Origin of the sequence: Halorubrum ezzemoulense (genome assembly GCF_004126515.1) — an archaeon.
GTDB lineage: Archaea > Halobacteriota > Halobacteria > Halobacteriales > Haloferacaceae > Halorubrum > Halorubrum ezzemoulense.
The window spans coordinates 2,282,990-2,337,650 of record NZ_CP034940.1 but is presented as its reverse complement, the minus strand read 5'-3'; the positions used below and the strand labels follow the sequence as shown (position 1 = coordinate 2,337,650).

59 protein-coding genes, 2 tRNA genes and 2 pseudogenes (2 of these 63 cut by a window edge) are annotated in these 54,661 nt (G+C 68.1%); 28 read left to right on the top strand and 35 right to left on the bottom strand.

Translation table 11 applies throughout. From position 1 onward, the window contains the following. On the bottom strand, positions 1-694 hold the 5' end (the start) of the coding sequence (mutS, locus tag EO776_RS11810) for a DNA mismatch repair protein MutS (RefSeq protein ID WP_129452429.1). 2,174 nt of this gene lie to the left of the window's left edge; only the first 694 of its 2,868 coding nucleotides appear in the window; the start codon lies at positions 692-694; its stop codon lies beyond the left edge, outside the window. A 180-nt stretch (positions 695-874) separates the two neighbouring features. On the opposite strand from mutS, the gene EO776_RS11805 reads away from it, so the two are divergent. Continuing rightward, entirely contained in the window at positions 875-1,420 is a 546-nt protein-coding gene (locus EO776_RS11805; RefSeq protein WP_049930639.1) for a DnaJ domain-containing protein, read from the top strand. Positions 1,421-1,436: 16 nt separating this feature from the next. Here EO776_RS11805 and mobA read toward each other — a convergent pair whose 3' ends face one another. Continuing rightward, complete coding sequence (gene mobA / locus EO776_RS11800) at positions 1,437-2,117, bottom strand: molybdenum cofactor guanylyltransferase (RefSeq protein WP_089308192.1); 681 nt, start codon at positions 2,115-2,117, stop codon at positions 1,437-1,439. Positions 2,118-2,282: 165 nt separating this feature from the next. Between mobA and pdxS the strand changes: the two genes are divergently transcribed. The 3 genes from pdxS to EO776_RS11785 all read left to right on the top strand — a co-directional run bounded on the left by pdxS (position 2,283) and on the right by EO776_RS11785 (position 5,966). Continuing rightward, the gene (gene pdxS / locus EO776_RS11795) at positions 2,283-3,191 is read left to right on the top strand and encodes a pyridoxal 5'-phosphate synthase lyase subunit PdxS (protein ID WP_049930642.1); all 909 of its coding nucleotides are present in this window, start codon (positions 2,283-2,285) and stop codon (positions 3,189-3,191) included. Positions 3,192-3,462: 271 nt separating this feature from the next. After that, complete coding sequence (locus EO776_RS11790) at positions 3,463-4,788, top strand: 5'-deoxyadenosine deaminase (RefSeq protein ID WP_129452428.1); 1,326 nt, start codon at positions 3,463-3,465, stop codon at positions 4,786-4,788. Between the two features lie 128 nt (positions 4,789-4,916). Further along, positions 4,917-5,966 carry a DUF4382 domain-containing protein gene (locus tag EO776_RS11785; RefSeq protein WP_129452427.1) on the top strand — a complete coding sequence of 350 codons (1,050 nt, stop codon included), beginning with the start codon at positions 4,917-4,919 and terminating at the stop codon, positions 5,964-5,966. Here EO776_RS11785 and EO776_RS11780 read toward each other — a convergent pair whose 3' ends face one another. The 4 genes from EO776_RS11780 to hemC all read right to left on the bottom strand — a co-directional run bounded on the left by EO776_RS11780 (position 5,967) and on the right by hemC (position 9,403). Further along, positions 5,967-6,368 carry a hypothetical protein gene (locus EO776_RS11780; RefSeq protein ID WP_049930647.1) on the bottom strand — a complete coding sequence of 134 codons (402 nt, stop codon included), beginning with the start codon at positions 6,366-6,368 and terminating at the stop codon, positions 5,967-5,969. 227 nt (positions 6,369-6,595) lie between these two features. After that, entirely contained in the window at positions 6,596-7,372 is a 777-nt protein-coding gene (locus EO776_RS11775; RefSeq protein ID WP_094582919.1) for a uroporphyrinogen-III synthase, read from the bottom strand. After that, positions 7,369-8,256 carry a uroporphyrinogen-III C-methyltransferase gene (gene cobA, locus EO776_RS11770; protein WP_129452426.1) on the bottom strand — a complete coding sequence of 296 codons (888 nt, stop codon included), beginning with the start codon at positions 8,254-8,256 and terminating at the stop codon, positions 7,369-7,371. The genes EO776_RS11775 and cobA overlap by 4 nt, the downstream gene beginning before the upstream one ends. After that, entirely contained in the window at positions 8,249-9,403 is a 1,155-nt protein-coding gene (hemC, locus tag EO776_RS11765) for a hydroxymethylbilane synthase (protein ID WP_129452425.1), read from the bottom strand. Before hemC ends, cobA begins: the two co-directional genes overlap by 8 nt. Positions 9,404-9,566: 163 nt before the next feature. On the opposite strand from hemC, the gene EO776_RS11760 reads away from it, so the two are divergent. The 8 genes from EO776_RS11760 to EO776_RS11725 all read left to right on the top strand — a co-directional run bounded on the left by EO776_RS11760 (position 9,567) and on the right by EO776_RS11725 (position 17,330). Continuing rightward, positions 9,567-10,598 (top strand): beta-ribofuranosylaminobenzene 5'-phosphate synthase family protein, encoded by a 1,032-nt coding sequence (locus tag EO776_RS11760; protein ID WP_129452424.1) that lies wholly within the window; start codon positions 9,567-9,569, stop codon positions 10,596-10,598. Between the two features lie 54 nt (positions 10,599-10,652). After that, positions 10,653-11,489, top strand: a complete 837-nt coding sequence (locus tag EO776_RS11755) for an RAD55 family ATPase (protein ID WP_049930655.1) — start codon at positions 10,653-10,655, stop codon at positions 11,487-11,489. Positions 11,490-11,622: 133 nt separating this feature from the next. After that, positions 11,623-12,636 (top strand): hypothetical protein, encoded by a 1,014-nt coding sequence (locus EO776_RS11750; RefSeq protein ID WP_089308188.1) that lies wholly within the window; start codon positions 11,623-11,625, stop codon positions 12,634-12,636. Next, the gene (locus tag EO776_RS11745) at positions 12,633-13,361 is read left to right on the top strand and encodes a hypothetical protein (RefSeq protein ID WP_129452423.1); all 729 of its coding nucleotides are present in this window, start codon (positions 12,633-12,635) and stop codon (positions 13,359-13,361) included. Before EO776_RS11750 ends, EO776_RS11745 begins: the two co-directional genes overlap by 4 nt. A gap of 87 nt (positions 13,362-13,448) precedes the next feature. Continuing rightward, complete coding sequence (locus EO776_RS11740; RefSeq protein ID WP_394346113.1) at positions 13,449-14,546, top strand: putative sulfate/molybdate transporter; 1,098 nt, start codon at positions 13,449-13,451, stop codon at positions 14,544-14,546. Between the two features lie 465 nt (positions 14,547-15,011). After that, on the top strand, positions 15,012-15,341 hold the full coding sequence (locus EO776_RS11735; protein WP_049930661.1) for a transcription factor S: 330 nt from the start codon (positions 15,012-15,014) through the stop codon (positions 15,339-15,341). Between the two features lie 5 nt (positions 15,342-15,346). Beyond that, positions 15,347-15,898 (top strand): cupin domain-containing protein, encoded by a 552-nt coding sequence (locus EO776_RS11730; RefSeq protein WP_086215639.1) that lies wholly within the window; start codon positions 15,347-15,349, stop codon positions 15,896-15,898. Positions 15,899-16,085: 187 nt separating this feature from the next. Beyond that, entirely contained in the window at positions 16,086-17,330 is a 1,245-nt protein-coding gene (locus tag EO776_RS11725; protein ID WP_129452422.1) for a glycosyltransferase family 2 protein, read from the top strand. A gap of 15 nt (positions 17,331-17,345) precedes the next feature. Here EO776_RS11725 and EO776_RS11720 read toward each other — a convergent pair whose 3' ends face one another. The 4 genes and pseudogenes from EO776_RS11720 to EO776_RS11705 all read right to left on the bottom strand — a co-directional run bounded on the left by EO776_RS11720 (position 17,346) and on the right by EO776_RS11705 (position 20,485). Continuing rightward, positions 17,346-17,984: a CocE/NonD family hydrolase gene (locus EO776_RS11720; RefSeq protein ID WP_049930665.1), complete on the bottom strand. Its 639-nt coding sequence runs from the start codon at positions 17,982-17,984 to the stop codon at positions 17,346-17,348. Positions 17,985-18,012: 28 nt separating this feature from the next. Then, positions 18,013-18,411, bottom strand: coding sequence for a DUF5778 family protein (locus EO776_RS11715; protein ID WP_129452421.1), 399 nt, complete (start codon positions 18,409-18,411; stop codon positions 18,013-18,015). A gap of 73 nt (positions 18,412-18,484) precedes the next feature. Beyond that, positions 18,485-18,931: pseudogene (locus EO776_RS11710) on the bottom strand (A/G-specific adenine glycosylase); the annotation flags it as partial. An 87-nt stretch (positions 18,932-19,018) separates the two neighbouring features. Beyond that, complete coding sequence (locus tag EO776_RS11705) at positions 19,019-20,485, bottom strand: amidohydrolase family protein (RefSeq protein ID WP_129452420.1); 1,467 nt, start codon at positions 20,483-20,485, stop codon at positions 19,019-19,021. A gap of 357 nt (positions 20,486-20,842) precedes the next feature. Here EO776_RS11705 and EO776_RS11700 point away from each other — a divergent pair, with 357 nt between their 5' ends. After that, the gene (locus EO776_RS11700; RefSeq protein WP_049930670.1) at positions 20,843-21,073 is read left to right on the top strand and encodes a hypothetical protein; all 231 of its coding nucleotides are present in this window, start codon (positions 20,843-20,845) and stop codon (positions 21,071-21,073) included. A gap of 406 nt (positions 21,074-21,479) precedes the next feature. Here the strand turns inward: EO776_RS11700 and EO776_RS11695 are convergent. Further along, positions 21,480-22,400 (bottom strand): annotated as a pseudogene (locus EO776_RS11695) (IS110 family RNA-guided transposase); the annotation flags it as partial. 35 nt (positions 22,401-22,435) lie between these two features. Here EO776_RS11695 and EO776_RS11690 point away from each other — a divergent pair. Next, positions 22,436-23,530, top strand: a complete 1,095-nt coding sequence (locus EO776_RS11690; protein WP_129452377.1) for an IS630 family transposase — start codon at positions 22,436-22,438, stop codon at positions 23,528-23,530. A gap of 693 nt (positions 23,531-24,223) precedes the next feature. Here EO776_RS11690 and EO776_RS11685 read toward each other — a convergent pair. From EO776_RS11685 to EO776_RS11675, 3 genes are all read right to left on the bottom strand, one after another. Next, positions 24,224-25,504 (bottom strand): RNA-guided endonuclease InsQ/TnpB family protein, encoded by a 1,281-nt coding sequence (locus EO776_RS11685; protein WP_094495496.1) that lies wholly within the window; start codon positions 25,502-25,504, stop codon positions 24,224-24,226. Between the two features lie 452 nt (positions 25,505-25,956). Beyond that, positions 25,957-26,955, bottom strand: a complete 999-nt coding sequence (locus EO776_RS11680) for an HhH-GPD family protein (protein WP_094519653.1) — start codon at positions 26,953-26,955, stop codon at positions 25,957-25,959. Positions 26,956-26,979: 24 nt separating this feature from the next. Then, a complete protein-coding gene (locus EO776_RS11675) occupies positions 26,980-27,651 on the bottom strand; it encodes a DUF7384 family protein (protein ID WP_094495498.1) in 672 nt (223 codons plus the stop codon). A gap of 87 nt (positions 27,652-27,738) precedes the next feature. Here EO776_RS11675 and EO776_RS11670 point away from each other — a divergent pair, with 87 nt between their 5' ends. Together EO776_RS11670 and dpsA are read left to right on the top strand one after the other, a co-directional pair. Next, entirely contained in the window at positions 27,739-28,548 is an 810-nt protein-coding gene (locus EO776_RS11670; RefSeq protein WP_089308183.1) for a carbon-nitrogen hydrolase family protein, read from the top strand. A gap of 79 nt (positions 28,549-28,627) precedes the next feature. After that, entirely contained in the window at positions 28,628-29,176 is a 549-nt protein-coding gene (dpsA, locus tag EO776_RS11665; RefSeq protein ID WP_086215623.1) for a DNA starvation/stationary phase protection protein DpsA, read from the top strand. Between the two features lie 118 nt (positions 29,177-29,294). Here dpsA and EO776_RS11660 read toward each other — a convergent pair whose 3' ends face one another. The 4 genes from EO776_RS11660 to EO776_RS11645 form a co-directional block, all read right to left on the bottom strand. After that, on the bottom strand, positions 29,295-29,840 hold the full coding sequence (locus tag EO776_RS11660; protein WP_086215622.1) for a DUF1684 domain-containing protein: 546 nt from the start codon (positions 29,838-29,840) through the stop codon (positions 29,295-29,297). A gap of 81 nt (positions 29,841-29,921) precedes the next feature. Then, positions 29,922-30,623 (bottom strand): helix-turn-helix domain-containing protein, encoded by a 702-nt coding sequence (locus tag EO776_RS11655; RefSeq protein WP_049931690.1) that lies wholly within the window; start codon positions 30,621-30,623, stop codon positions 29,922-29,924. A 94-nt stretch (positions 30,624-30,717) separates the two neighbouring features. After that, entirely contained in the window at positions 30,718-30,996 is a 279-nt protein-coding gene (locus tag EO776_RS11650; RefSeq protein WP_049931688.1) for a DUF7521 family protein, read from the bottom strand. After that, the gene (locus EO776_RS11645) at positions 30,993-31,391 is read right to left on the bottom strand and encodes an ArsR/SmtB family transcription factor (RefSeq protein WP_049931686.1); all 399 of its coding nucleotides are present in this window, start codon (positions 31,389-31,391) and stop codon (positions 30,993-30,995) included. The genes EO776_RS11650 and EO776_RS11645 overlap by 4 nt, the downstream gene beginning before the upstream one ends. Before the next feature lie 110 nt (positions 31,392-31,501). Between EO776_RS11645 and EO776_RS11640 the strand changes: the two genes are divergently transcribed. The 3 genes from EO776_RS11640 (at position 31,502) to rnhB (ending at position 34,413) form a co-directional block, all read left to right on the top strand. Then, positions 31,502-33,136 carry a potassium channel family protein gene (locus EO776_RS11640; protein WP_049931685.1) on the top strand — a complete coding sequence of 545 codons (1,635 nt, stop codon included), beginning with the start codon at positions 31,502-31,504 and terminating at the stop codon, positions 33,134-33,136. Between the two features lie 149 nt (positions 33,137-33,285). After that, the gene (locus EO776_RS11635; protein ID WP_049931684.1) at positions 33,286-33,657 is read left to right on the top strand and encodes a 30S ribosomal protein S8e; all 372 of its coding nucleotides are present in this window, start codon (positions 33,286-33,288) and stop codon (positions 33,655-33,657) included. Positions 33,658-33,705: 48 nt separating this feature from the next. Next, on the top strand, positions 33,706-34,413 hold the full coding sequence (gene rnhB, locus EO776_RS11630; protein WP_129452418.1) for a ribonuclease HII: 708 nt from the start codon (positions 33,706-33,708) through the stop codon (positions 34,411-34,413). A gap of 31 nt (positions 34,414-34,444) precedes the next feature. On the opposite strand, the gene EO776_RS11625 is transcribed toward rnhB, so the two are convergent. The 6 genes from EO776_RS11625 to EO776_RS11600 all read right to left on the bottom strand — a co-directional run bounded on the left by EO776_RS11625 (position 34,445) and on the right by EO776_RS11600 (position 39,682). Further along, positions 34,445-35,146, bottom strand: coding sequence for a TMEM165/GDT1 family protein (locus EO776_RS11625; protein ID WP_049931682.1), 702 nt, complete (start codon positions 35,144-35,146; stop codon positions 34,445-34,447). Further along, positions 35,143-35,847, bottom strand: coding sequence for a metal-dependent transcriptional regulator (locus tag EO776_RS11620; RefSeq protein WP_094495500.1), 705 nt, complete (start codon positions 35,845-35,847; stop codon positions 35,143-35,145). The genes EO776_RS11625 and EO776_RS11620 overlap by 4 nt, the downstream gene beginning before the upstream one ends. A 180-nt stretch (positions 35,848-36,027) precedes the next feature. After that, positions 36,028-37,620 carry a preprotein translocase subunit SecD gene (locus tag EO776_RS11615; protein ID WP_129452417.1) on the bottom strand — a complete coding sequence of 531 codons (1,593 nt, stop codon included), beginning with the start codon at positions 37,618-37,620 and terminating at the stop codon, positions 36,028-36,030. Further along, positions 37,620-38,504 (bottom strand): protein translocase subunit SecF, encoded by an 885-nt coding sequence (gene secF, locus EO776_RS11610; protein ID WP_129452416.1) that lies wholly within the window; start codon positions 38,502-38,504, stop codon positions 37,620-37,622. Before secF ends, EO776_RS11615 begins: the two co-directional genes overlap by 1 nt. A gap of 82 nt (positions 38,505-38,586) precedes the next feature. Further along, a complete protein-coding gene (locus EO776_RS11605) occupies positions 38,587-39,057 on the bottom strand; it encodes a DUF5812 family protein (protein WP_049931678.1) in 471 nt (156 codons plus the stop codon). 61 nt (positions 39,058-39,118) lie between these two features. Beyond that, the gene (locus tag EO776_RS11600) at positions 39,119-39,682 is read right to left on the bottom strand and encodes a hypothetical protein (protein WP_129452415.1); all 564 of its coding nucleotides are present in this window, start codon (positions 39,680-39,682) and stop codon (positions 39,119-39,121) included. Positions 39,683-39,761: 79 nt separating this feature from the next. Between EO776_RS11600 and EO776_RS11595 the strand changes: the two genes are divergently transcribed. Further along, positions 39,762-40,415 carry an undecaprenyl diphosphate synthase family protein gene (locus EO776_RS11595; RefSeq protein WP_049931676.1) on the top strand — a complete coding sequence of 218 codons (654 nt, stop codon included), beginning with the start codon at positions 39,762-39,764 and terminating at the stop codon, positions 40,413-40,415. Positions 40,416-40,444: 29 nt separating this feature from the next. Here the strand turns inward: EO776_RS11595 and EO776_RS11590 are convergent, their stop codons facing one another. From EO776_RS11590 to EO776_RS11560, 7 genes are all read right to left on the bottom strand, one after another. Continuing rightward, positions 40,445-41,611 carry an inorganic phosphate transporter gene (locus tag EO776_RS11590; protein WP_049931675.1) on the bottom strand — a complete coding sequence of 389 codons (1,167 nt, stop codon included), beginning with the start codon at positions 41,609-41,611 and terminating at the stop codon, positions 40,445-40,447. A gap of 116 nt (positions 41,612-41,727) precedes the next feature. Then, entirely contained in the window at positions 41,728-42,549 is an 822-nt protein-coding gene (locus EO776_RS11585) for an ABC transporter ATP-binding protein (protein WP_176455110.1), read from the bottom strand. Next, positions 42,546-43,499, bottom strand: coding sequence for an ABC transporter ATP-binding protein (locus EO776_RS11580; RefSeq protein WP_086219363.1), 954 nt, complete (start codon positions 43,497-43,499; stop codon positions 42,546-42,548). Before EO776_RS11580 ends, EO776_RS11585 begins: the two co-directional genes overlap by 4 nt. Next, complete coding sequence (locus EO776_RS11575) at positions 43,492-44,841, bottom strand: branched-chain amino acid ABC transporter permease (RefSeq protein WP_049931673.1); 1,350 nt, start codon at positions 44,839-44,841, stop codon at positions 43,492-43,494. The genes EO776_RS11580 and EO776_RS11575 overlap by 8 nt, the downstream gene beginning before the upstream one ends. Continuing rightward, entirely contained in the window at positions 44,838-45,959 is a 1,122-nt protein-coding gene (locus EO776_RS11570; protein WP_049931671.1) for a branched-chain amino acid ABC transporter permease, read from the bottom strand. Before EO776_RS11570 ends, EO776_RS11575 begins: the two co-directional genes overlap by 4 nt. Positions 45,960-46,080: 121 nt before the next feature. Continuing rightward, positions 46,081-47,019, bottom strand: coding sequence for a lipoyl synthase (gene lipA / locus EO776_RS11565; RefSeq protein ID WP_094593340.1), 939 nt, complete (start codon positions 47,017-47,019; stop codon positions 46,081-46,083). A gap of 96 nt (positions 47,020-47,115) precedes the next feature. Then, complete coding sequence (locus tag EO776_RS11560; protein WP_246041426.1) at positions 47,116-47,682, bottom strand: hypothetical protein; 567 nt, start codon at positions 47,680-47,682, stop codon at positions 47,116-47,118. A gap of 77 nt (positions 47,683-47,759) precedes the next feature. Between EO776_RS11560 and EO776_RS11555 the strand changes: the two genes are divergently transcribed. From EO776_RS11555 to EO776_RS11540, 5 genes are all read left to right on the top strand, one after another. Continuing rightward, the gene (locus EO776_RS11555; RefSeq protein ID WP_129452414.1) at positions 47,760-48,404 is read left to right on the top strand and encodes a hypothetical protein; all 645 of its coding nucleotides are present in this window, start codon (positions 47,760-47,762) and stop codon (positions 48,402-48,404) included. Continuing rightward, positions 48,401-49,480: a tyrosine-type recombinase/integrase gene (locus EO776_RS11550; RefSeq protein ID WP_129452413.1), complete on the top strand. Its 1,080-nt coding sequence runs from the start codon at positions 48,401-48,403 to the stop codon at positions 49,478-49,480. Before EO776_RS11555 ends, EO776_RS11550 begins: the two co-directional genes overlap by 4 nt. A 63-nt stretch (positions 49,481-49,543) precedes the next feature. Then, positions 49,544-49,669, top strand: a complete 126-nt coding sequence (locus tag EO776_RS19635; RefSeq protein WP_276424070.1) for a hypothetical protein — start codon at positions 49,544-49,546, stop codon at positions 49,667-49,669. 532 nt (positions 49,670-50,201) lie between these two features. Further along, positions 50,202-50,885, top strand: a complete 684-nt coding sequence (locus EO776_RS11545; protein ID WP_129452412.1) for a hypothetical protein — start codon at positions 50,202-50,204, stop codon at positions 50,883-50,885. 235 nt (positions 50,886-51,120) lie between these two features. Next, positions 51,121-51,300: a hypothetical protein gene (locus EO776_RS11540; RefSeq protein WP_129452411.1), complete on the top strand. Its 180-nt coding sequence runs from the start codon at positions 51,121-51,123 to the stop codon at positions 51,298-51,300. A 54-nt stretch (positions 51,301-51,354) separates the two neighbouring features. Here EO776_RS11540 and EO776_RS11535 read toward each other — a convergent pair whose 3' ends face one another. After that, positions 51,355-51,792 (bottom strand): hypothetical protein, encoded by a 438-nt coding sequence (locus tag EO776_RS11535; RefSeq protein WP_246041424.1) that lies wholly within the window; start codon positions 51,790-51,792, stop codon positions 51,355-51,357. A gap of 148 nt (positions 51,793-51,940) precedes the next feature. Between EO776_RS11535 and EO776_RS11530 the strand changes: the two genes are divergently transcribed. Continuing rightward, positions 51,941-52,357, top strand: coding sequence for a dual specificity protein phosphatase family protein (locus tag EO776_RS11530; protein WP_129452410.1), 417 nt, complete (start codon positions 51,941-51,943; stop codon positions 52,355-52,357). Between the two features lie 19 nt (positions 52,358-52,376). Here EO776_RS11530 and EO776_RS11525 read toward each other — a convergent pair. Beyond that, a tRNA-Thr gene (locus tag EO776_RS11525) sits at positions 52,377-52,448 on the bottom strand. A gap of 98 nt (positions 52,449-52,546) precedes the next feature. Further along, positions 52,547-53,209, bottom strand: a complete 663-nt coding sequence (locus tag EO776_RS11520; protein ID WP_049931667.1) for a DUF7114 family protein — start codon at positions 53,207-53,209, stop codon at positions 52,547-52,549. A 59-nt stretch (positions 53,210-53,268) separates the two neighbouring features. Here EO776_RS11520 and EO776_RS11515 point away from each other — a divergent pair, with 59 nt between their 5' ends. Further along, complete coding sequence (locus EO776_RS11515; RefSeq protein ID WP_089308175.1) at positions 53,269-53,976, top strand: enoyl-CoA hydratase/isomerase family protein; 708 nt, start codon at positions 53,269-53,271, stop codon at positions 53,974-53,976. A 98-nt stretch (positions 53,977-54,074) separates the two neighbouring features. Next, positions 54,075-54,145 (top strand) — tRNA-Gly (locus tag EO776_RS11510). Between the two features lie 190 nt (positions 54,146-54,335). On the opposite strand, the gene EO776_RS11505 is transcribed toward EO776_RS11510, so the two are convergent. After that, positions 54,336-54,661, bottom strand: partial view of an ABC transporter substrate-binding protein gene (locus tag EO776_RS11505; protein WP_129452409.1) — the final stretch only. Its footprint extends 1,063 nt past the window's final position; the window shows 326 of its 1,389 coding nt (coding positions 1,064-1,389); the start codon falls outside the window, past its right edge; the stop codon is at positions 54,336-54,338.

Below are 54,661 nucleotides of genomic sequence, written 5' to 3'. Positions count from 1 at the left end.
CCAGCCGCTCGGTCGCAGTCCGGCGGTCGAAGGCGCCGGCGTCGTAGTCGTGCGTCGTCCACCCGCGTTCCGCGTCGCTCGGCTCGAAGGCCGGCGCGTCCGGCCCCGCGATGAGTTCGGCCGGGGCGATCCGGTCGAGTTCGCCCGCGACCGCGTCCGGACCGCCGGACGTGACGAGGCACTCGCCGGTCGAGACGTCGACCGCGGCGAGCCCGACGGTCGTCTCGGCGGAGTCGTCGTCTTCGGCCGCCACCGCCGCGACGTAGTTCGTCGTCCCCGACTCGAGGAGGTCGTCCTCGACGACGGTCCCGGGCGTGATCACCTCGGTGACGGCGCGGTCGACGAGCCCCGACGCCTGCGCAGCGTCCTCGACCTGGTCGCCGAGCGCGACGCGGTAGCCCGCGTCGAGTAGCGACTCGAGGTAGGGGGCCGCGTTGTCGATCGGGATCCCGGCCATCGGGTAGTCGCCGGTAGAGTCGGACCGCTCGGTCAGCGTCACCTCGCAGACGCGGGCCACGGTCTCGGCCGCCTCGCAGAACGCCTCGTAGAAGTCGCCGACCTGAAACAGGACGAGGGCGTCCCCGTGGGCGGCACAAAGGTCGGCGTACTGCGAGAGCATCGGCGTGAGATCCTCGCGGGCGGCGGCGATCCCGGGCGGTAGCCCCGTCACCGTCTCCCTGTCCGCCGGTTCCATACGCCGTACCCGGGCGGCCGCGGTGATAAACGGTGCGGAGGCGAGGAGCGGCAAGCGAGTGGGGCCGCGAGGGAGCGAGCGGAGGCGGCGGGCGACGCGAACGCCGCCCCCGACGTGACCCCCGCCTCGCCGGACGGCCGCCGTCGGGACTCTTACGGTCCTCCGTCCCCCAGTACGTCCGTGACGAACCGAACGATCGTCGTGGTGCTCGCCGGGGCGTTCGTCGGCATGACGGCGCTGCTCGTGATCGCGGGGATCGTCCTCCACCCGATCGCGTTAGCGCTCGCGCTGCCGTTCGGCGCCGTCTCGTACTTCCTCTGGTACCACGCCAGCGGACGCCTCGACGACCAGGCCCGGCGGTCCGCCGAGCGGGCGGGACCGACTGAGCGCGAGCGCGCGAGACAGCGCGCCCGCGCCGAGGCCAACCGAGAGCGCGCGTACCGCGCCGCCGGGACCGACGGCGGTCGGAGCGCGCGCGGCCGACGGGCCGGCGCTCGCGGTCCCGGCGGAGCCGGGGGTGGGGACCCCAGTGACCGCGCGCCCGCGGCCGACCGGATGAGCGAACGGGAGGCGTACGAGACCCTCGGCCTCGACCGCACGGCCGACGGCGAGACGGTTCGCCGGCGGTACCGAGAGCGCGCGAAGCGGCTCCACCCGGACGGCGAGGACGGCGACGAGGAGGACTTCAAGCAGCTCAACGAGGCATACGAAGTGCTGAAGGAGTGACCGCCGGCCGAGCGCCTCACGCCGCGTCGAGCGCGGCGGCGACCGCCCGCTCCGCGTCGTCGCGGTCGGACCGCGTGTTGACGTTGGTGAACGTGCGGTCGGTCGTCAGCGAGCGGATCGCCGCGTCGTCGACGACGACCTCGTCCAGCCGGTCCACCAGCGCCAGCACCTTCCGGTCGCCGCGACCGAGCGCGCGGTCGCAGGCGACCGCGGCCGGCTCCGTCGCGTAGACCGCCTGCGTCGTCTGGTACCACCGCCCGTCGAGCCGTGGGACCGCGGCCTCCGCGCCCGCGGCCGCCTCGCGGAGGTGGGCGAGGAAGCCCGGGTCGACGAACGGCATGTCGCAGGCGACGACGACGGCGTAGGGGTCGGTTGCCGCCCGGCAGGCGTTCCGGATCCCCGCCAGCGGGCCGGGGTCCGGCGCCTCGTCGAGCGCCCAGCGGACGGACAGCGGGACCGCGGCCAGCGCGTCGGCGATCGCCTCGCGCTGGCCCGGGCGGCAGTTGACGACGAGTTCGTCGACGACTGGGTCGCCGCCGCTCGCGCGGTCGGCGCCGGGCGGGACCGGGTCGTCGGTCCCCGCGAGCCGGTCCGCGACCCGACGGATCATGGGGGTCCCGGCGATCGGCGCCACCGCCTTGTCCGCGTCGCCGAAGCGCGTTGAGCGGCCGCCGGCGAGGATGGCTCCGGTCGTCACGCTCGCGGCGTAGACGGCGGGGAGACTTCGCGGTTGCGGTGGCGACGCGCGAGCGCGGAGCGCGGCCGCGACGGACCGCGCTTCCGATCGCGACTGAACGGCGCGCTCGCCCGTCCATCCGCCCGAAAGCGACCCGTTAAGTGGCCGGCGACCCAAGCTATATTCATGCCAGAGGCCACGGATCTGGAGGAGCTGAAGCGGGGGACCGAGCTGGTCAAGCGCGGCTTCGCGCAGATGCAGAAGGGCGGCGTGATCATGGACGTCGTCAACCGCGAGCAGGCCCGCATCGCGGAGGACGCCGGCGCGGTCGCCGTGATGGTCCTCGAACACGTCCCGGCCGACATCCGGAAGCGCGGCGGCGTCGCCCGGATGCCCGACCCCGAGCGCGTCCCCGAGATCATCGACGAGGTGTCGATCCCGGTGATGGGGAAATCGCGGATCGGCCACCGCAAGGAGGCGGAGATCCTAGAGGCGCTCGGGATCGACATGATCGACGAGTCCGAGGTGCTCACGCCCGCCGACGACGAGTACCACACCGACAAGCGCGACTTCACGTCCCCGTTCGTCTGCGGGGCCCGGAACCTGCCGGAGGCGCTCCGCCGCATCAACGAGGGCGCGGCGATGATCCGGACGAAGGGCGAGGCCGGCACGGGCGACGTGAACCAGGCCGTCAAACACCAGCGCACGATCAAAAACCAGATCCGGACGCTCACCGGCCTCAACCACGAGGAGCGCGAGAAGTGGGCCCGCGAACACGGCGCACCGCGCGATCTGGTCCACGAGACCGCCGAGGCCGAGCGGCTCCCGGTCGTCAACTTCGCCGCCGGCGGCATCGCGACGCCGGCCGACGCCGCGCTGATGATGTACCACGGCTGCGACGGCATCTTCGTCGGCTCCGGCGTCTTCGGCGCGGAGGACCCCGAGGCGATGGGCACCTCCATCGTCGAGGCCGTCAACAACTGGGACGACCCCGAGGAGCTCGCCCGGATCGCGAGCGGCAGCGGCAAGGGGATGAAGGGTCAGTCCAACGAGGACATGGCCGAAGAAGAGCAGCTCCAGGGCCGCGGCGTTTAAATACGCGGTCTCGGGCCGCGCGACGATCTGTGATAACTGAGCCCGTGTGGCGGGCGTAGCGACGAGCGACCGTCAGACCGCGAACCCCGCCTGCGACCGTTCCGACGTTGATAGCGACACGCGGCGACCGCTCGACTGCGCCGAACGTCTCGTCGCTCTCGCCGCCGGACTCGCCGCCTCGGCGATCGCACGCTCGTCGGTCTCGAACTGATCGGGCCGGGGGTCGCGAACGGACAGCCTCTTCCCGGTCGACCGTCAGGAACGGACGGACATGCTGATCGCCGGAACCGTCGTGGCCGACTCCGAGACCGTCATCCCCGAGGGCGCCGTCGTCGTCGAGGGGAACACGATCGCCGCGGTCGGCGACGAGAGCATCCTGCGGGACCGATATCCCGACCACGAGCGGCGCGCGTTCGACGTCGTCGCGCCCGGCCTCGTCGGCGGCCACGTCCACTCCGTCCAGTCGCTGGGGCGGGGGATCGCGGACGACGCCGCCCTCCTCGACTGGCTGTTCGACGCGGTGTTGCCGATGGAGGCCGCGATGGACGCCGAGGCCACCCGCGCGGCCGCCGAACTCGGCTACTTGGAGTGTCTCGAGTCGGGCACGACGACCGTCGTCGACCACCTCTCGGTGAACCACGCGAACGAGGCGTTCGAGGCCGCGATCGAGACCGGGATCCGCGCGCGGCTCGGAAAGGTCCTGATGGACCGCGACTCGCCGGACGGCCTCTTGGAGGAGACCGACGCCGCGCTCGCGGAGAGCGAGGCGCTCATCCGGGAGTACCACGGGGCCGCAGGCGGGCGCGTCCGGTACGCGGTCACCCCGCGGTTCGCCGTCACCTGTACGGAGGCCTGCCTGCGCGGCTGCCGCGAGTTGGCCGACCGGTACGACGGCGTGACGATCCACACCCACGCCAGCGAGAACGAGGACGAGATCGAGACGGTCGAGGCCGACACCGGAAAGCGGAACATCCTCTGGCTCGACGAGGTCGGGCTGACTGGGCCGGACGTGACGCTCGCCCACTGCGTCCACACCGACGAGCGCGAGCGCGAGGTGCTCGCCGAGACCGACACGGTCGTCACCCACTGCCCCTCCTCGAACATGAAGCTCGCCTCGGGGATCGCCCCGGTTCAGGACTACCTCGACCGCGGGATGACGGTCGCGCTCGGCAACGACGGCCCGCCGTGTAACAACACGCTCGACCCCTTCACCGAGATGCGACAGGCGAGCCTCCTCGGCAAGGTCAACGCCCGCGACCCCACGAGGCTCCCCGCGTCGACCGTGCTGGAGATGGCGACCGAACACGGCGCCCGCGCCGCCGGCTTCGACCGCCTCGGCGCGCTGCGCGAGGGACACCGCGCCGACGTGATCGGGATCACGACCGATCTGACGCGCGCGACGCCGCTCCACGACCCCCTCTCGCACCTCGTGTACGCGGCCCACGGCGACGACGTGACCTTCACCATGGTCGACGGGGAGGTCCGGTACGCGAACGGCGAGCACGTCGGGGTCGACGCGGCGACGGTCCGCCAGCGCGCGACGCGACACGCGGAGCGTGTGGTCGAGCAGGCCGGCATCGACACGGCCAAACCGTAGGTCCGCCGGCGAGAGCGGGCCGCTCACCGAAAACCACCGCGATACCCGCTAAAATCGGCTTTATCGGCGCAAATCCGACCGGAGTATCTCTCGTTTATACCCGTCCGCGGCCCATCCGTCGAATCACCATGACGGACCGATCGCGGACGGCAGACGACGACGGATCGCAGCCGACAGACGACGACCGACCGGCCGACGCGGCCACCGGCGGCCTCGGCCGACGCGAGTTCGTCGCCGTCGGCGCCGGCGCGAGCGCGACGCTCCTCGCCGGCTGTACCGGCGGCGAATCGCCCCCGTCGTCTGGCGGCTCGGACGGCTCGGACGGCTCGGAACCGCTAACCGGCACTTTCCGGCTCCTCATCAGCGACGCCCCGGCCGACATCGACGACTTCGACCGGCTGGACGTGACCCTCGACCGAGCCCGCGTGTTCGAGGCTGGTGACGGCGAGGACGAGGACGACGAAGCCGGAGATGAAAACGAGGACGACGCCGGCGAGAACGTCACCGACACCGACGGTGACGACGGGTCCCCCAACGGAACGGCGGATGACGAGGACGAGGGGGACGACGTGGCAGGAGACGAGAGCGGAGACGACGAGGAAGACACCGAAGGAGACGACGACGAGGAAGACGACGCGGACGAGGGCGAGGACCGCGGCTTCAGGGTCGTCGACCTCGACGGCGCGACGGTCGACCTCACGCAGGTGATCGACGAGGACGCGATCGCCGTCTTCGACGGCGAGTTCCCGGCCGGGGACTACGAGAAGATCGAACTGGCGGTCTCCGCTATCGAGGGGATCGTCGACGGCGGCGAGGTCGACGTGAAGCTCCCGAGCGAGAAGCTCCAGATCACGAACGAGTTCGAGGTCACCGCCGACGAGCCGGTCAGCTTCGTCTTCGATATCAACGTCGTCAAGCGCGGCAAGAACAACGGCTACATCCTCAAACCCGTGATCTCGGGCAGCGGGGTCGCGGGCCGTGACGTCGAGGTCAACGAGATCGACGAAGACGAGGACGGCGACGGCGACATCGAAGAGTCAGAGGCGGACGAAGACGGTGAGGAGGGCGGCGGCGAGGAGAGCGACGACGGGGAGACGACCGACGACTCCGGTGACGGCGACGCCACCAGTGGTAACGAGACGGACGACGCGGAGAACGGGACCGAGACCGGAAGCTAACTACGAGGAGGTCCCGACCGACGATGCGGTCGCGGACGGGCTCCTCGCCCACTGCATCGCGGCGTCGTCGTCGTTGAACGCCTCGGTGTCGACGCCCTCGACGTCGATGGTCCGCTTGAGGTACCGCCGCTTCGAGCGCTGCCCGACGACGGCGAAGCGGTCGACGCCGCGGGCGACCGCTATCTGCGCCGACTCGCGGAGCGCGCGCCGGCCGGCGTCCGAACACGGCCTGCTCGTCCGCACGACGATCACGATCGCGTCGACATCGTCGGGGTCGGTCGCGCTCCGCCAGCGGTCGAGCAGCGCCTCGCCGTCTGCGGGGCTCAGCCCAGTCCCGTGTGGGAACTCGACGACGAGGATATCCTCCTCGACCCGCAGCAGCCAGCGCTCGCTCGGTTCCATGGCACCCGATATCACGTTCCCGATAATAAATCCGCGCTCCCGAATATCACGAGTGGTATTTTCGCGGCCGAATCGGGACGCGACCGCGTTGTTACCCGCGAGCGAGCCGAAGCGACGAGAAACCCCGACGCCGCCTCGCGTTTTCGCTCCGGATATTCGGCGGCCGCGACGGCCGCCTCGACGCGGCCGCGCCGCTGTCGTTCCGCTTCAGTCACGCGACCGCGGGGTCAGCGCGGACCGTCGCCGGACGCGGCGGTCGACGCTTTGCCGGCCGCGTCGACGACCGCGGCCGCGAGCGACTCGAACGACGCCGCGTCGGGAACGACGTCGATGTCGACGCCGCGGTCGGCCGCAGTCTCGGCCGTCGGCGGGCCGATGGCGCCGACGACCGCGTCCCCCAGTCCGGCGCGCGCCGCCTCCTCGACCCCGCGGTCGGCGGCCGCCGCGAGGAAGTGGTCGACCGTGAGCGAGGAGGTGAACGCCGCCGCGTCGAGGTCGCCCGCGGCGGCCAGCTCCGCGGAGTCGCCCGCGGCGGCCGGCCGGGCGAGCCGATACAGGACGGTCTCGGTCACCTCGGCGCCGGCCTCGCGGAGCCCGTCGAGGAGGACGTCGCTGCCGTGATCGGAGCGGGCGACCGTCACGCGCTCGCCCGCGACCCGCGGTTCGAGCGCCGCGACGAGGCCCGCGGAGGTGTACTCTTCCGGGACGACGGCGACCGTCCACCCGGCGTCGCGGGCGGCCGCGGCGGTCGTCGGGCCGATGGCAGCGAGGTCGGCGTCCCCCGGCTCCCAGCCCGCCTCGGCGGCCAGTTCGACGCCGGTCTTGCTCGTGAACACGACGAGCGGCGCGGCGGCGGGGACGGCGCCCGTCGGCTCGACTTCGAGCATCGGGTCGGCGACCGGCTCCGCGCCGAGCGACCGGAGCAGCTCGACGGCCGCCTCGATCCGCTCGTCGTCCGGCCGGAAGACGGCCACGCGCGGGCGGCCACCCTCGTCTTCGCTCACGTCTCGTCACCTCCGACCGACCCGTCGTCGTCTCCCTCCGTCGCCGACCGGACCGGTGCGGAGCCGGCGTTCTCGAGGAAGGTCACGACGCGGTCGCGGGTCGCGGCAACGTCGCCGATCACGGTGATCGCTGGCGGCTCGATCCCCGCCTCGTCGCGGGCGTCGACGATCGTGTCGAGCGTGCCGGTCGCGACGCGCATGTCGGGCCACGTCGCGCGCTCGACGAGCGCGACGGGCGTGTCGCCGCCGAGGCCGGCGTCGCGGAGCTCGGCCGTGTACGCCGGCAGCTTCCCGACGCCCATCAGCACGACGATGGTGCCGCCGGTCGCCGCCAGCGCCTCCCAGTCGATGGCGGACTCGTCTTTCGTCGGGTCCTCGTGGCCCGTGACGAAGGAGACGGAGGAGGCGTGGTCGCGGTGGGTCACGGGGATCCCGGCCACGGAGGGCCCCGCGATGGCCGAGGTGACGCCGGGGACGACCTCGAAGGGGATCCCGACCTCGGCGAGGTGTTCGGCCTCCTCGCCGCCGCGGCCGAAGACGAACGGGTCGCCGCCCTTCAGCCGGACGACGCGGTTCCCCTCGCGGGCCAGCTCGACCATACGCCGGTTGGTGTACTCCTGCGGCGTCCACTCGCCGCCGGCGCGTTTCCCCACGTCCTCGCGCTTCGCCTCGGGGATCTCGCCGAGGATCTCCGGGCCCGGGAGCTTGTCGTGAAGGACCACGTCGGCCGACTCGATCAGTCGCTTCGCTTTCACCGTGAGCAGGTCCGGGTCGCCCGGGCCGGACCCGACGAGGAAGACGGTGCCGACGCCGTCGTCGCGCCGACGCGTCGGGGGTTCGTCCGCGTTCGCTCCGGAGCCCGCGCCGGCGCCGTCGTCACTCATCGGCGTCGGCCTCCTCGCGGGCCTCGGCTATCAGCTCGTCCGCCCCGCGGTCCGCGAGGTCGGCGGCAAACTCGGCGGCGGCCGTCGCGTGTGACCGGATCGGGAGGTCGCGGGTGTCGGCCACCTCCTCGGTGCCGTCGGTCGACAGCACCCGCGCTCTGACGTGGACGTGCTCGCCCTGAACCATCGCGGAGACGCCGATCGGCGCGACGCAGCCCCCGTTGAGCTCGCCGAGGATCGTCCGCTCGACGGTGACCGCGACGCGGGTCCGCGGGTGGTCGACCGCCTTACGGACCGCCTCGATCACGTCGGGGTCGCTCGCGGTGACGGCGATGGCCCCCTGCCCCGCCGCAGGGACGTACTCCTCTCGCGGGAGCCGTGTCGTCTCCACCTCGTAGAAGAGGTTCGAGCGGCGTAGGCCGGCCTCCGCGAGGACGACGGCGTCGTACTCGGTCTCGATCTTCCGCTCCATCGCGTCGCGTTCGAGGTCGGACAGCGAGTCGAACCACTCCTCGACGGTCTCGTCGAACTCCTCGTCGACCTCGTCGCCGTCGGTATCCTCGTCGTCCGTGTCGTCAGCGTTCTCGTCGCCGCCCTCGTCGGCCTCCGCCGTCAGGGCATTCTCCTCGCCCGACGCGATCAGGCGCCGCTCGTGTTCGGCCTGGAGGCCGGGCGCGAGCAGCTTCTCCAGCCGCGTGTCGACGTTGCCCCGGATCGGCTCGACGGTGAGGTCGGGGCGGGCCGCCCGGATCTGCGCCCCGCGGCGGAGCGAGCCGGTGCCGACGACGGCGCCCGCGGGGAGGTCCTCGATCCCGAGTCCCTCCGGCTGGACGACCACGTCGCCGGAGGGCGCCCGCTCGGGGACGCCGGCGACGACGAGCTCCGCCATCTCCTCGGTGGGGAGGTCCTTCAGCGAGTGGACCGCGAGGTCGGCGTCGCCGGCGAGCACCTCTTCGTCCAGGGCGCGCACGAACGCGCCTGTCTTCCCGAGGCGGTGGATCAGTTCGTCGGGGATCTGGTCGCCGCGCGTCTCCACCTGCCGGAGTTCGACGTCGCGGCGCCGGCTCGACAGCGCTTCGCGGACGGTCTCGGCCTGCCGGAGGGCCAGGTCCGACCCGCGGGTCGCGAGCCTGAGCGTTTCGGTCATACCCGGACCGAGGTCCCCCGCGTTCAAAAGCGCACCAGTTCGGCCGCCTCGGCGACCGAGACGGCTCGGTCCCCATTTGCGCGGCGCGGCTCAGGCGGACACCGAGGCAACTCCCGCCACCGTCACGGGCCCTTTATCCGTCGCGCCCCAAGCCGGAGGCGAGATGGCACGCGCGAGCGCCGGGGCGCGGCTCCACTTCGGCTTCTGTAACCTCAGCCTCTCGCACGAGCGCCTGTACGGCGCGCTCGGCGTCGGGCTCGACAGCCCCCGCGTCGTCGTCGACGCGGAACCGGCCCCGGCGGTGCGCGTGGCGGTCGAGCAAGCGGCGGGGAAGCCGTCGGAGTCGGGCGATTTGTCGCCGAGCGTGCGCGACGACGTCCGCGGCTACGCGACCGCGGCGGTCGATCTGCTCGGGGTCGACGGCGCCCGCGTTACGGTCCGCGAGTCGCTCCCCCGTCACGCCGGACTCGGCAGCGGGACGCAACTGGCGGCGGCGACGCTTGCGGCGGTCGCGGCCGCGTACGACCTGCCCGCCAGAGTGCGCGAGCGCGCCCCGGCGCTCGGCCGCGGCGGGCGCTCCGGCGTCGGCGTCGCGACGTTCGAGGACGGGGGGTTCGTCCTCGACGCCGGCCACCCCACCGCGCGCTTCACCACCGACCGCCCCGCGAACGGCGAGTGGACCGTGCCGCCGGTGGCCGCGCGCCACGCCGTCCCGGACGACTGGCGCTTCCTGCTCGTCGCGCCCGACGCGGCCGCCGGTCGGAACGGCGCGGCGGAGGACGACGCGATGCGGACCGCGGTCGAGCGCGCGGAGCCGGGGCTCGCCGACCGCATCGCCGGCATCGTCACCCGACGCGCCCTCCCCGCGGTCGCGTCGGGGAACGCGGAGGCGTTCGGCGCCGCTGTCGCCGAGATCGGCCGGCTCAACGGGGCGTGGTACGCCGACGAGCAGGGCGGGGTGTACCGGCCGCCCGTGGGGGAGGTCGTCGACTCCCTGTCGGGGGCCGCGTCGGTGTTCGGCGCCGGGCAGTCCTCGTGGGGGCCGACCGTCTACGGCGTCACCGACGCGGCCCGCGCGGACGCGGCGCGCGACGCCGGCCGGCGCGCCCTCGACGCGGCCGGCGTCGGCGGCGAGGTGTCGGTCGTCCGGGCGACCGACGAGGGGGCACGAGTCGACGAGAGCGCGGGCGAGTGAGTGGGACGGGCTGGGAGGGGTAACACTAAGCCCCGCGGCGACGGGGCGTAAGCCATGTCCAGTGTTCCGTTCGGGATCGCGCGCCTCGACTCGATTTTCGGGGGCGGCGCACCCGCCGGGAGCGTCGTGCTGCTCGCGGGCGAGGCGGGCGCCGGCGCCAGAGAGTTCGCGTACACGAGCGCCGCGATGAACGCCTTGGCGCGCACCGACGAGGAGCTGTTCGACCTGTACTACGGCGACATCGACGCCGACGCCGCGCTCCCCGACTCGGTCCACTACATCTCCTTCACCGCCGACACCGACGCGATCACCCGGGAGATGGCGTACACGATGGCCGACGAGATCGTCGACACGGCCGTCGACGAGATCGCCTTCCGCGACCTCTCGCCGGAGTACTTCCAGCTGTCGCCGGTGCCGCGCGACTGGTACGAGACGGAGACGGCGTCGATCACGGAGCTCGGCGACCGCGGCGAGTACGAGGACGTCCTCACCGCGTTCGGCGACTACCTCTCGGAACACGGCCGGGGGAGCCTCGTCTGTATCGACTCCGTCACCGACCTCGTCTCGATGGTCTCCGACGACACCGACTGGAGCGACGTGGCGATGGTGATGAAGGGGCTGAAGAAGGCCGCCTACGAGTGGGACGCCCTGGTCCTCGTGTTGGTGAACACCGACGCGCTCCGCGACCGCGAGTTCGGCACCCTGATGGACGCCGCGGGCGGGACACTCCAGTTCTCGTGGGAGAGCGGCGGCTCGCAGCGCGCCCGAACCATGTTCGTCCGCGAGTTCCGCGGCGTCCTCTCGCGGCTGGAGGCCGAGAACATCGTCCGCTTCGAGACGGAGATCCACGAGGGCGGGTTCGACATCAGCGACGTTCGCAAGATCCGGTAGCGGGCGCAGTTCGACCCGACCCTCCGCCCGTCTCCCGATCGAGTGGCGCCCGCCGAGTATCGATCTGGAGAACGCCGCGACAGGTTACTTAAGCCTCGCCGCTCAATGTCACGTAGATGACGGAGGACCCGCGATGAGCGACCTCGACCCGGCGACGGCCGCCCTCGACGCCGCCGCCGAGGACGCCGGCGTGAGCCGCGAGGAGCTCCTCAAGCGCGCGCTCGTCGCGCTCGCGGAGTCCGAGGGGATCGATGTCCCCGACTCCGACGAGGTGGCGGCGATCGAAGCGCGCCTCGACGACCTCGACGAGGAGCTCGACGAGAAGGTTGCGGACCTCCGGGAGCGGTTCGTCGACCTCTACCGCGAGGTGGAGGCGCTCGACTCGGGCGAAGCCGCCGAGGACGCGCAATCGTCGGCCCCCGGGCTCGCCGACGCGGACGAGGCCGAATCGCGGGTCGACGACCTCGCCGACGAACTGGAGGAGGTCGCCGCCCGGCTCGACCGCCTCGACGCGGCCGCCGCCGACGCGCCGTCCTCGGATCGGGTCGACGACCTCGACGACCGGCTGGACGCCGTCGACGACCGACTGGACGCCGTCGACGCCCGGCTCGATGACCTGAATGCCGTCGGCGACCGCCTCGACGCCTTCGACGAGCGGCTCGGTGGGGCGGAAGACCGCTTCGACGCGGTCGAAGAGCGGGTCGACAGCGTCGACGACCGCCTCGACGGCGTCGAGTCGGACCTCGCGGGGATCTCCGCGGACGACCTGACCGAGATCGACGAGAAGCTCTCGCGGGTCGCGAACGCGGTCGTGAAGCTCAAGCGCCGGCTCGACGCGGCCGAGCGCGACCGCGCCGACCGAGAGCGCGTGGACGCCCTGACGCGGACGGCGAACCGCCACGGCGTGCGGACCGCGGACTGCGGCCACTGCGGCGGCGGCGTGGAACTGGGACTGTTGTCGGCGCCCGAGTGCCCCCACTGCGGCCGCCGGTTCGAGGACTTGGAGCCGAACGCCGGCTTCCTCGGGACCTCGAAGCTCCTCGTCGCGGATAAGCCTGCCATCGACGGCGACGTCGCGGACGGCGACGGGACGGACCGAACGGGAACCGCCGCGAGCGACGGCGGACCCGACGGAGAGTACCGATGAGCGACGACGACCGATCGGACGGCGACCGGTCTGACGGCGCCGACGACCGATCGGACGGCGACGGCGCACCGGAAGGCGACCCCTTCGGCGGCGGACTCTTCGACGACGAGCCGACCGACGAGGTCGACGAAGCGTTCGACGCGCCCGACAGAGACGAGGCCGACGAGGCCTTCGGCGCGCCTGACGGAGACGAGACCGACGATCCCTTCGCGGCGCTCGGCGGCGGGACCGAGGGAAGTGCGGGCCCCGTGACCGGGTCGGACGGCGACGCGACCGGCGGCGCGCCACGCGAGGACCCGGAGCCGCGCGCGCCGGCGGACGACCCGTTCGCCGATCTGGACACCGACGGCACGGCGGCCGACGAGGACCCGTTCGAGTCGATGGGGACCGGCGAAGTCGGCGAGGAGGACGTCTGGGAGGCGCTCGACGAGGAGGCGTCGGTCGGGACCGACGCGACGGCGTTCGACGACCTCGGCGCCGACGGGGAGGTGGGCGGCGCGGCGACGCGTTCGCCGGGCCCGACATCGGACGCCGGGAGGGCCGGCGACGAGCACGTCGTCGACAAGCGGAGCTACTGCCAGCGGTGCCCGCACTTCACGGCGCCGCCCGAGACGGCGTGTGCGCACGAGGGGACCGAGATCGTCGAGTCGGTCGACTTCTCTCAGTTCCGGGTCCGCAACTGCCCGATGATCGACGCGGACGACCCCGCCTTCGACGGCGAGTAACCGGAACCAGTTCCTTCGGGTCGCCTGCGTACTCCCGACCGATTTCTGAACACGTTCAAGCGCGTTCGCCCGGAAGTGGCGCGTCACGTGATAGGATCCCTCTCGAAGTCGGACCACCCCGTCGATTTCGGGTCCGGGGAGGTCACCGGCGCGATAGGGGATTCGATTACGGTGATCCCGCTCGTCGTGGCGCTGGCGCTGTTGACGGACGTCTCGCTGCCGCACGCGCTCGCCGCGTTCGGCGCGTTCCAGATCGTCTGGGGCGTCCGGTACGGGCTACCGATCTCGGTCGAGCCGATGAAGGCGCTGGCCGCGCTCGCGATCGCGGGCGCGCTCACCTACGCCGAACTCGCGCTCGCGGGGGTTATCCTCGGCGCCGTCCTCCTCGCGATCGGCCTCTCGGGGACGCTCGGGTACGTCGAGCGGTGGATCGGCGAGCCGGTCATCCGCGGCGTCCAGTTCGCGGTCGGCCTCGTCCTCTTGGAGACGGGGCTCCGACTCGCGGCCGACGACCCGCTCGTGGCGCTCGTCGGCGTCGCGATCGCCGCCGTGTTCGCGCTCACGGGGCACGGGAAAGCGAGTGCGCTGGCCGTCGCCCTCGTCGGCGTCGCGGCCGCGCTCGTCGTCGCCGGCGTCCCCTCGCCGCGGCTGCCGGGCGCACCGCCGACGCCGGCGTTCGTCGCGGCGCTCACGCGCGCCACCGTTGACGGCGTGGTCGCGCAGCTGGCGATGACGATCGGCAACGCCGCGCTGGCGACCGCGCTCCTCTTCTCCGACCTGCTCGACGCCGACGTCACCCCCGACGAGCTGTCGACGAGCATGGGGGTGACGAACCTGATCGCGGTGCCGCTCGGCGGGGTTCCGATGTGTCACGGCTGCGACGGGGTCGCCGGCAAGCACGCGTTCGGCGCGCGCACCGGCGGCGCGAACCTCGTCCTCGGGGGCGGCTACCTCGTCGCCGCGCTCTTCGCCACGCCCGCGCTGATCGCGGCGTTCCCGCTGGCGATGCTCGGCGCGCTGCTGGCCGTCGTCGCCGTCTCCCTCGCGCGCAACGTCACCGACTCGGGGAACCGTGCGCTCTCCGTCGGTATCGGCCTCCTCGCGCTGGCGACGAACCTCGGCGTCGCCTTCCTCGCCGGGATCGCGGTCCACCTCGCCTGGGAGCGAGTCCGAGTGAGCGACTAGGCCGCTGAGCGGACGCGCCAGTTATATATGAAACTGCTGCGGCGCGCGCCTGCGAGCGGTCGCCACCGGCGGCCGCGAGCCAGCGCGTGCGAGGGAGTCGGTCGCCGAGCGAAGCGAGGGCGACCGACGAGGGTGGGGAGGCGTGAGGTGCGGCGCGGTGCTGTGTGGGGTGGGACTCAAAGGGGCACGCGAGGGCGCCGCAGGTGACGCAAGGCCCGCAGGGAGTGAGCGAAGCGAACGACTGAGGACCGAAGCGAACGTGCGGCGCCCTCGCGGCTGGAGCTTTGGAGGTACTCACCGCCGACACGACGGTGTTTATTTATAATCGAGCAGCTGGGGTTTTGGGGGTGTACGCCGTCGATCACTCGACGACACCGAGACCCCGGGACACGTGCCTCACCCCACGCGGCGTATTCGACCGTACCCCCCGAACCTAAACCGCTCGCCCCCATGCGATACTCGTATATGCAGTTCTGTGACGACTGCGGCTCGATGATGGTCTCTCGCGACGGGGAGATGGTGTGTCAGAACGACGGCTGCGGCGCGACGACCGAACGCGACGAGGCGCTCGCCGCCGAGTTCGAGTCGACCACCGAACAGACCGGCGACGAGGTGATCGAGACGGAGGAGGGCGCGAACTTCGAGGGGAAGCCCACCGCGACCGACGTTGTCTGTGACGAGTGCGGCCACGGCGAGGCGTGGTACACGATCAAACAGACCGGCGCCGCCGACGAGCCGCCGACGCGCTTTTTCAAGTGTAAGGAGTGTGGCCGCCGCTGGCGGGGATACAACTGACCGCGATGCCGCCGGGAGGTCGACGGACTCGGCTCGTCCGCGCGCTCGCCGCCCTTTCGCTCGCCGCGCCCGCGGTCTTCCTCGTCGGCCGCGCCGTCGGCTTCTGGCGCGTCAGGCTCGCGGTCGGGAAGCTGCTCGCGCTGCTGCCCGACGACGGCGCCCCCGATCACGTCCGAGTGCTGCCGCCGCCGGCCGACGAGTACGCCGGAACGCTCCAGACGACCCCCGCTGAGACCCGCGAGCAGCTCCCCGAGCAGGGCTTCTCCGAGCTCATCCGGGCCTACTTCCACGCGTACGACCGCGACGGGGAGGCCGTCCACGAGGTCGGTAGCTTCGTCCACCGGCCCGAGGGCCTCACCGGCGACTGGCAGGTCCACGTCCGGCTGTTCCCCGCGCCCGACGGCGCCACCGAGGTGTGGGCGCACTGGGAGCGGAACCCGTACGTGGCCCCGCTGGCGCACCTGCGGATGGAGGGGTACGACCCGGCCCGCGGCCAGCGGATGGCGGCCGAACTGATCGATGACCTGCGGTGCGCGCGCGACGACGGGGCGGCGTGAGCCGGCGCGCACCGGCAGTTCGTGCGTTTCAATAACGCGTCACCAACTAACACACGCCATAGCACTGCGTTCTGGCGATTTATTCGAGTTGGACGGAATTGAGCGCATAAATTCGGCCGAAACGCGGCCGAATCCCGCTGTAGCGTTTGGACGGTTCATAGGGCACGGGGCGGGAGGTGGGGCCACGATGAACACCGAACGCATCGCACTGATCGCGGTGACGCTGGCGCTCGTCGTCGGCGGCCTCGCGACGCTGTTCGCACCGACCGTCGTCGCCGGCCCGGGCGGCGCTCCCGGGCAGGCGGCGGTCACCACCGCCGTCGCCGACGGCGGACTCGGGTCGCTGTTCGGGCTCGCGCTCTGGGGCGTGACGCTCCTCTTCGGCGCGACCGCGCTCGTCTGGTTCGTGTTCGCGGCGGTCGTGGGTGCGGGCCACGAGACGCCGCCGAACGAGTACGGCCTCGACGAGATTCAAGTCCGCATCATGACCGTCGACGCCGCCGAGGTCGTTCAGGAGACCGTCGACTCCCTGCCGGAGGGGCTCGACGACGTTCACGTGATCGCGGAGTCGCCCGTCGACGTGACCGGCGCGACGGTCCACGCCGTCCCGGAGGCGTTCACCTGCGACGCGGTCCGGAAGGGCCGCGCGCAGGAGTGGGCACGGCAGTCGCTCGACTGCGGGAAGGCGTTCGTCCTCTACCTCGACGAGGACAGCGTTGTCGAGTCGCTCGACGGGCTCCCGGACGCTGACATCGTTCAGCTCCGCGAGAAGCCCCGGCTCACGGGGTCGAACCTCAGCTACTTGGCGGACATGTACCGGATGGGCGTCCGGATCGAACAGCGCGCGTTCGCGCGCCTCTCGATTCCCCTGTTCGCGTGGGGCGGCGGCATCGCGGTCCGCAGCGAGGTGGAGGACGAAACCACGTGGGACCGTGAGACGCTCGTCGAGGACACCGCGTTCGTCTGGGCGGCCTTCCGCGAGCTCGACGTGACGTTCGCGCTCTCGGACGCGGTCTGCCGCAACGAGGCGCCGCCCTCGCTGTACGAGATCCTCCAGCAGCGCCGCCGCTGGGCGGCCGGGAACGTCCGGGCGTCGACGATGCTCCCCCTGCGCTACGAGCTGTTGACTAGGGTCCGCAACTACGCGTGGGCGCTCTCGCCGATCGTCACCCTGCTCGTCGTCCCGTTGTCGCTTCTGGGCGTGACCATCGCGCACAGCGGGCTCTTCTTCGCCGCGTCGATGGGGCTGGCGCTCTGTACGCTGGGCTGGTTCCTGCTCGGCGTCCGGTACTACGGCGACGACCACCGCCGCTGGGCGCTCGCGGTGCCGCTGGCGCCGCTCATCACCGTCGTCCACTCGATGGGGACGGTCGCCGGGATCGTCAACCCGCCGGAGACGTTCCGGGTGACGACGAAGGTCGGCAGCGAGTAACCGCTCCGAGCGCGGCTACGACCCGTCGCGAAGCCGCGGCCCGAGGAACGCCGCGACCGCCTCGCCGACCTTTCCGCTCCGCCCGACGAAGAAGTGATCGGACTCGAACGCGACCGTCTCGACGCCCAGTTCCGTCGCACGTTCGACCACCGGCTCCCAGTCCGCCGTCGAGTCCCGCGTCGCGTACAGGACGCGGACCGGGACGCCCCGGTCGACTATCTCTCCGAGCGCGTCGACCGCGTCGGTGTCGGGGTTCAGGCGGGCGGTCGGCGCGAGCGCGCAGACGCCCGTCAGCTCGGGCCGCGACGCGGCCGCGACGAGCGCGACCGTGCCGCCGAACGAGAAGCCGAACAGCCCGACGCGGTCGTAGCGCTCGCGCGCCCAGCCGACCGCCCGGTCCGCGTCGGTGGTCTCGCCGTACCCCTCGTCCCAGTCGCCGTAGTCGAAGCGGAGGCAGTCGACGCCGCGGTCGGTCACGGCGTCGGAGACGGCCACCAGCCGCTCGTCGCCTCGGTGGCCGCGCTGCTGGGGATGCGGCGGGCAAGCGACGACGACCGCATCCGCGGACGGCGCGTCGGCCGAGGCGTCGCTCGCGGCCGTATCAAGAGTCGCGCGCACGTCGCGACCGCCGGGGATCAGGACGGTGTCGCTCATCGGGATCGGGCGGTCGGGTCGACGCCCGTCAGGGCACCTGCGTCACGCGATCGACGCCGTCGAGGTCGACGAGGTCGCCCGCGAGCGCCTCCTGATCGACGGTCGCCTCGTAGTAGAACACGATGTCGAACGTGCCGTCGCGGAGGAGCTGCTGGCACTCCCAGACGAACGCCTCGTCGTCGAGCGTCAGTCCCTGGAACTGGTTCGACGAGAAGTCCGTGTCGTCGTTGCCGGCCTCGATGTACGTCTCGCCTTTGCCCGCGTGCTCGGCGATGACCTCGTTGGCGGCGACCGTCAGCTCGTGCATCTCTAGGTCCTCCTCACCCTCGAGATTCGTGTGGACGATACAGCCCACCAGCTCGATGTCGCCGGGCTCTAAGAGGGCCTTCGCGCGGGTGTACAGGTCCGAATCGACGGTCTCGCTCATGTCTCTCCCTTCCGGCTCCCGTAATAAACGGGTGACGGTTCGCGGGGCGGGTCGGGGCCGGCCGCGACGCGTCTCAGCGACGGAGCGACACGACGACGGCGCCCCCGTCGGCTTGGACCAGCGCGTCGTCCGCGAGGTCGTCGACGAGCCCGCGGAACCACTCACAGCCGTGTTCGCCGCCCGGCGCGTAGTCCACCCGAATCCGGTTGCCGAGCGCGTCCGGCGCCATCTCGTCGTGCTCGCCGAGCAGGCGCACGATCCGACCGCGGAACTGCCGGCGGCTCCCCTCGAAGCCGGGCTGTTCGGGCGCGTCGGGCGCGGTGAAGTTCCAGGTCCGGGAGGCGTGACAGCACTCGCGACACGAGCAGCCGGCCTCGTCGCAGCGGGGCTTCTTGCCCTAGGCGACGCCGCCGAACTCCATGATCGCGTTGTTCCGCACCCGGGACTCGCCCGCGGGCATGAGCCGGGAGGCGACCCGCTCGAACGCGTCGTCGTCGTCCGAGACGTCGAACGCGCGGTGATTGCGGCAATTTATTACACATAAAATAGCTCAAATATCGGTAGCAACTGAGAGTGGCTGTTGCCGAACATTCCCCGAATGTCCGTATCAGAGTGGCAATCTATCTCTGAGCGACTGGAACGCGAGTCGTCCGAGCAACTGGCTGGGGCCGCGCTTTGGCAGGTCGCGGGCGACGTTCATCGTACTCGGTGGCTCACTCTCACCGATGCCTAGCTCCCACTCCGTCTCCGACTCGAAACGGTCTACCGCGGCCTCGACGCGGTCGCGCACCGCATCAGTTTCCATGGTCTTCACGTCACCGGCTTTCATCAGTACGTCGCCGTCCACGATAACCGTCTCCACATCAGCCGGCGCTGCGTTGTTAGTCACCTGCGCCGGGATGTTGGTCAGCGGGGTGAATTTCGGCTTCTCGACGTCCAGCAGAATGACGTCGGCGCGCTTGCCGGGTTCGAGGCTCCCGATCTCGTCGCCGACCCCGAGTGCCTCTGCTCCTTCGATGGTGAGCATTCGTACGAGCTCCATCGAGTCGTACTGGCCGGTCGAGCGCTTGAGGTTTGCTGCGAGCCGGGCTTGCCTCGCCTCGCCGAACAGACTGTAGGAGTCGTGCCAGTAGTGGTCGTCGATACCCAGGCCGACATCAACGCCCGCGGCGCGGAGTTCCGGCACCGGCGTCCACTGTACGTCGCCGCCCGTGTTCCAGTAACAGAAAATCGACGGGCAGTGTGCGACCGACGCGTCTGCTTCGGCAGTCCGTTGGATGTCTTCGTCGTCGGCGAGCCGGAAGTGCGCGGCTACAAGTCGGTCGTCCAAGAGGCCAACGTCATCGAGAAGGGCGAGCGAATCCTCGGCGCCATTCGACCGCGCCATCGTGTTGCTCGCCTCCAGTTCGAGCAGGTGCGTGTGGACGAGCAGGTCGGGATACTCGTCAGCGAGTTCGGCGGTGTGTTCCCACAGTTCGCGGGTACATGACCAGTCGTCGTGGGGGTTGATCGTCGCCCGGATGCGGCCGTCGTACGCGCCGTGGTACTCATCGATGAACTCGCGGGCGCGGTCGAACTGCTCTTCGACGGAAACGTCCCAGAAGAGGTCGGAGAGCGCCATCCCGAAGAATCCGCGCAGGCCCGCCTCGCCGAACGTTTCTGCGCCCCCGCCGGGACGGACGTCCATCGAGTTGACGGTCGTGACCCCACCACTGAGGAAGTTCAGTGCGGCGAGTTCGTACCCCGCCCGGACGAAGTAGTCGTACTCGCCCTCGGCGATGTGGCCGAATATGGCGGTCATCCCACTCATCATTTCCATGAGGTCGAGGTCGCTGAACGCGCCAAGCAGCGGCGTCAGTTCGAGATGGGTGTGCGCGTTGACGAGACCTGGCATCACGAGTTTGCCTTCGCCGTCGATGACCAAGTCGGCCGCTAACTCCGCGTCATCGTCCCGAGATGACCGCACGTCGGTGATCCGACCATCCTCGATGAGCACCGTTCCTCGCTCGTAGAGTCGATTTCGCTCGTCCACCGTGAGAACGAACGCATCGTGAATCACACAGTCAGCCGTCATTTCCTCCCACCCGTCAGCGTCGTGTGTAGCTGTAATTATTAGTATCTATTTCCCTCAATTGGCTCTGTTGAAATCCTTAGAGGTTGATATGTTTTTGCGGTCGTGCTGAATATAGAGGTTAGATTCAGCAATCGATTGGTCGCGTCGCAAAGCCCTCTAGAGTTTGCCGCTGAGCGTCTCGACAGCACTTCGTACAACTGAAAATACTGCGTTAGAATGGCGTGCACCAAGTGTACGTGATTTGAGAGCGTTAGAGATAGCAGCCCGAGTAGTCTACGCAACCACCACTCGAAACTCTAGACCGCTTTGCGACGCGAGAAAAAAAAACTTGTTACAGTGACTTTTTGAGTGATAGATATGAGTCTCCTCAAAGAACTCGTAGCAGGCCTAAAAGGGTGGGCTATTATGGAGCTGAGTGGGTGGCTGGTCGTGCTCATTGCGGCGGTCGTTTTCGTCGTGACCCTGATCGCTGGCAGTGCGTTGTTCGGTGACGCGGCCGGATTGGCTATTGGAATCAGCTCCGCACTGCTCGTCGCGTTTGTTGTTGGACCACGTCTTCGAAACCGGTTCCGAGACGGTCAACAGTAGTGTGTGCGGCAGTCGACACACAGAAGACAATCCACCGGTGCAACACATCCCGACGATTAAAACTCGAAGTCAGCACGCCAGTCCAGTTGATTGGTCGTGTCGTTTGGCTACGTACATTATGTGGAGAGAGGATCGACTGAGAAGCTGTCGTGACCGACTTGCGCCCTCTATTCAGCACGCCGTTTATATCAGACTTAGAGGATTTCACCTATGGAAACGCTGCTACCCGGGCAAACCACGTCTAGCGACAAAATGATTACGCCGTCTGGGGATCTGCTGTTTTCACAGCCGGTAGGCGGTCGGAACGTGTCCGCGGTGCGGTCGCTGTCTGGCGATAGCTGACGCTCACGGAGGGCCTCGGCCGGCCACTGAGGGCCGCCGGTCCGGCGGCCCTCAGATCCCTCGTCTATGCGGTTACACCCGGTGGATCGTACGCTTCTCTCCGATCAAGCATGTGGTAGATCGATACCAGCATCTTCCGAGCTGCTGCCACGATCGCTTTCTGTGAGTTCTTCCGGCTTGCTAACCGGTCGTAAAACCGACTGAGATACTCGTCGTTACTCGTATGAACTGCGGTGTTTGCTGCTTGGACGAGCAGCCATCGTACACGCCCTGATCCACGTTTCGAAATGCCCCCTTCGATCCGCGAGTCGCCTGACTCGCGGATCACCGGGTTCAATCCCACGTAACTGACAACCTCCTTGTCACCGTCAAACCGGTCGATCCCACCTAACTCCGCGTAGATTGTCAGCGCAGTGTAGTAACTCACACCGGGAATCGTCATGAGCAGCTGGGTCTCCTTCAGAGACCCAGCGCGCTCTTCGATCGTCTCATCGAGCTTCTGAATCTCTTCGGTGAGCGACTCGATCAGGTCGAGGTACGACTCAAGCAGCGTGTCGAACGGCGTCGGGATCGAGAGTCCCCGCAGGGACTCTCGTCCCTCCACGGTTAGCGGTTTCACGTCTTCGGTGATGCCGTGATCGGAGAGGAGTCCATGGACCTTGTTGGCGTACTTGGTACGGTTTTCGACCAGGGTCTGTCGCCCGCGCACGAGTGCGCGGGCTTCCCTAACCTCCTCGGTCGGAACGTAGCTTTCAGGCACCGAATTTAACCGGAGCATCCGCGCGAGTTCTTTGGCGTCAACGCGGTCGGTTTTCTTGTCGGTGTCTGCGATCTGGTTGATCTTTTTGGGATGAGCAACGGTCACATCCAAGTGCTCCGACAGCGTGTCGTGGATGTGGTAGTAGTTGGAGGTTGCCTCAAGCACGGCTTGTGCGCCGGCGTACCGCTGGGCGAGCTCGTCGAGGTTCGCGTTCTTAATGAGTATGAAAACTTTTGTTAGTTAAGCTTGATAGAAGAGTAATGGAGCGCTCACGTCGAAAAGAGATTGAGCATCACTTGACTGAGGAAGAAATCGATGAACTGCTACGTGAGGCCGAAGACGATCACCACCTCCGCCGTCTTGGATTTTTGAAGAATCTCTACCGGGGTGACTCAATTCCGGAGGCCGCCGACCGCGAAGGTCGGTCGGCCGCCACCGGTGGTCGCTGGGCGGATGCTTGGAACGAGGATGGCCTAGAAGGACTGATGCCGAGTTTCGGGGGCGGCCGGCCCCCGAAACTCGACGAGGATGAGCAAGACGAGCTGGTGGAGATGCTTCGTGACGGCCAACCGTGGAAATCACAGGAGATTCAGCATCTTCTTCAGGAGGAATTTGGCGTTTCCTACAGCCCAAATTACCTCGGTACTTTCCTTCGGAAACTCGGTCTCTCGTACGCGAAACCACGACCAAAGCGTCCACATCGGCCAGAGAATCCTGATGAAATCCTCGAAGAGCGCGTCGATGACGCGCTCGACGAGGACGACCAGCCACACAACAAACGTGAGGGAGAAGACGAAGAAGGGTGGATTGTTGAGGATGATATTTGTACTGATGGGGGTACCGTCCTCGGGTTTTTTGATGCATCGAAGCCACAGCCGTACGATAACTCGCGGCGTGTTTGGTACGTTGACGACCCTCACATCGAACGGGAGTTAGTCAAGACACACGATTCTGCGGTCGGATTCTACGCGCTCAACGGTGAGAGTCTGGTAACGTTCACTGAGAACGAAGAGAAAGAGCAGATTTGCGGGGTATTAGAGAAGATCCGCGAGCAGAATCCGGGCAAGCGGATTCTGCTCGTCTTGGATAAGCACGGTTCACATAGATGTAAACACACGCGCAAGCGTGCGCATCAACTCGGGATTGACCTGATTTTCATTCCATCAGGCTCACCGCACCTCAACCCAATCGAGCAAGTCTGGAAGTATCTCAAATGGACGATGGCACCAATCGTCGTTGAGAGCGAAGCGGAATTCAAAGACCTCGTTCAGGAAACTTTTGAGAAAATAACGAAACGCGTCAGCTTCGCAAAGAAGTGGTGTGAACAGTTCCTTGACTTTCGAATGTTATCTTAATCATTATCAACGCGAACCTCTTCGACGATCTTCCCAGCCTCATCCATCACTGCCACCTGTGCGTACCGTTTGTGGACGTCGATTCCGAGGTACATAGCTTGTTCACCCGGGACGCCAGTGCGTGAAGCAGAGATTCACCTATTCGGGCTTTCCCGGATGCCGCGGGGCGCGGCATCCGGGCTGTAACGCCCATGACTCGGCTTCTTTCGCACACGGACCAGTCAACAGAACGTGCTCGATGGCACGTGAAATCCGTCGGTCTCTTGCGCCCCATATCTTGTTTCACGCTCTGCTAGGGTAGCAGCGTTTCCATCGAGTCAACAGAGCCCCTCAATTGAGAGCGCGGGTACGCTCCGCGGGTTCTCCCTTCTTGACATCCTCCCCGCGCTGAAGCGCTGTCTCTTACCCACAAGTTCACCGAGTCCCAAACAAACGTTTCAGACGCTGTCGAACCATATCTATTCTCGAGAGATCGAGGTGGGGAGTAATTCGGACGGTGATATCGGCAGTGGGGGGTTGTTGAATGTGGTAAACAAGATCAGCAAAATCGTCCCATAGAAGTGTTAAATCTGTAGATATCGAGGCTTCGGTCGGATTCATTGACCGCAACAACGACTCGATTTGTGGGTAAGAGACAGCGCTGAAGCGCGAGGATTCCCACGGTACCGCACCGCTGGGTTGGGATATTGTGGTTTACGACGTTACCTGTTCTTGAGGTGCGAACGCACCAGGTTCCTTGTCAAACAAGAACGTCGATGGCTGTGTCAACCAGCCGTTACTCCTATCCACCGAGAGATTCGGTGAACTCGGAGATACTTTCTGCCGAATGTTCTCAGCACCGTTCACATCCGCATTGGCCACTGTACCGCACTCATCGCAGACGTACAGTCCGCGTTCAACACGGTTCGCGTCATACTTCCGGCCACAGCACGAGCACGACTTCGAGGTATCCCGCTCAGACACTTGCTCAACCGTGATGCCTTCCATCTCGGCTTTGTATTCGAGGAGATCGGTGAACCGGTCGAACGCCCATGAGTGTAGGTCAAGATTGCCGTGTTTCTCCCAGTCCTTTGACTCGCCGTTCTCCTCATCCTCACGGACGCCGGAGAGATCGCCCACCACGATTGTTCCAATTTCCTCGTCAACACACCGCTGGACGATATGCTTCGAGAGGGTGTGGAAGTAGTGGGTCCGACGGGCCGACTTCTTCTGGTTCAGCCGCGTGGCTTGCGCAGAATGCGAATCGTCACACCGGGTGATTCGCTTGCTGAAGTAGTAGTCGTCCTGTTTCAAGCAGTTCAGCGGGTACAACTCGCTGTGACCGTCTTCATACGCGAGCGCGGCGAAGTTGTTGATACCGAGGTCAACACCGACCGTCTTCTCACCGGGGGCTTCAGCCACGTCCATTTCGACCTTACAGACGAAGTGTAGTTCCCACTCGTCGCCGGTCCACACAATCTTGACTTGTTGGACGTTCTCCACGGCAGAGAGGTCAATATCGGGGCGAGTCTGGTACGTACACAGGACGAAGTCCGACCAGTACTCCTTCAGGTTCGATCCTTTTGAGAGTCGAACACGGTCGTACTGAGTGTCGAGTTTGAGGCCTTTCTGCTTGAATGTGACCGTGGAACGCGGGTGTTCGTCGCCGTGTTTGCGGTAGCCGGGCGGGTTCGCTCGTGTATCTCCGTTTTGTCGTTTACCGTACCAGCCGTTGAACGCTTCAGCGAGTTCTTGAAGGACTCGCTGACTTGACTGCGAATGCAGGTCACCATAGCATTCGTGGGTTTTGAGGTACGCGGTGAGTTCGGTGTGGTTCGGGATGTGACCGATTTCGTCCCAAATCCGGTTACACGTCCACCGTCCGACGTTCCAGAGCTTACTGGCTGCGAACCCGAGCGAATCAAGATCGTCTCGTACCCGCGACTGGTTCCGTATGGAAGCAGTATAGGTACGGGTAACGACCTGTTTCGCTATACGTAACCTATGTAGACCAACTTGCTTGAACCTATGTATTTGCTCAGCGTGGAATATCCAGCCGTGCCATCGACCGGTGAACTGTGACGGGTAGTGTCGGATTCATCCCCGCGCTAAAGCGCTGTCTCTTACCCACAGATCGAGTTGTTGTTGCGGTCAATAAATCCGACCGAAGCCTCGATATCTACAGATTTAACACTCCTATGAGACAATTTTGCTCATCTCGCTTACCACATTCAGCAACCCCCCACTGCCGATATCATCGCCCGATTCACTCCTCACCTCGATCTTCCGAGAATAGATTGGGTTCGACAGCGTCTGAAACGTCTGTTTGGGACTCAGTGAACTTGTGGGTAAAAGACAGCGCTAAAGCGCGAGGCTTTCTCCTCGATTCTCCGTATCAAGAGCACTATCACTGCCGGGTAGATCTGTGAGCAGAGTACGAACGGGTGTTACCCTCGGAGCCGGACGCTCGTCTCATCCCCGGAGTCTTCGACCTCGACTAATCCATCATCTGCCAAATCCGAAAGGAGCCCTCGAAGCCACTCGCGTCCGTGTTCGCCATCTGGCGAGTAATCGACGCGAATACGGTGTCCGAGGGTATCGAGGCTTATCACGTCGCGCTCGCCGAGGAGCCGGACGATCCGACCGCGGAACTGCCGCCGGCTCCCCTCGAAGCTGGGCTGTTCGGGCACGTCGGGCGCGGTGAAATCGCCAGTCTGGTAGGCGTGGCACCACTCGCGCCACGGGCACCCCGCCTCGTCGCAGCTGGGGCTCTTCCCGCAGGCGACGCCGCCCAGTTCCATGACCGCGTTGTTCCACACCCGCGACTCGCCCGCCGGCATGAGCGCGGACGCGACCCGCTCGAACGCGTCGTCGTCGTCCGAGACGTCGAATGCCCGATACAGCACCCGCTTCACGTTGGTATCGACGACGGCGTCGCCGTTGTTGAACGCGAACGACGCCACCGCGTTGGCGGTGTAGGGTCCGACGCCCATCAGCTCGCTCAGTCCGTCTGGGTCCTCGGGAAACGTCCCGTCGTGGTCGTCCTCGACCTGTCCGGCCGCCTCGTGGAGGTACTTCGCGCGGTTGTTGTACCCCAGCGAGTGGTCGGACCAGAAGGCGACCACGTCGGCTCGATCGGCGGCGGCTAGGTCGGCGGTCGTCGGCCACTCGTCGAGGAAGTCCTCCCACGCGGGGACGACCCGGTCGAGCTGGGTCTGCTGGCTCATCACCTCGCTGACGAGGATCTCGTAAGGGTCCTCTGTGTGGCGCCACGGGAACGCGCGGTGGTCGGCCTCGTACCAGTCGACGAGCGCGTCGCGGACCGCGTCGCGGTCGGCGGGGAGCTCCGGCGCGTCCTCGGGACCACCCTCGCCGCTAGCGCCTCCGCCCTCGCTGCCGCCGCTCTCGCCCTCGGCGCGGTCGCCCGCACCGTCCGAGTCGGTCATATCCCCGGTCCGGGCGGCGGCGGTTTATCGGTGCTGGTCCCCGTCGGTGCGGGCCGGCGCCATCGTCCGCGGGTCGCGGTCGGGGCCGGGGTACTCCCCGCCGACCGCGTCCGGATACAGCTTCGCCGGGTCGAACACCGTCGCGAACGCGCGCGACTCCCGGACGCTCACGGGGAGTCTGTCGCGTAGCCCGGCCGCTGCCCCCGGCCCGGTCAGCGAGGGGTCGAGGCTTATCACCTGCATCGCGCCGCCGCGGTAGGCGGACGCCAGCGCGGGATGATCGCCCGAGGGCTGCGTGACCGGTTCGCGCCACGCCTCGACCGCGTCGCGCCAGTCTGCCGCTAGCTCCGGCTCCGCGAGGGACGCGATCACCGCCTCGGCGTCGTCGAGGAGCGGGTCGCTGGCGACGAGCGTCGTCCACGCGTGCGACCGGAGCGCGTCGAGCGCCTCGCGGGCGTCGCCGCCGAGGAGGAGATCAGCGGCGAGCGCGTCCGCACCGGCGACGACGCGGGCCGGGCTGGGATCGAGGGGGTCGGTCACTTCGTTCCCCTCACCGCCGGAGTCGCCGTCGCCCCCGGAATCGCCACCGTTCCCGTCCGCCGTCGAGCGCACGGCGTCGAGCGCTCGTCGCACGTCCGCCTCGTCGAGGTCGCCGCCGAGCGCGGCCGCGCGCTCGAACAGGTCGCCGAAGGTCATGCCCGCCGGTCGTCGCCGCGGGCGTATCGTCCTTGCGGCCGGACGGAGAGGCCGAACGTTATTGGCCGCCGCGTCGAAGCCCGCCGCGTGACCGATCGCTCCTCCGACGATCCGACCGTCGCCGTCCCGCAGGTCCCGGTCGAGGACCTCGCTGTCGACGCGAACGCGGACCGACTTCGAGATCGGGCCGCCGACCTGCCGAGCGGCGTCGACCTCGCCGTGTTTCCCGAGTACGCGCTCACGGGGTTCGTGGCCGACGAACGGCTCCGGGAGGCCGCGCTGTCCCGGGACGTGGCGCGCGCACGGCTCGAATCCGTCGCCGAGACCGCCGGCTCGGCCGTGGTCGCGGGGTACGCCGAACGGGACGGCGACGCCGTATACAACGCGACCGCGTACGTCCCGCCGGGAGGGTCCTCCGAGGACGGCGGCGGAGAGTTCTCCGCCTACCGCAAGCGACACCTGTGGGACGACGAGGCGGAGTGGGTCGAGCCCGGCGGCGACCGCGTGATCGTCGAGACGCCCGCCGGACCGACCGGACTGCTGACCTGCTACGACCTCAACTTCGTCGCGGAGAGCGCGTGGTTCGCTGAGCGCGCGGTCGACGCCCTCGTCGTCGTCGGCGCGTGGCCCGCCGACCACGTCGCGAACTGGCGGCTCCTCGTCCGAGCGCGCGCGCTCGACGGGGTCAGGTGGACCGTCGGCGCGGGGCGCACGGGAACCGCGGGCGGCGCGCGTCCGGCGGAGGCGGCGACCTACGCGGGCAACTCCCTCGTCGTCCGCCCCGACGGCGCGGTCGCCGCCGAGCTCGGCCGGGAACCGGCGACGCTGACCGCGACCCTCGACCGAGACACGCTCTCCGCGCAGCGCGATCTGGTGGGGGCTGTCGACGACATCTGAAACTATTCTTTCCAGTTTCGAAAAAGTAGTTTTCTCAGTAGGAACTATTAAGTAGGTCGCGCGCGTATGTATAGTTGAAATGAGCACCCAGAAGCAGTCACGTCAGCGATACGGCGACGTTCACGAGAGCGAAGCGCTCCGCGTCCCCGAGGAGAAGGCAGAACAGCTCGTCGACGCGCTCAACAGCGACCTCGCGGCGACGTACGTCCTCTACCACCAGGTCAAGAAGCACCACTGGCTCGTCGAGGGCGCCGAGTTCCTCGGCATCCACGAGTACCTCGGCGAAGTCGCGGAGGACCTCGAAGAGGGCGCCGACGTCCTCGCGGAGCGCGCACAGGCGCTCGGCGGCGTGCCGCTCTCGGGCGGCGCGAACTACGAGGAGCACGCACCGGTGACCCCCGAGGACGCCGACGCCTACGACATCCGGACGTCGCTGGAGCACGACCTCGAGATGTTCGGCGACATCACCGAGCAGCTCCGCGAGCACATCCAGCTCGCCAACAACCTCGGCGACTACAACACCGAAGAGCAGCTCCGTGACATCCTCGAAGACGTCGAGGAACACGGCCACCACCTCGAGCACTACCTCGAAGACGACACGCTCGTCACGAGCGAGACGCTCGAGTAGACTGGCCCCGGCGGACTGCTTCCGGCACGTCCCGACGTTCGATTTTCCGCTTTTTCGCGCTACGCAGCGGCCGCGCCGTCGACCGCGTCACCAATTGTACTTCCGATCGCCTCGCCGATCAGTCGAGGTCCGGGGCCCGCTCGCCCGCGGGGACGACGACCTCCAGCCAGTTCTCTTCCGGCGGCAGCGGACAGGAGAACGTCTCGCTGTACGCGCAGAAGGGGTTGTACGCGAGGTTAAAATCGATCGTGACCGCGTCGCCGTCGGCGAGCTCGCGCTCGGGTGCCAGCTCCATGTACCGACCCTGGTGGTACGTCTGCTGGCCGGTCGTCTTGTCGCGGAAGGGGACGAAGACGGCGCCGTCGTCGCCCTCCTGGCGGTAGCCCGCGAGCGTGTGCTCCGTCCCGTTAATCTCGAGCGCGAAGGTGACGATCCGGAGGTACCGGACCGGGTTGCTCGCGGTCGTCTCCATCTCGACCGGCTCGGGGTCGTCGTGGACGGTGACGGTCGCCTCGACGCGGTAGTCCGGGTTCGGGGGAAAGTAGTCGAGCCCGTCGAACTCGTCCCGGTGTTCCGGGGGGATCGGCGACTGCGGGTGGTCGTCGAAGAACTCGTCCTTCTCCCGGCGGTTCGCGCGGAGCCGCTCGGCGTAGTCCTCGCTCATGCCCGGTCCGACGAGCGCCGGCGGTTTCAGGCTCGCGGTTCCGGCGCCGGTGTCTCTACCGCCGAAGCGGTCGCGACGCCGTCACAGCGCTTGGAGGTCGGCCAGACAGTCGTCGAGGTCGCGGTTCGACGTGGCCAACGACACGCCGTCGACCCGGGCGAGGTCGGCGGCGTGGTCCCAGAGGTCGCCGTCCTCGATCCCGTGGAGCACGACGGCGTTCGGCGTCGGGCTCACGACCCGCAGCGCGACGAGCGGCGACTCGCCGCGCGTCACCCGGGTGAACACGAGCGCGCGGTTCGTCGACTGGCCGTACAGCCGGTAGAACTCCTCGCTGGAGAGCCGCGTGATCGCCTGGATCGAGTCGATGACGGTGTGGCCGTTCACGTGGTCGTGGTCGCCGCGGACGACCTCCGTCGCGCCCATCGCGTCGTAGAAGTCCGCCAGGGGGACCGCCGTCGAGTACTCGCGGAGGTCGTGGACGATGTCGCTCTCGAACCCGGCCGAGAGCACCCGAGCGTGCTGTCGGAGGCGGCCGCCGCCGCGGCGCTCGTCGATGTCGAGGAGTCCTTCGACGGTCCGCCGGACGACGCCGATCCCGGGGCTCTCGCGCCGGCCGCTCTCGTAGTCGGAGACGACCGACGAGGAGACGCCGAGCTGGTCGGCCAGCTCCGTCTGCGAGACGTCGAAGTCGGTCCGCCACTTCCGGAGCGTCGCGCCCGGGTCGTCGCTCAGCGTTATCTCGCCGGCGATCCGGCGGGAGAGCTCCTCGCGTGCGTCGCTCATGGCCTGAACGGACGACCGACCGCCGCAAAAGGGTACCGTTCGTCGCGCGTCGAAACCGACCGGAGCCCGGCCTGGTCGAGGACGCGGCCGCGGCTCACTCTAAGTACAGCGAGTAGACGATGACCGCGAACCCGATCGCCGTGAGGAGGCCGTCGACGGCGATGCCGACCGCGAGGTCGGCGCCGATAATCTGGTGGGAGACGCCGCCCAACAGCGCCCCGACGGTGACGATGCCGAAGCCGACGCCGAGTTCGCGCAGCGACCGGTCGCCGGTCCGGTCGTACGCGCGGAGCGCGTAGTAGGTGATACTGCCACCGAGCACTAGGATGGCGGTCTTTGCGACGATGATCGTCAGGTCGATGTAGGGAGTCATGTTTCCTCTCGTAGCTCCGACCACAGGTCGGCCAGTCGCTCGTCTCGGGTCCGCTCCGGCCGAGAGAACTCCACGTCGAACTCGCGGCTGCCCGCGTCGCCCTCGTCGCCGTCGCCGACCGAGACGGTGACGGCGTCGAACGACACCGAGTACCGCGTCGTGTGCTGTCCGTCCCGCCGGATGTCGGTCGACTCCGACAGCAGGGAGGCGTCGGTGAGCATCTCCAGTTTCCGGTAGGTCGTCGACAGGGGGATGTCGCACTCCTCGGAGAGTTCGCTCGCGGTCTTCGGCTCGGTGAGCGCCGCGACGATCCGACGGGCCGCGTCGTCGGCCAGCGCGTCGAGCACCTCGTCGACCGACGGCGGCTCCGGCTCTCGCGACGGGTCCCGCACCATGCGTGACGGTTCGGCCCCCGGGACTTAAACCATTGAATTTCCGCCGAGGCGGCGGGGCTCGCGGCCGCCACTCCTCCCTCTTTTGTGTGGCGCCGCCGTACGGCGATACCATGGACACGTGGAAGCGTCGAGTCGGCGGGTACATCGCGTTCGTGGCCGTCGTGCTCGTCTCCACCACCGTTTCCTACCGGTGGGGGATGCGGGTGTACGAGAACGACCCGCGCACCCTGATCGAGTCGTTCCAATTCGCGATCGAGATGTTCACGACGACCGGGTTCGGTGGCGACGCCTCGTCGTGGCAGACCCAGGAGATGCACGCGTTCATCGCCGTGATGGACCTGGTCGGCATGGTGCTTCTCATCGGGGCACTGCCGGTCGTCGCCACGCCGCTCCTCGAGTCCGCGTTCTCGACGACCGTCCCCCGGTCGCTGGACGCGGACCTGAGCGGCCACGTCGTGGTCGCCTCCGACACCACGCGCTCCGACGCGCTCCTGGACGAGTTCGACTCGGAGGGGGTCACCTACGTCGTCGTCGAACCCGACCCGGACCGGGCGCTGGCGCTGTACGAGGCGGGTCACATGGTGATCCGCGCCGACCCGGAGACGACGGCGGGGCTCGAGAGCGCCCGCCTCGGCGACGCCCGCGCCCTCGTCACCGACCTCTCGGACCGGGTCGACGCGAGCATTGTCCTCGCCGCGAAGGAACTCTCGACCGACGTCCGCGCGATAAGCGTCGTCGAGGACCCGAGCCGAGAGCGGTACCACCGGCTCGCCGGCGCCGACGAGGTGCTCTCCCCGCGGTCGCTGCTCGGCGAGAGCCTCGCCTCGAAGGTGACGACGGCGGTGCGGACCGACCTCGACGAGGCGGTCGCGGTCGGCGACCTGCGGATCGCGGAGGTGTCGATCCACCACGGGAGCGGCCTCGCCGGATCGACGCTCGCCGGGAGTCGGATCGGCGAGCGCACCGGCGTCGACGTGATCGGCGCGTGGTTCAACGGTGCGTTCGAGGCGGCGCCGCCGCCGGACGCGACGCTGTCTGCGGGGACAGTTCTGCTCGTCTCCGGGACCGAGGGACAGGTGGAGCGGCTCGTGGACCTGACGAACTCGGCAGCCCGCCGGTTCGGCGCGGGCGAGACGGTCGTCATCGGACACGGGCAGGTCGGGAAGACCGTCGCGAACGCGCTCGAATCGGCCGACCTGCCGGTGACGGTCGTCGACCGCGACGGCGCCGAGGCGATCGACGTGGTCGGGGACGCGACGGAGCCGGACACGCTGCGGGACGCCGGCGTCGCGGACGCGCGGACGGTCGTCCTCGCGCTCCCCGACGACACGACGGCCGAGTTCGCGACGCTCGTGGTGCGCGATCTGGCGCCGAACGTGGAGCTGCTCGCGCGGGTCGAGGACGCCGAGAGCGTGCCGAAGATGCACCGCGCCGGGGCCGACTACGTGCTCTCGCTCTCGACGGTGACCGGGCGGATGTCGGCGTCGGCCGTGCTCGCGGACCGGGACGTGCTCTCGCTGGACACCCACGTCGAGGTCGTCAGGACCGAGGCGTCCGCGCTGGTCGGCCGGACGGTCGGACAGGCCGCCGTCCGCGAGACCACCGGCTGTACCGTCATCGCGATTGAACGGGGCGACGAGCTCGTCACCGACGTGGGCCCGGAGACGCGGGTCGAGCGGGGCGACGAGCTCGTCGTCGTCGGCACCGACGAGGGAGTCCGCGCGTTTGAGCGCGCGTTCGCGTAGAGACGGGTTGGTTCGCCCGCTCGGCTCGCGGCGCTGACTCGGCCCGCGCCGCGGATTCGAGCGGGCTCGCGCCGCTGCTCCCGCTCGCGCCGCCGGTCTCGGCGCGACGAGTCGAACGGTTCAAGTATTCGCTGGCTGTTCGTATCCGTATGAAAGACCAGGGACGCTCCACGCGCAAGCGGACCGGCGGCCGACTCAAGCACGCCTCGAACAAGAAGCGCCACCAGCTCGGCCGCGAGCCCGCCGAGACGACCGTCGGCGAGACCCGACTCCAGTACATCGACTCCCGCGGCACGGAGAAGAAGGTCCGCGCCCTCTCGACGAACGTCGCGCAGGTCGCCGACGACGGCGAGGTCAGCGAGGCCGAGATCGAGAACGTCGTCGACAACCCCGCGAACGTCAACTACGCCCGCCGGAACATCGTCACGAAGGGCGCCGTCATCGAGACATCCGCCGGCCGCGCACGCGTCACCTCCCGCCCCGGCCAGACCGGCCAGGTCAACGCGGTCCTGCTCGACTGAACGCGGCCTTTCTGAAGGTATTTCAGCCCGCACGCCCACCAGCGACGCGTGTACCTCGGCGTCGACGAATCCGGCAAGGGACCCGCGCTCGGACCGATGGTCGCGGCGGCGGTCGCCGCCGACCCGGCGGACCTCCCCGCCGACGTGGACGACTCGAAGCGGGTCGCGCCGGCCAGACGCGAGGAGATAGCGGCGGCCCTCCGGGGCGACCCGGCCGTCGCCGTCGGCGTCGCCCGCGTTGACCCCGACGAGATCGACCGCCCCGACACCGACATGAACACCCTCACCGTCCGTGGTCAGGCGCTGGCGGTCCGGGACGCCCTCGCCGACCTCCCCGCTGGCGTCGCCGAACCGGTCCGCGTCGTCGCCGACGCGGGCGACACCAGCGAGGAGCGGTTCGCGCGGCGGCTCGGCGAGTTCGTCGAGGGCGACGGTGCGGACGGAGCCCGCGGCGACGATGGGGCCCACCCCGCGGTCGACGTGACGGCCGCCCACGGCGCCGACGAGGACGACCCCGTCGTCGGCGCGGCGAGCGTCGTCGCCAAGGTGGTCCGCGACGCCGCGATGGCCGACCTCGACGCCACGTATCCCGACTACGACATCGGGAGCGGCTACCCGAGCGACCCGGCCACGCGAGCCTTCCTCGCCGCGTACGTCGGCGACCACAGGGCGCTACCCGACTGTGCGCGCGAGTCGTGGGCGACCTGTGAGGACGCGCTGGCGGCCGCCGAGCAGTCGGCGTTAGACGAGTTCTGAAAGCGGGCCGGAGCCGCTCGGCGCTCAGCCCTCAGAACAGCCCGGCGATGACCCCGCCGAGCGTCCCGACGATCGTCTCCCACACCGAGAAGCCGGTCGCGATCGCCAGCACCGTGTCCGCGCCGAAGAAGGCGAACAGCAGCGCGGAGCCGAAGTGCGCGAGCCGCATGTCGACCCGGCCGGCGAACGTGTGGAAGAAGTAGGCGTTCGCGAGGCTCACCGGGATGATCGCGAGCATCTCGCCGGCCCAGATGGCCGAAGTCGCGCCGTACTGGACCGCCAGGCCGATGGTGACGAGCTGCGTCTTGTCGCCGAACTCGCCGGTCGCGGTGAGCAGGAAGATGGGGAAGAAGCCGCCGAGCGACCCAGAGTACCTGTCGAGCCGCCCCGGGAGCGAGAGGTCGTCGAACGCGGCCAAGCCGCCGTCGGTGCGCTCCGCTTCCGGGGTCGTCCCGCGCGACGGCGCGGACCGGTACAGCAGGACCGCGAAGACGAAGAACAACACCGCGGTGATCGCGTCCAACACGACCGGCGGGAGCGCCGACTGGAGTGCCTGCCCGAACGCGATCTCCACGGCGGTCCACCCGGCGAACGCCGAGCCGGCGGCCGCGACGACGACCTTGGGATCGTACCGCGTGGAGAGCCCGGCGATCATCAGCTGTACCTTCTCGCCCGGCAGCACCGCGAGCTGCGTCACGAACGCGATCGCGACGATCTCGACGTAGCCGGTCATGCGTCGCCCGCCTCCTGACCGTCGGTCGCGGCGGTCGACTCCGCGGCGCGGCGGACGTACACGCGGTCCGCGACCGCCTCCGGCAGCCCGTGTTCGTCCCCGTCGCTCGCCCGGACGGTGACCAGCCCGAAGGAGGTGATATCGACGACCTCGACGGTCGTTCCGGGCGTTATCTCGGCGTCGACGAGGAACTCCAGCACGTCGGGGTCGCGGTCGCTGACGCGGGCGACCGTTCCCCGTTCGCCCGGATCCAGCGCCGCGACGAGCGTCGTCCCGGCGTCCTCCGGCGTCGAGAGGTCGGCCGGCGGGATCGGGTCACCGTGCGGGTCGGCGGCGGGGTAGTCGAGGACGCGCTCGACCCGACGCGTGAACTCCTCGCTGACGTGGTGTTCGAGCGCGTCAGCCTCGTCGTGGACCTCGGTCGCCTCGTAGTCCAGCTGCTCTGCGAGGAACGCCTCGATGAGGCGGTGTCGGCGGACGACCTCCAGCGCGGCGACCTCGCCCGCGGGCGTGAGCTCGACGCCCGTGTACTTCTCGCGGGAGAGCAGGCCGCGGTCGGCGAGCGTTTCCACCATGCTTGTCACCGTCGCGGGGGTCTTGTCGAGCGAGTCCGCGATCTGCGAGGTCGAGACGGGCGGTCCCACCCGCGACTCGATCCGATAGATCGACTTGAGATAATCTTCGACGGCGTCGGTCGGCATAGACGTTTTTGACCGGTCTAAATTAATAGTTTGTCGGATGCGTTTTCTGTTCTTGCCAAAGGCATAACGAGAGGCGAGTCGAAACGGTGATCTCGAAAACCGTCGCTGTGAGCGATCGGAAACCGATCGAACGTCACATCCGGTCGAGAATTAGGGGTCGCCGACGCGCGGTCGGCCGGATTATTTGACCGTCAGCAGGCGGCGCAGGATGTCGCCGTACGCTGGCCGGGTGATCAGCACACCGACCAGCACGCCGAGGACGGTGAAGATGGCGAACCCGGAGAGGTCGCCGAGCGACAGCACCATCAGCGGCGACATCGCGATGATGGTTGTGGCCGCGGCCGCGCCGATCACCCAGAACGCCCGCCGGAACCGGGAGTCGAACACTTTTTTCGAGTTCACGTCGCCCTCGCTCATCACCTCGTCGGCGATGATGACGAGGTCGTCGACACCGGTCCCGACGACCGCGATGAAGCCGGCGATCACCGCGAGTTCGAGCGGGTAGCCGAGCAGCGCCGCGAACCCGAGCAGGGCGTACACCTCCGTCAGCGCCGTGACGATCATCGGGAGCGCGACGCGCGGTTCGCGGTAGCGGAGGAACACCATCCCGGCGACCGCCAACACCGAGAGCACGCCGATGACCAGCGAGTACGTCCGGAAGTTCTCACCCTGCGAGGCCGAGATGGACGAGGAAGTCCCCTCCCCGCTGATGTCGAGGTCGGCCGGGAGCGCGCCGGCGCGGAGGTTCAGCGAAATGGTCTGCGCCTCGGCGAACTCGCCCGTCGTGAGCCGGAAGTTCCCGGTGTCGGCCCACGAGCCGGCCGCCATGCTGTCCGCGAGGCCCGGGTCCATCCCGAAGGAGTTGACGACCTCGCCGTCGACGACGAGCAGGAGACACGGGTTCGAGTTCTCTATCTCACCGGTCTCCTCGTTGTATCCGCACCGGTCCGCCCCCGTCTGGTACGCGTCGGCGAAGCCGCGTTGCGCCACGGCGTCTTGGAAGGAGTGCGCCGGCGACTGGCCGCTCTCGGCGGTGTTGCGCACTGTGACCGGGACGTACGCTCCGGTACCGCGGTCGCTCTGGGCCGCGGTCCCGATCGTCTCGAAGTCGCCTTGGGTCAGCGTTCCCTCCTGAACCGCGGTGCCGTTTCCGTCCGGGTACGCGATGTCGATCCGGACGGTCCCGCGCTCCTCGAGGAGGTCGATCACTTCTTGCCGGCCTTGCCCCGGCACCTCGACGAGGATGAAGTACTCCCCGGTGATCGACTGGATCTGTTGGACGCTGCCGCCCGAGAGGCCCGCCTCGTTGATCTTCCCCTGGATGACGTTCATCGTCTCGTCGCGCGTCTCCTGCGTGACACCCGACCGAACCTCCGCGTACTCGTAGCCCGCGGCGTCCATCGCCGCGCGGAACTGGGACTCCGTCACGGACGGCTTCGTCACCTCGACCGCGCCCTCTTCCGGAACGACGCCGACGTTTCGGACGGAGGCGTTGTCCAGTTCGGCCGCGACCGCGTCCGCGACGCTCTCGGGCGTGTCACCGTCGAACGCGACATCCGTCGCGGTGTATCCCGAAAGCGGCGCGCGGACCCGCGTCCCGCCCGCCAGATCGAGGCCGTACTGGAGGTTCGTGACCCCCTGCTGGGCCTCGCTGACGTTCTCCCCGGGCGCCGGCTCCGGCCCGAACCCGGGAGCGAAGAGCGCCACGGACGACCCGATCACGACGACGACGAGCAGCAGGATTCGCCAGTTCTTCTTGATCGGTTCGAGCATTACCGCGCCACCCCCTCGAACTTGTACCAGCGAAGCAGCGAGACGTTCATCAGGTACGTGTTCATCAGGTCGGCGCAGAGCCCGACCGCGAGGATGATCCCGATGTCACGGAGCAGCCCCACCCCGAACACCGAGGCGCCGATCGCCATCACGACCATCGCGGCGATGGAGGTGAGCGTCATCGTCACCCCGGTCCGCATCGCGCGGCTCACGGACTCGTAGAACTCGCCGGTCCGTCGCAGCACGGAGTCGTTCAACAGGATGTCCGAGTCGACGCTGTATCCGATGATCATCAGCAGCGCCGCGATCGTTCCGAGCGTCATCTGGATGCCGAGGAGGTTCATCGCCGCGATCGGGATGACGAGGTCGGAGAACGCGGACGCGACGACCGCCAGCGAGGGGACGAACGTCCGGAACAGCGCGAACACGAGGACGCTCATCCCGAGGAACGCGATCGCCACGCCGATGATGGCGGTCCGCGCGGTGTCGCTCGCGAAGCTCGGCGACACCTGATCGACCGCGGTCGTGGTCAGTCCCGCCGCCTCCGCCTGGTCTTGGAGATCGTTCGCGAGCCCCTCCGGATCGTCCTGTGACGCCTGGAACGTGACGACGACGACGTCGTCGCCGGGGATCGTTCGGACCGAGTCGGGCTCCCGCTCGAAGGCCGTTTGGATCTGCTGTTCGACGTCGCCGCTCGCGTCGTCCGCGACTCGCAGCTCGACGCCGCCGGTGAACTCCAGTCCCAGGTTCGCGGGCGCACCGGTGGCGACGACCCAGCCGCCGATGATCGCCAGCGCGAGGACCAGAAACGCGAGCGGCACCGCCGCGAGCTGCCGGTTCGAGTAGTCGGTGTAGTTGACTTCCGGCACCTCGATCGCTATCATAAATACCGCTTCCTCTGCGGGCGCGAATAAGCCTTCTTATCTGGTGGGCCGACGGCGGCGACCGAGGCTGTAACCCCCCGCGTTACGGGAGGTACCGCACGGCGACGACGCCCGGCTCCGATCGGATCTCGACGCGGTTCACGCCCAGTCGGGCGGCGCGCGAGAGCGTCCCCTCCCGGTCGTCGATCACGTCCGCGACCGCCGCCTCCGTCTCCGACTCCGGCGGGGTCAGCACGTGGACCTCGCCGACGCCCGCGCGCTCCTGCCGGGCGAGCTCTCCCGTCGGGGTCTCCGCGGCGAGTTCGCGCTCGTGAACGGTCGGCGGCTCCGGGCTCTCCTCTATCGAGAGCGCGCGGCGCGCGTCGACCTCGACCACCTGATAGGTGACCTCCATCGGCGGGTCGGGGGCGACGGTCGCCTCGACGGCGTCGTCGACGTCGAGGCCGGGGTTCGAGCTCAGCGTGTGAACCTGTCCGTCGTGGACATCTTTCAGCACCGCCGAGTCGCTCTCGACGTGCGTGACGAGGAACGTGCTCTCCTTCTCGTCGGTCATTGCGTTCGGCTAGTCGCTCTGACGACTTCCGGCTTTCGAGCCGCGGCCGCGGGCCGTCGTTTCACGCCGGCCCGCCGGCGTCGCCCGACGTGTCGCCGTCGACGGCCGCGCCGTCGTCAGTCCCGCCGCGGAGTCGAAAGTGCGTCGCGAAGACGGCGAGCGCGGCCGCGACGGGCGGGACGAACCCCGCCAGCTGCGGGAGCGCGTACAGCGCGTTGACGAGGACGGAGCCGCTCGGGTCTCGGAGCCCCTCGGGCGCCGAGATGACCATTCCGAGGTACAACGAGAGCAGGAACAGGAAGCCGGCGACTCCCATCCACCGGTCGTACGTGGCCGCGACCCGGTCGCCGCGGCGGTGGCGCCGGGCGACGAACAGTATCGGCGCGAGCAGCGGGCCGACGGCGCCGAGCCCGGCGACCACGAACAGCGACCGCGAGAACAGGAACGTCCCCCCTTGCGCCGACACGGTCTCGCCCATCCAGACGACCAGGGCGAGAGTGACGACGAGCGCGACGAACCCGGCCGCCAGCGCGCCGAGCGCGGCGTACGCCCGCATCGTCCAGGACTCGGTCGCGCGGAACGCGTACGGGATCGCGCCGAACACCCCGCGGTAGGCGTCTGCCATCGACTCCGATAGGGGCGTCAGCGAATTAAACCCCTCGTCGTCGGGAAACCATTTATACGCGCGACCGGATCCCCCTGACGTGGGTCTCTACGACACGTATCTCGCGACGCGCCACCGTCTCCACGACGCCGAGCCGCCGGCGCACGTCGCCCTCGTCCTCACGGAGCGGGACCTCCTCGCCGACGGCGCGTTCGACACGCTGTCGTCGGCCATCGGCTGGGCGTTCGAGTACGGCGCGGAGCGCGTCACTGTCTCCGTCTCCGTCCTCGACGGGGCCGTGGCTCCGACGCTGATCCGCGAGCTCCGCCGGCTCGATGTCCCCGCGGAGACGGTGGTCCGCGGCCCAGACGCCGACGCGCCGGGGGAAGCGGGAAGCGACCTCGGCGGCGACTCCGCCGCGGGCGACACCGACGCGCCGGTCCGGATACTGGTCGGCCTCGGCGGTAAGGCGGAGTTCGCCGGCGCCGTCCGCGAACTGGCGAACGACGTCGCGGCCGGCGAGATCACGCCGGACGCCATCGACGAGGCCGACGTCTCGGAGCGGCTGCTATTCCCCGAAGAGCCCGACTTGGTCATCAAGACGGGCGCCGAGCGGCTCTCCGACTTCGCAATCTGGCAGTCCGTGTACGCCGAGCTCTACTTCACCGACGTGAACTGGCGCGACTTCCGCAGGCGAGAGTATCTCCGCGCGGTCTTGGACTTCCAGGACCGACAGCGCCGGTTCGGCCGCTGACGCGCTCGGACCGCGGCCGTCGAGTTCCGCTACCAGACGAACGCGAAGAGCGCGGTGAACGTCACCAGCGCGCCCACCGTCGAGAGGATCGGCACGACGTTCTGCATCAGCACGACGCGCGCGCTCGTTCCCGGGTTGAACAGGTCCGACGCCGAGGGGACGTCGCTCGCGTCGCCCTCCCCGATCGCCGGCATCTCGTCGGCCGTCAGCGCCCCGACGGAGACCGTCGGTTCCTTCTCGCCTTTGATCCCCTGTCGGACGGTCACCGTGCGGGTCGCGCGCCCCCAGCCGAGCCCGACGATCGACATGGTCGCGATGATGACGAACGACGCCGGAATGCCGACCGCGGAGAGGCTGATCACGATCCCGGAGGAGACGACCGCGACGACGATGGCGGCCGTCAGCGGGAGGTCGGTGATGTCGTTGCCGAGCGTGTCGAGCGTCCGTCGGGCGATGGTGAACGCGCCGACCGCGACGGCGGCGCTGCCGAGGAGGATCATCGGCGTCATCTCCACGCCGTCCAGCGCGACCAGCGGCGCGATGGCGTTCGCGATGTTCGAGGTGCCCGAGGAGAACGCCATCAGGCAGCCGATCGCGATGACGACGACTCCTCCCGTCAGCTCGCGTCGGGTCGTGTTCGGGCCGAGGGTCGGGCGCGGTATCGGCCCCGACCGGTCGAACTCGAACAGCGCACCCTCCGTGCTTTCGATCGCCACCCAGCGGTCGATCGCCGAGTAGAAGTAGCGGCCGACGACGCCCGAGACCCAGAACCCGATGATCGGCGCGACGAGCCACCAGATCGCGATCTCGCCCATCACCGCCCAGTCGAGGGTGTTCGTCGCAATCCCAAGCCCGGCGATGGAGCCGACCGCCGTCATCGACGTCGACGCCGGGACGCCGGCGAAGTTGCCGACGAACAGCGCGCCGCCGATGAAAAAGAGGACGATGATGCTCGTCTCCAGCGTAAACACGTTCGCCCCGGTGACGAGGTCCTCGCCGAGCGTCGTGACGACGCGCTGGCCCAGTGTCCCCGCCCCGACGAAGAAGAACACCGACATCAGCCCCGCCGCGCCGGCCTTCGATAGCACGTCCGCGCCGACCGCGGGCCCGAACGCCGGTCCCGTCGTCGCCCCGCCGATGTTGTATCCGACGAACGCCGCCACCGCGACGCCGACGAGAAGAAGAGCTTCGACCATATACGAGAACAGACGACGCACGCGCTGTTAAACGGACGGGGTCCGTCCGCGTCGGCACCGGCCCCCTGCCCTCGCGTCGCCGCCGACCCCTGACACGAGTGCGACGCGGCGGACGGCTACCCGCCCAGGAAGTCCTGTCGCACGCCCTCGTCCGCGAGCAGTACGTCGCCGCGGTCGGTGTAGCGGTTCTCGCCGTTCACCAGCACGTACCCGCGGTCGCAGCGGCGCAGCGCCTCTTTCGCGTTCTGCTCGACCATCAGCACCGCCGTCCCCCCATCGTTGATCCTGTCGATCCGGTCGAACATGTCGGAGACGAGGTCCGGGGCGAGGCCGGCCGAGGGCTCGTCGAGCAGCAGGAGGTCGGGGTCGAGCATGAGCGCTCGCCCCATCGCGACCATCTGCCGTTGCCCGCCGGAGAGGGTTCCGGCCTTCTGCTCGCTGCGCTCCCTGAGGATCGGGAAGCGGTCGTAGATCGTCTCGATCTGGTCTTCAGGCACCTCGTCGAGGATGTACGCGCCCATTTCGAGGTTCTCGCGGACGCTGAGTCCGGGAAAGACGTTGTCGTTCTGCGGGACGAAGCCGACCCCCTCGCGGATGATCTGTTCGGGCGCCAGCCCGTGGATCGGCTCCCCCTCGAACTCGACGGTCCCGCCCATGTGGGTCGTGAGCCCGAAGACGGTCTTCATCACCGTCGACTTCCCGGCGCCGTTCGGCCCGACGACGGTCACGTACTCCCCGTCGGCCACGTCGAGGACCACGTCGGAGAGGATCTGGAGGTCGCCGTACCCGGCGTCGAGGTCGCGCAGGCGAAGGATCGCGTCGCCGTCGATCGCGTGGTCGGTGCCGGCGGTGGCAGTCGCGTCCGAATCGCCGGCTTCGCTCGCTTCCGTCTCGGCGGCTGTCGTCTCCGCGTCGTCCGCCGCTGCGTCGGCCGTCATAGCTCCTCACCCAGGTACGCCTCGATGACCCGCTCGTCGTTCCGTATCTCGTCGCCGGTTCCCTCGGCGAGCACGCTGCCCTGATGCATGACGATGACGCGTTCGCAGTTCTCCATGATGATGTCCATGTCGTGCTCGACGAGTAGGAAGGTGTAGCCGTCCGCGCGCAGGTCGTGGATCCGGTCGAGGAGCTTCTCCTCTAAGGTCGGGTTGACCCCGGCGAGCGGCTCGTCGAGCAGCACCATCTCGGGGTCGGTCATCAGCGCCCGGGCCATCTCCAGCAGCTTCCGCTGTCCGCCGGAGAGGTTCCCCGCGTGTTCGTGCGCGAGGTGATCGATCTCGAAGAACTCCAGCGTCTCCCACGCCCGCTCGCGGAGCGCGGTCTCCTCCTCGACGACGGCGCCGCGGAGCCCGGGCGTCACCGCGCGGATCGCGGACTCGCCGAGCTGCCCCTGCGGCGCGAGCATGAGGTTCTCCAAGACGGTCATCTCGGAGAGCTCGCGGGCGATCTGGAACGTCCGGACCAGCCCCTCCCGCGCGATCTGGTGCGGTTTGAGGCCGGTGATCTCCTCGCCCTCGAAGTACACCGACCCCCCGGTCGGCTCGTGGACGCCGGTGATACAGTTGAATGTCGTTGACTTGCCTGCGCCGTTCGGCCCGATGAGCCCGGTCAGCGAGCCGGACTCGACCTCGAAGGAGGCGCCGTCGACGGCGGTGACGCCGCCGAAGCGCTTGACCAACCCCTCCACGCGGAGCGGGGGTGCCTCCGAGGGAGACCCCGACGGGACGTGTTTCGCCGCCTCCTCCACCTCGCTGTCGTTCGCCTCGGGCTCGCCGATCGTTCCGTCCGTCGTCGCGGTGACGGGGTCGGTGGCGGCGACGTCTCCCGGGTTGGGCGCGTCCGCGTCGGTCTCGGCGGAGTCGCTCGGGTCGGGGGCGTCGCTACTCATCGCTCTCACCTCCGGCGGGCCGCTCGGAGAGGTCGACGGCCGCGGCCGTCTCGATCCGGTCGCCGAGGATCCCCTCGGGCCGTCGGTGGATGATGAACACCAGCACGAGCCCGAGGAAGACGAACTGGAGCGGCGCGACGTTCTCGGTCGCGTACGCGAGGAACGTCACCGGGTCCAGCGAGGCGACCGCGTCGGCGAACGACGGCGGCGTCTGCGCGTCGATGAGTCCCCGGACTGTCCCGCCGACGCGGCGGGGCCCCTCGAACAGTACCGCCGCGAAGACGATCCCGCCGAGGACGGAGCCGGTGTTTGACCCCGACCCGCCGATTATCACCGCGATGAACACGTAGAAGGTGAGGAGCGGCCGGAACTGCGGCGTCGGCGAGACGTTGCCCTGGCTGCCGAACCAGAGGATGCCAGCGAGCCCCATCAGCGCGCAGCCGATGACGAACACCTTGATCTTCACGAGGTTCACGTCCTTGCCGAGCGAGTCGGCGACGAGCTCGTCCTCCCGGATCGCCTTCATCGTCCGGCCGAACGGCGAGCGGCCGAGGCGTTCGAGCAGGAGGTAGAAGCCGACGAGGAAGGCGGCGAGGACGGCGATGTACCCCCACCCGATGAGGATCGGCTGCGAGATGCCGAGGCCATCGCTCCCGAAGACGCCGAAGACGAGGTCGCCGAACGCGGTCGGCGTCCCCGCCTGCCCGTCGACGAGGAACAGGTCGCGGACCGGGTTGTCCGGCATCCCCATCCCGCGACCCCCGCCCGTTCCGGCGCCGATCGTGTCGCGCAGGAAGTTGTCGAAGGCGCTCGACTGGAGCGACAGGCGGACGATTTCCGAGAGGCCGAGCGTCACGATGGCGAGGTAGTCGGCCTTGAGTCGCAGCGCCGGCAGGGCGGCGACCCCGCCGAGCAGCGCCGCCATGCCCATTCCGGCGACGATGCCGACCGGGAGCGGCAGTCCGAGCCCGGGCGGCCCGAAGGCGGGGTCCGGCGAACGGACGACCATTCCCATCGTGTACACGCCGACGGCCATGAACCCGGCGACGCCGATGTTGAAGAGGCCGGTGTACCCCCACTGGAGGTTCAACGCGAGCGCGGTGAGCGCGTAGACAAGCCCGAGGAACGTCAGCGTCTCTAGGAGTCCGACGACGCTGTTGAGCCCGTCGGTGAACGTCAGCAGCGTCGCCGCGGCGTAGATCGCGAGCAGCGTCCCGACCACGAGCCCGAGGTCGCTCTCGCGGGCGGCCTCGACCAGCGCCGCCGTCGCGCTCTCGGGCGCCTCCGACCCGCCCGCGGACGGCCCGGAGGCGGAGCCGCCGGGTGCGTCGGCGTCGCTCATGCGGTCGTCACCCCGCCGAACAGTCCCTCTGGGCGCAACAACAGCATCAGGATCATCACGGCGAACGCGGCGGCCTGGTTGAAGTCGGAGGGGATCCAGATCGTCGAGGTGGTGAACACGACGCCGATGACGAGGCCGCCGACGATGGCGCCGTACACCGAGCCGATCCCCCCGAGGATCACGGCCGCGAAGATGAGGAGCAGGAGGAGCCAGCCGAAGTCGAACTGGATCGTCCCGCGGAGCAGCACGTAGAGGTAGCCGGACGCCCCCGCGAGCCCGCCGCCGATGATCCACGTGGCGGTGACGACGCGCTCGGCCGGGATGCCGGTGATGAGCGCGAGGTCCTTGTTGTCGGCCATCGCCCGCATCGCGGTGCCGAGCTTCGTGTGCTGGAGCATGCCGTGCATCGCGAGCATCAGTCCGACCGCGGCCACGAGGATGGTGAGCTCGTGCGCGTTCACCGAGAGCCCGAGCGGGTCGAACGCGAGGTTCGACGCGTCGACGCTGGCGGTCACGCCGCGCCGGTCGGAGCCGTACCCGAACTGGAGCAGGTAACGGACGATGAGCGCCGCGCCGATAGAGGCGATGAGCAGGGAGATCCCGTCGCGATCCCGCATCGGCTTGTAGAACGCGCGGTCGAGCGCCACCGCGAGCAGCGCCGTGACGACGAACGCCGCGACCAGTCCGACGAGGATCGCGCCCGGCGTCGTGAGGATGTGCGCGCCGATGTCGCCCGGCGAGGCGTTCCCGGCGTCGCGGACCGTCAGGAGCGCGCGGACCGGGATGTCGCCGAGGCCGGCGATCAGGAACGCGACGCCCCACCCGGAGAACGCGCCGACGCTGACGAGGTCACCGTGCGAGAAGTTCGCGAACGAGAGGATGCTGTACGTCATCGAGAGGCCGATCCCCGCGAGCCCGATCACGAGGCCGATCACGACCCCGTTCCAGAGGTTCGAGCCGAGCCGGTCGACGGAGAGCGACCCTCCTATCGGGCCGAGGCCGACACCCGCGAGCTTCGCCGCGAGGTCGACGAGGAGCAGGCCCGCAAGGAGGACGACGAAGAGAAGCCCCGGCCGAGCCCGCGCCGCGTCGACGATCGACGAGTCAGTTGTTCCCATGTGTACGTCTCACTGACACAGGGTGGGTCACCGAGCGGTAAATAACTCGCTGTTCGGACAAACATCGATACCTCAAAAGCGCCTGACAGCTGTCACCCCCCGCCGCGTCCCGAACGCGGCCTCAGTCGCCGCCCGCGGCCCGCGCCCGACGCCGCGCCGCCTCCGGCGAGCGGCCCTCGCGCAACAGCGCCTCGACGAACAGCTCGCCGGCCTTGTACGACGACCGGACCATCGCGCCCGACGCGCAGTAGAGGAAGTCGAACTCCTCCTCGGCGACCCGCCGCCACGTCTCGAAAACGTCGGGGTGGACGTACTCGAACACGTCGAGGTGCGAGCGCGAGGGCTGGAGGTACTGGCCGAAGGTGACCACGTCGACGCCGACCTCGCGGAGGTCGCCGAGCGTCCGGTACACCTCGTGGTCGTACTCGCCGACGCCGAGCATGAGGCTCGTCTTGGTGTGGATGTCGGACCTCTTGTCGACCCGATCGAGGACGGCGAGCGACTGCTCGTAGTTCGCGCGGCGGTCCCGGACCGGCCACTGGAGGCGCTCGACCGTCTCGACGTTGTGGGCGATCACGTCCGGCCCGGCGTCGATGATGCGATCGATCGCTTCCGGGTCGCCCTGGAAGTCCGGGATGAGCGTCTCGACGAGGATCTCGGGGTCGCGGCGCTTGATCGCCCGGATCGTCTCGGCGAAGTGCGCCGACCCGCCGTCGGCGAGGTCGTCGCGGTCGACGGACGTGAGGACGACGTAGTCTAACCCGATCTCCGCGACCGCGTCCGCGACGTTGGTGGGCTCGTCCGGGTCGAGCGGCTCCATCCCGCCCGTCTCGACGTCGCAGAAGTTACAGCCGCGCGAGCAGCGGTCGCCCATCAGCATGAACGTCGCCGTGCCCGGGCCGTCGTTCCCCGACCAGCACTCGCCCATGTTCGGGCAGTTCGCCTCCTCGCAGACCGTGTGGAGGTCGTGCTCGCGGAGGGTGGACTTGATCTCCGTGAACCGACTCCCGGACGGCGGGCGCGACTTCAGCCAGTCCGGCTTCCGGCGGCCGCGTGACATGGATGATCCTTAGCGTCCGAGCGCAAAAGGATGCGGGTCGCCGAGGCGGCCCGGGGTCTCGCCGACCGCGGGTTCACGCCTCGGGACCGCCCCGGCTCACGCCTCCGGGACAAACACGTTCATCGACGGCGTCTGGATCCCTTGGAACTTGTTCTTCCAGTTGTACGCGATGTTCAGCACGCGCCGCCGGTCGCCCGGCGGTCCCGTCACCACGCTCACGGAGGTCCCGTCTTCCGGGATCTCGACGCGGGTATCCCGCCAGTCGAACCCGGCGAGCAGTTCCGAGGGGTTCTCGACCGACACCGTCCCGCTGTTCCTGTTCACCTCGTAGAGGCGGTAGGCGTCGGCTTCGAGCAGCCGCTTGATCTCTTCAAGATCGTCGTCGAAGTGTGCTTCGAGCGCGTCGGCGGTGTGGTAGCCGCAGACGATCAGGTGCGCGAACGTCTCGACGTTGCGCGGGTTCTGCTCTGCCTCGCGGAGGTGGTCGAAGTACGCGAGCTTCTCCTCGCGGTCGAGGTCGAGGATCGCGTTGACGATCCGGGCCGCCTCGCGCTCTCCCTCCGTCGCGTCCGAGTCCGCGAGGACCTCGTCCGCCCGCGACCCCGTGTTCTGCCCCCGCGAGACGTCGAGGACGTTCTTGAGGTGTTTCGCGCGGTCGTACACCGCCGACTTGTACGACCAATACTCCAATCTGTGAGTACTGCGTAATCACTAAGTGGCTCGCGGTTCCACAGTGAGATATGTCCGACGAGGACACCGAGGTACGAGTCAATATCCGTACCACCGAGAAGCGTCGTGAGTCGTGGAAGGAGTACGCGGCTACAAACGACGATGTCGACAGCATGAGCCACCTGATTCACCGTGCTGTCGCGCAGTACACCGCGCAAGGCGGTGACACGCACGGCGGTCAGTCGGCAGACGGCGCGGCGGCGGATGCCGTTATGCGACAGTTAGATTCACTCGCGACCGCCGTCGACGACGTGGCGACCGCCGTCGACGACATCAACGACCGACTGGACGCCGTCGAAGAGGAGATTGGTGTCACCCGTGATGTTGAGGCGGCCGACGTTGTCCGTGCGTTACCGCCCGCCGAACCGCAGTCAGACGACTGGACGGCGATGCGGCAGGGGATGCCCGACGAGGATGACCCGTCGTCGCCCGTCGCGTGGGACGGCACGGTCACCGCCGTCGCCGACCACCTGTCCGACGCCACGTCGTCGGTGAGCGAGGAGCAGATCGGTGACATGCTCAACCGACTCAAAGACACACCCGCTGTCAAGTCGGCCGTCGTCGAGGGACGCATGCGGTACTTTTCGCCCGAGAAGAGCGCCGCGGTTGAGGTCCGTGGAGAGGCGCCACCCGAGGCGCGAGGTGAGGGTCGATGAGCCTCCCAACGACCGATGTCGACCACGTCGACGGCGGTGACATCGACCTCGACGACGCACCGCCGTCCGCCGTCGCTGACCCGGATGTGTGGTCAAACCGACGACTGTTCGGCGCATATCTCTCGCACTTCCGTCAGGATGACAATATCTCTAGACACACCTACCAGCACCGACGTACCGACATACGGCGGTTCCATGCGTGGCTTGAGGGACGTGATGAACACCTCTCGGATGTCACGAAGAAGCGGCTGAAGCGGTACTTTAAATCGATGAATGAGGCGGGATACGCGTCGACGACTATCAAGACAGCGTACGACAACATTTCACAGTTGTTCAATGAATTACAGAATTCGTTCGGGATCGACATCAACGAGATAAACGGACACGGCGGTGACCCGCGACAGCTGTCAAAGCGAGACATCAACACAGGCGACGGCGGCAGTCGCAAGCACGAGAAGTACGTCACACGCGAGGAGAAAGACCGTATGCTCGAAAACGTCCCTGAGCCAGTGGTCCGTAATAAGCTCGTCATACAGTTGCTCTGGGAGACGGGTTGGCGCCGTGGGACGTTGGCCAACGTGAAGGTGAGCAACATTGACCGTGATCAGCAGTTAATTGAGACGAAACGCGTCAAAACGCAAGGAGACAAGGAAGAGTGGCTGACTCGTCCGTACAGCGATGCGGTCGCCGAAACCCTGTCACTGTACCTTGACCTCGGTTACCGTGACGGTAATCTCTCGTCCGACGAGTCAGATGCTCTATTGCTCACATACCGTGATGAGATGAGCGGCGATGACATCAATACTGTCGTCAAGCGCGCCGCTGAGGAGGCGGGCGTACAGGAAACGCTCGATACCGATGTCAATGGGCAAACACTCCACGCCGTGACCGCTCACTCACTTCGACACTCTCACGCCCACCACCTGATCGATCAAGGCGTACCGATGCCCAAGGTCAAGGAGTCTCTGGATCACAGTGACATCTCGATCACACAGACATACACCGAGCAGAGTGAGGCTGAGATAATCCGGACTCTGGAAGATGACGGGACAGCGACGCGAGACGAGCCGCTGTAACGGACGTTAGCGCTCCTTTCAGACGACCGTTACTTTCATATCACTGAAACCCGTTGCTCCTACATGTCAGAGGCACACATCCACCTTCCGGACGGGCGGACGATCGTCGTCGACGACGCCCCGGAGGCGGCTGTGTACACCGCAGTTCGAGAGACGGCTGTAACGGCGCTCAGGGGTGTTTCTGACTGATAGGATGTTTTCCTCTCGTCGACAATAGACTCGTATCAGCGCGCTTTCTGACGCACTTGAGCCGCATTAGTCTTGACAGTAGTCGAGCGGGACTGACTGGTGTCCATCGCGGTGGAGGCGCGTCGGCTCGCTTCGCCCGCGCACGCGGATTGGCCGGACAGACCAGTGTATAGTACCAGCAGTGTCCACTATTATACTGAATCGCCCCATGCCAGTCTACTGCCATTTACATTAGTGTATAGGGGGCGTGTGCGTCGCTATTTCCGCGCACGCGCGCCTTATTACTCCCGCGCATAAAGCAAGGCGGTTCCATGTCGACGCCCCGAACACCTGTCCGTCCCCCGATGCTCCGCTTCGTCGCGCCCCCACTTCTGCTGCGACAGGTGTCACGCGCAGAATGAGGGCCGTCAGTTGTCTGGTCGACAGCCGTGTAGTGCCGAGCGACGGCGGTCACATGGATTTAGTGCGAGTGCGGTTGACTCGCTGTCCAGTACGATTAAGTACATGTCGCTGTCATATCGGGCCAACAAAAATGTCCCTTGGCAACAATCAACAGTTGGCCAGCAAAGTGTCCTCAGCGATTGAGGACTGGACTCCCTCCGAAGCATATGGACATGAGTCGAAGTTCCAGAACGAGTTACAGGAGTACTTAGACCGACGGCTCAATTCAGGAAACGACATGATGCTTGGCTCTACTGGGGAAATTGTGGTTGAGCGCGAGCATGGTAACGTCAATGGTGACGTTGTGGTGAACGGTGATATTGGGATCGAAATGAAGCGTAACCTCAGCAATAGCCAGACAAAGAAGCTTCGGGGGCAGATTGAGGAGTATCAGAAAGAGTATACTCATGTGATTGCCCTTGCTTGCGGGGTTGACGATATGGATGGATGGCGGAAACTGAAGAATGACTATCAGAACCAGATGGGGATGGGTATGGACCCGGATGCCGCTCCTGTCAAGTTCATACAGAAAAAGAAGTCCGACTACGGGGAAGGAGTATCAGCAGACCAGTACGACCGCGCCGATGGAGGTCAAGCAGGTGATGGGGTTGAGGAACTAGCAAGTGTACTGGAAGATGGTGTGAGGGGGTACCAATCGCTCACAGGTGACGGGAACATGGAGTCAAGCAAGGCGATAGCATCCGTCGCAAAGGCGGTGTTTGTGGTCGGGTTCCTTCTCGTGCTACTTGTTTACATGTTTGTAACTTTCGTGTAAAAGAGACAAGATGGTCGACGGCGGTGTAGTGCCGAGCGACGGCGGTTTCAGGCATACGACCCCAAGGGTTGAACCCCAGAGACGGCCGTCAGGAAGCCCTCCCATGCCCGTACGGGGGTGCGCCGCCGACCTAATCTCGACGGGGCCGTGTGTCGCAGTCGTGTGACAGATGGCCGCCCGTGTCGCGACGACCTCACAGTAACCTGATATGTGTGCCGCCCCGAGTGACGGGCGTATGCTGTACGATGACGCCCGTGAACTCGACGACGACGAGACAGTGACCGAGACGGTGGAACTCGACGACGGGACCACGATCGTCGGTGTTGACCCGTTCGCGCCGATCGACGCGCGTCACGTCGACGGCGACGACTTCGAGCCGACAGAGGTCACCGACAGGAACGTGTCCCGCTTCTGACGGCCGTCACCGCGCCGCGAGATATGAGCGACTGTGTTTACCACGTATTCACAATCAGGCCCATTTGTACGACCAGTCGCGGACGTCGTCCGGGTAGCCGTCGAACTCGCGAAGGAGCGCCTCGCGGTCCTCGGGGAACCCGATCTCCTCGCGGAAGTCGCTCCACGCCGTCGCGTCCTCGAAGAGCCCGAACTGCGTCAGCGTGTCCTGCCCGAGGTTCGCCCGCGTGCCGCCGCTCGCGACGAACTTGGCCTCGACGAACGTCTCCCCGCCGGGCGACTCGACGATCAGATCGCCCAGCGAGTCGTAGGAGTTGCCGGCGTGGCGAACCGCGGTCAGGTCGGGGAAGTCGCTCCGGAGCCGGTCGGCGAGCGCCTCGCCGAGATCGGGTCGCCCCCGCTCTTCGAGGTCGGCGTCCGGCTCCGCGCCGTTCGCGAGCTGCGCCGTCAGCTTCTCCGTGGCCTCGACCCAGCCGCGCTCGTGTTTGCCCATGTGGCGTGTCGGTCGGCGACGGGAAATAAAGGAACCGCGTACTGGCGGCGAGCTCCCGACCGCCGTCGGTCGTCGGATAAACCGTGCCGCGAACGAGGTGCGTTTAATTCGGTCGCGTCCGAACGGCCGGCCAACGGCGTGTGTAAAAATGGATGAGGTCGCCCCCGGGCTCCTCGTGGGGACGATGTCGGACGCCGACGACGAGTCGTTGCTCCGGCGCCGCGGCGTCGACGCCGTCGTGTCGCTGACGTACGACGACCCGGACACCAGCGCCGTCGCTCGCGTCGACGCGCCGATGACGGACGGGCCGCGAAACGAGTACGAGGCGTTCGCCGCCGCCGCGGAGACGGTCGTGGAGCGGCGCGAGGCCGGACAGCGCGTCCTGGTTCACTGCTCGGCCGGCGCCTCCCGCAGCCCGGCGGTCGCCGCGGCGGCGATGGCGCGACTGACGGACCGGGGCCTCGACGAGGCGTTCGAGCAGGTGCTCGCGCGGCGATCCGAAGTCGACCCGCACGACGCGCTGGTCCGGCGGGCGGCGACGTTCGTAACCGAAGGTAGCGAATGAGCGGCGAGGTCGCAGGAAGAGCCTAGGCCGAGATTTGAACTCGGGGTCTCGTCCTTACCAAGGACGCGCTTTACCGCTAAGCTACCCAGGCACGCACTCAGTCGTTGACCGGATTCGACTTTATGGGTTTCGATCCGCAGGCGCGACGTCCGGGAATCGGGACCGGTTCCGGCGTCGCCCCCGATCCGGTCACCGATCGGTCGCGCTGACGGCGCGATCCGAGATATCGGCGATACGGTCGGCGGTCGTCTCAGGTAGCGCCCGGCCCGCGGGCGGGAACTCGCCGTCGCAGTCGGCCGCGAGGTCGCGGGCGTACGCGAGGAGTTCCTCGGGCGGGTCGCCGCCGACCGCCGTGGTCCCGGCGACGACGGCGAGTTCCAGCGCGTCGACCTCCAGGTTGCGGTCGAGCCCGACCGCCGTCTCGGCGTCCGTCCCCTCGCGGTCGCGGAGCGTCTGGTCGCGGCCGAACGCGCGCACCACGTCGACCGCGGGGCGGGCGGCGTCGGTACACGCTAGGAGCGAGAAGCCGCGGGAGACGAGCACGTCGGCAGCGAGGATGTCCATGTCCGCGTCGATGTCGGCGGCGGTCGGCGCGGTCACCCACGGCTCCTCGCGGGCCACCGTACGGGTGAGCCGCAACCCCTCGTAGATGAGCTGTACGCCGGCGGCGCGATCGGTCACGTCGCCGAGCTCGACGTCGGGGTCGAGCGCGCGAGCGGTGACCAGCGCCAGCACGCCGGGGGTCACCGCCGCCTCGCCGATTCGCGCGTCGAGGGCCTCGCGGAGCTGTTCGGGCTCGACGTCCGCGAGCGCCTCGCGCGCGGCGTCACGCGCTCGCGCGGCATCGTCCATTGGTAACCGGTAGACGAGCGAAGGGCAAAGACCTTTGGAAACGAACGGGATTCCGTCCCGTGATCCGAACCCGAACCGACGGCGACGTGCGCGTCGTCACGCTCGACCGCCCCGAAGCGCGCAACGCGCTGCGCCCCGCCGACCTGACCGCCTTGCGCGAGGCCTTCGAACCGCCCGCGGCCGGCCCCCGGGCGCCGGTGACGTACCTCCGCGGCGCGGGCGACGCCTTCTGCGCCGGCGCCGACCTCGACGCGGTCGCGGCGCTCGACGACCCGGAAACGTTCGCGCGGCGGGGCCAGCGCGTGGCCGCCGCGATCGAGGACTCGCCGTCGGCCGTCGTCTGCGGGGTCGACGGTCCCGCCCGCGGCGGCGGCGTCGAACTGGCGCTGGCGGCGGACGTGCGCGTCGCGACGCCGCGGGCGACGTTCGCCGAGCCGGGGGTCTCCCTCGGTCTGTTCGGCGCGTGGGGCGGAACGGTGCGACTACCGCGGGTGATGGGCGAGGGGGAGGCGCTCGACGTCGCGCTCTCGGGACGGGTACTCGACGCAGAGGCCGCCCTCCGGACCGGGCTTGTCTCGCGCGTCGTCGACGACCCCAGATCGGTGGCCGACGAGATAGCGGCGGGCGAGGCCGACGCGCTGGCGGCGATCAAGCGCCGGCTCCGCGACCGTCGGGACGACGGGGCACAGGAGCGCGCGGAGGCCGCGGCGTTCGCCGACCTTCACGACGCCCACGCCGACGAGATCGCGCGACAGCGCGAGCGGTGAGGTGGCCGCCGCGGCGTCACCGCACCGTCCACGTCGCCCGGCAGTCTTGATCTCAAAGACTTAAGTGAGTCTCTAAACAAGAGATGAGTGCGAAGCACGCACCGGTAGTGTAGTGGTATCACGCAACCTTGCCATGGTTGCAACCCGAGTTCAAATCTCGGCCGGTGCACTTCCTGCGATCGTGCCCCGGCCTGACTCCCGCTCGCTTCATTTGCGGGAGTCCCGGCCGGTGTATTTTCTGAGCGAAGCGAGGAAATTACCGAGAGAGATTTGAATGCTATCAGTTGCGGTTCAACTCTCTTAGAACCGGCCGGCGCGGTTCACGTGCGAAAAACCGGAACGGGTCTCCGTCGAGGTTCCTACTGGTTCAGCACGCTCGACCACTGGCTGGTGTACGTCGCCTGGTTCGGCTCGAACGAGACGCGCTCGGTAATCGTCCCGTCGCGCTCCTCGAAGGCGTTCACGTACGACTCCTCCAGCGACTGGCCGTAGGCGTCGTTGAGGTACAGCGTCCCTGAACTCGCCGCGCCGACCGTGTCGCTGACGGCGAGGTCGGCCATCGCGGGCCCCTGAAGCAGGTCGGAGGGCGCGGTCCGGAAGATGTAGTCGTTGTCCTCCAGATCGGTCACGTTCGGGTCGGTCGAGGACGGCGAGATGCCGACGACGCCGTTCGGGATGAACACCT

Bases quoted from the DNA above. Each gene is read 5' to 3' on its own strand.
- EO776_RS11605 (WP_049931678.1), bottom strand. From the start codon at position 39,057: ATGACCGACGAGAAGGAGAGCACGTTCCTCGTCACGCACGTCGAGAGC.
- dpsA (WP_086215623.1), top strand. From the start codon at position 28,628: ATGAGCACCCAGAAGCAGTCACGTCAGCGATACGGCGACGTTCACGAG.
- EO776_RS11745 (WP_129452423.1), top strand. From the start codon at position 12,633: ATGAGCGACGACGACCGATCGGACGGCGACCGGTCTGACGGCGCCGAC.
- EO776_RS11755 (WP_049930655.1), top strand. From the start codon at position 10,653: ATGTCCAGTGTTCCGTTCGGGATCGCGCGCCTCGACTCGATTTTCGGG.
- EO776_RS11720 (WP_049930665.1), bottom strand. From the start codon at position 17,984: ATGAGCGACACCGTCCTGATCCCCGGCGGTCGCGACGTGCGCGCGACT.
- EO776_RS11530 (WP_129452410.1), top strand. From the start codon at position 51,941: ATGGATGAGGTCGCCCCCGGGCTCCTCGTGGGGACGATGTCGGACGCC.
- EO776_RS11550 (WP_129452413.1), top strand. From the start codon at position 48,401: ATGAGCCTCCCAACGACCGATGTCGACCACGTCGACGGCGGTGACATC.
- EO776_RS11580 (WP_086219363.1), bottom strand. From the start codon at position 43,499: ATGAGTAGCGACGCCCCCGACCCGAGCGACTCCGCCGAGACCGACGCG.
- EO776_RS11715 (WP_129452421.1), bottom strand. From the start codon at position 18,411: ATGAGCGAGACCGTCGATTCGGACCTGTACACCCGCGCGAAGGCCCTC.
- EO776_RS11615 (WP_129452417.1), bottom strand. From the start codon at position 37,620: ATGCTCGAACCGATCAAGAAGAACTGGCGAATCCTGCTGCTCGTCGTC.
- EO776_RS11575 (WP_049931673.1), bottom strand. From the start codon at position 44,841: ATGAGCGACGCCGACGCACCCGGCGGCTCCGCCTCCGGGCCGTCCGCG.
- EO776_RS11590 (WP_049931675.1), bottom strand. From the start codon at position 41,611: ATGGTCGAAGCTCTTCTTCTCGTCGGCGTCGCGGTGGCGGCGTTCGTC.
- EO776_RS11790 (WP_129452428.1), top strand. From the start codon at position 3,463: ATGCTGATCGCCGGAACCGTCGTGGCCGACTCCGAGACCGTCATCCCC.
- EO776_RS11730 (WP_086215639.1), top strand. From the start codon at position 15,347: ATGCCGCCGGGAGGTCGACGGACTCGGCTCGTCCGCGCGCTCGCCGCC.
- EO776_RS11620 (WP_094495500.1), bottom strand. From the start codon at position 35,847: ATGCCGACCGACGCCGTCGAAGATTATCTCAAGTCGATCTATCGGATC.
- EO776_RS11675 (WP_094495498.1), bottom strand. From the start codon at position 27,651: ATGACCTTCGGCGACCTGTTCGAGCGCGCGGCCGCGCTCGGCGGCGAC.
- EO776_RS11680 (WP_094519653.1), bottom strand. From the start codon at position 26,955: ATGACCGACTCGGACGGTGCGGGCGACCGCGCCGAGGGCGAGAGCGGC.
- EO776_RS11750 (WP_089308188.1), top strand. From the start codon at position 11,623: ATGAGCGACCTCGACCCGGCGACGGCCGCCCTCGACGCCGCCGCCGAG.
- EO776_RS11700 (WP_049930670.1), top strand. From the start codon at position 20,843: ATGAGTCTCCTCAAAGAACTCGTAGCAGGCCTAAAAGGGTGGGCTATT.
- EO776_RS11635 (WP_049931684.1), top strand. From the start codon at position 33,286: ATGAAAGACCAGGGACGCTCCACGCGCAAGCGGACCGGCGGCCGACTC.
- EO776_RS11735 (WP_049930661.1), top strand. From the start codon at position 15,012: ATGCAGTTCTGTGACGACTGCGGCTCGATGATGGTCTCTCGCGACGGG.
- EO776_RS11540 (WP_129452411.1), top strand. From the start codon at position 51,121: ATGCTGTACGATGACGCCCGTGAACTCGACGACGACGAGACAGTGACC.
- EO776_RS11570 (WP_049931671.1), bottom strand. From the start codon at position 45,959: ATGGGAACAACTGACTCGTCGATCGTCGACGCGGCGCGGGCTCGGCCG.
- hemC (WP_129452425.1), bottom strand. From the start codon at position 9,403: ATGACCGAAACGCTCAGGCTCGCGACCCGCGGGTCGGACCTGGCCCTC.
- EO776_RS19635 (WP_276424070.1), top strand. From the start codon at position 49,544: ATGTCAGAGGCACACATCCACCTTCCGGACGGGCGGACGATCGTCGTC.
- pdxS (WP_049930642.1), top strand. From the start codon at position 2,283: ATGCCAGAGGCCACGGATCTGGAGGAGCTGAAGCGGGGGACCGAGCTG.
- EO776_RS11625 (WP_049931682.1), bottom strand. From the start codon at position 35,146: ATGACCGGCTACGTCGAGATCGTCGCGATCGCGTTCGTGACGCAGCTC.
- lipA (WP_094593340.1), bottom strand. From the start codon at position 47,019: ATGTCACGCGGCCGCCGGAAGCCGGACTGGCTGAAGTCGCGCCCGCCG.
- EO776_RS11600 (WP_129452415.1), bottom strand. From the start codon at position 39,682: ATGGCAGACGCCTACCGCGGGGTGTTCGGCGCGATCCCGTACGCGTTC.
- EO776_RS11690 (WP_129452377.1), top strand. From the start codon at position 22,436: ATGGAGCGCTCACGTCGAAAAGAGATTGAGCATCACTTGACTGAGGAA.
- EO776_RS11535 (WP_246041424.1), bottom strand. From the start codon at position 51,792: ATGGGCAAACACGAGCGCGGCTGGGTCGAGGCCACGGAGAAGCTGACG.
- EO776_RS11645 (WP_049931686.1), bottom strand. From the start codon at position 31,391: ATGGTGCGGGACCCGTCGCGAGAGCCGGAGCCGCCGTCGGTCGACGAG.
- EO776_RS11785 (WP_129452427.1), top strand. From the start codon at position 4,917: ATGACGGACCGATCGCGGACGGCAGACGACGACGGATCGCAGCCGACA.
- EO776_RS11655 (WP_049931690.1), bottom strand. From the start codon at position 30,623: ATGAGCGACGCACGCGAGGAGCTCTCCCGCCGGATCGCCGGCGAGATA.
- EO776_RS11650 (WP_049931688.1), bottom strand. From the start codon at position 30,996: ATGACTCCCTACATCGACCTGACGATCATCGTCGCAAAGACCGCCATC.
- cobA (WP_129452426.1), bottom strand. From the start codon at position 8,256: ATGAGTGACGACGGCGCCGGCGCGGGCTCCGGAGCGAACGCGGACGAA.
- secF (WP_129452416.1), bottom strand. From the start codon at position 38,504: ATGATAGCGATCGAGGTGCCGGAAGTCAACTACACCGACTACTCGAAC.
- EO776_RS11545 (WP_129452412.1), top strand. From the start codon at position 50,202: ATGTCCCTTGGCAACAATCAACAGTTGGCCAGCAAAGTGTCCTCAGCG.
- EO776_RS11780 (WP_049930647.1), bottom strand. From the start codon at position 6,368: ATGGAACCGAGCGAGCGCTGGCTGCTGCGGGTCGAGGAGGATATCCTC.
- EO776_RS11725 (WP_129452422.1), top strand. From the start codon at position 16,086: ATGAACACCGAACGCATCGCACTGATCGCGGTGACGCTGGCGCTCGTC.
- EO776_RS11660 (WP_086215622.1), bottom strand. From the start codon at position 29,840: ATGAGCGAGGACTACGCCGAGCGGCTCCGCGCGAACCGCCGGGAGAAG.
- EO776_RS11640 (WP_049931685.1), top strand. From the start codon at position 31,502: ATGGACACGTGGAAGCGTCGAGTCGGCGGGTACATCGCGTTCGTGGCC.
- EO776_RS11585 (WP_176455110.1), bottom strand. From the start codon at position 42,549: ATGACGGCCGACGCAGCGGCGGACGACGCGGAGACGACAGCCGCCGAG.
- EO776_RS11555 (WP_129452414.1), top strand. From the start codon at position 47,760: ATGTCCGACGAGGACACCGAGGTACGAGTCAATATCCGTACCACCGAG.
- EO776_RS11705 (WP_129452420.1), bottom strand. From the start codon at position 20,485: ATGACGGCTGACTGTGTGATTCACGATGCGTTCGTTCTCACGGTGGAC.
- EO776_RS11760 (WP_129452424.1), top strand. From the start codon at position 9,567: ATGGCACGCGCGAGCGCCGGGGCGCGGCTCCACTTCGGCTTCTGTAAC.
- EO776_RS11520 (WP_049931667.1), bottom strand. From the start codon at position 53,209: ATGGACGATGCCGCGCGAGCGCGTGACGCCGCGCGCGAGGCGCTCGCG.